Source organism: Mameliella sp. AT18 (genome assembly GCF_028807275.1).
Classification (GTDB): domain Bacteria; phylum Pseudomonadota; class Alphaproteobacteria; order Rhodobacterales; family Rhodobacteraceae; genus Antarctobacter; species Antarctobacter albus.
Map to the genome: position 1 here is coordinate 1 of NZ_JARAMO010000074.1, position 44891 is coordinate 44891.

A 44891-nucleotide genomic window follows, 5' to 3' on the forward strand; every position below is an offset into this window, starting at 1 on the left:
GCGCGTCTACCAATTCCGCCACCTGGGCATCAGGAGCGTGAGGCAGGCGTTTAAAGGTGGTGCGAGGGGGTGTCAACGACGAATTTCAAGAAATCTTCACGCGGCAATGCGGCGCCTTGCGGGCGAGGCGCCGCGCCGGTATTCCTGCCGGGAAAGCTGGCTACAGGAGGGCGCGCCCCAATGTCCAAACTCGTCACCATCTATGGCGGCTCGGGATTCGTCGGACGCTATATCGCCCGTCGCATGGCCAGGGAGGGCTGGCGCGTCCGTGTCGCCTGCCGCCGCCCGAACGAGGCGATCTTTGTCCGGCCCTATGGCGTCGTCGGCCAGGTCGAGCCGGTCTTCTGCAACATCCGCGATGACGACAGCGTCCGCAGCGTGATGCAGGGGGCCGATGCGGTGGTGAATTGCGTCGGCACCTTCGACAAGGGCGGCAAGAACAACTTTGACGCCGTTCAGCACGAAGGCGCGGAGCGCATCGCACGCATCGCCGCCGAGGAAGGCGTTTCGCGGATGGTGCATGTTTCTGCCATCGGTGCCGATCCCAAGGGCAAGAGCCTTTACGCCAAGAGCAAGGGCAAAGGTGAGGAAGCCGTCCTTGAGCACATGCCGCAGGCCGTGATCCTGCGCCCGTCGGTGATTTTCGGCCCCGAGGACGCCTTTTTCAACCGCTTCGCCTCGATGACCCGCATGGGTCCTGTGCTGCCGATCGTCGGCGGCGCAACGAAATTCCAGCCGGTCTATGTGGACGACGTGGCGCAGGCCGCAGTCAAGGGCGTTCTGGGACAGGCAGTGCCAGGCATCTATGAACTGGGCGGTCCGGACGTGATGACCTTCCGCGAGCTGATGCAAGTGATGTTGGACGTGATCCGCCGCCGTCGCTTCGTGGCAAACATTCCCTTTTTTGCCGCAAGTGTCATTGCGGCGGTTTCGGATCTCGTGCAAAGCCTCTCGCTGGGCCTGATTCCCGCGCAGATCACCGCCGACCAGGTCCGCAGCCTGCGCCAGGACAACGTCACCGCCGAAGGCGCTCGGGGGTTCTCCGACCTGGGGATCTCGCCGATGTCCGTTCAGGCGGTGCTGCCGGACTATCTCTGGCGGTTCCGGCCTTCGGGCCAATACGAGGCGATCAAGGAATCGGCCCAGAACCTGCGGTCGCAATGACAGAAAAAATGGGGGCGGAAACGCCCCCTGCTTTCATTCTGGCCCGGGTGTCTCTTTCCCGCAGGTGACCGTCACTGGCGTCGCTGAAGCTCGGCCAGTATGGGGCCGTTGTAGCACCCCGGGGGCGGTGTCCCGGTCAGCGAGGTCTGGCGAGACAACCATTGCTCGCAGGCATCCACCAAGGCGCATCCACGACAGGCGGTGACCATCGAGGCATAGGCGCCCGGTGCCAGGCTGCCATCGTTCAACGCATCGCTGAGGTTCAGGCCCATGACCCGCGCAACGCTGCGTGTCATGAAAAAATGCCGGGCGGGGTCACCAAGCGTCAGTCCCATCTTTCTTCTCCTAGGACGTGGTGCCTTCCATCGCGTCTTGCAGCGCGGCAAGGCGTTTGCGGTTCAGACAGGTGCCGGGAAAGTTGCGCGTGTCGTCCACGGGCTTGTTCAGCCATTGACCGCAACCCTCGGACCAGGTGCAGCCCCGGCAGCGCGTGACGAGTCCCGCCCAATCCTCCTGCGTGAGCAGCCCGGCGTCCATCGCGCCGACCAGATCGACGCCGGTGGCCTTGGCCATGCGTTGGACCAGCCAGTAGTGCTCGGTTTCATCCCCCAAGACGGTGGGGCGGGTCGGGGCAGGGCGCGTTCCGTCCATCTCTCAACCCGCTTCCAGAGTCCGGAACAGGCCGGAGTTGCGGCAGAACGCGGGTGTCTCGGTGCCTTCGCGATTGCCCAGCCAGTGTGCGCAGGTCTCTGGCGACGTGCAGGCCGTGCAGCGCAACACCGCGTCCTCCAGTTCAGAGACCGTCAGCTTTCCGCGCATGATCTGTTCTTCAAGGTCTATCCCGCGGGCCTGCGCCATGTCATCGACCAGCGCCGCATGGCGTTTCAGTGTCGCTCTGCTCTGCATTGATCCGTCCCCTCTGTCCTCTGTCCTCTGTCGTCGAGGCAAAGCATGGCAGAGCGGGCGCGCGGTCGCCTTGACTCAGGTCAACGCAGGGTTGACGCAGGGTGAGGTGTCACTGTTGGCGCAGCGCCTTTTCCGTCTCGGCCACGATCTTGAGGCGGGCGGCATTGGGCGGGTGGCTGCCAAGGAACCTGTTGCCGGGATCGGGAATGCGCGCGAAAAACTCAGCCCCGCGCAAGGGATCGAAGCCGGCGCGATAGGTGATGATCGTGCCCAGCTGGTCCGCTTCCAGCTCGAACTCCTTGGAATAGGTGCGGGCGCCCACCGCTGCACCCAATTGTTCGGCATTGCGCACGGCCTCGGCCTCGGCCCCGCTGATGGCGGCAATCCCGGCAAAGACCACGGCGCCGATGGTGGCGCTCTGCTTGGTCTTGGCGAGATGGTCGAGTATGTGATGCGCGGCCTCGTGCCCCATGACAAAGGCCAGTTCGTCCGCGTTCCGGACCGAGTTGATCATGCCGATGTTGAAGGCCAGGATCGGTCGGCCGAACCGGTCGACGGTCTGGAAGGCATTGGGCGCCAGCTCGGCCCGGTCGTCGATCACGATCTGGAAATCGCAGTTCAGCCCCCGGGTCCGCTCGCGGCATTCGCGTTCCGCGACCGGCTCGACCGTCTGCACGACCTGCACGAATTGCCGCGCGGCGCGGTTGGCGCGCTGCTGGGCCTCGGATCCGCCCAGGGCACTGGGCGCGGGGGCCGGCAGGGGCGCGGCACAGGCGGACAGCAACGCAAGGGCGATGAGCGGCAACAGTCGGGTCATGGAAGGTCCGGAAAACGATGAGTGTACCTCGACCCTAAGCTGCCGCGACCTTCTGTTCCAGCCGGTCGCGATCAATTGGCAGTGTTGCGCCGGTGATCTAGGTTTCGGTGCATGACCGATAAGCCAACCGTGATCTACAACGACAGTTGCCCGATCTGTTCGCGCGAGGTGGCAGGCTATCGCCGCATGGCGGAACGTGACGGCGTCGAAGTGGGCTTTGCCGGGCTCTCCGAGGGCACGCATCAAGATCACGGGCTGACCCGCGACCAGGCGGCCCGCAGGTTTCATGTGGTCAAGGACGGCACGCTTTACAGCGGGTTGCCCGCCTTTGCCGTCCTCTGGGCAGAGATGCCGCGCCTGCGCTGGCTGGCCTGGCTGGTGCGCCTGCCGATACTGAGCCGCATTCTGGGCCTGATCTACGATCACCTCGTGGCCCCGGCGCTATATGCCCTGTACCGGCGGCGTCAGCGTCGTGCCGAATCGGTTTCCGGCAAGGGGCGCGCGGGCTAGGCTGACGACATGTACAGCGTAGAACATGACTTTGACGCCACCGTCGTGACCCTGGTGGACGAAGGCGGCCCGCCCCTGCAAGAGGACGTGGTCATCTCGGGCTTCGAGGATTGCATCACGGTCGAGCAATACGACCCGCGCACCGACAGGATGCAGCGGATCACCCTGTCAATTTCGCAGATGCAGGACCTGGTGGCGGCGGTGAACACGCCCGAAGGCGTCTATCGGCGCAAGGATTGAATCCCGGCTCAGTCGGCTATTCGAAACAGCTTGTCCCGCGCGGTCTCGCCGCGCACCAGTTCCAGCCGGCTTTTCGGCAGTCCCAGCGCCTTGGCCAGCAGCTTGATCACCGCCGCATTGGCCTTGCCGCCCTCCGGCACCGTCGTGACCGTGACGCGCAGGCTGTCCCCGTCTCGGATGACGGCATTGCGCGATGCCCTGGGCGTGACACGCACGGTCAGCGTGGCGCCCGGCACCGCAAGGTCGGAGAGATCTGGCTGTTTCATGCCCCCCGCATACAGGCTGCGCCGTGATGCGCAATATTCCCGGTTGAAACCCGGCGCCTGCGGCCTGACATAACGGCGGACGATGACAGGAGACGCCATGCCCATCCCGAACCCCGCTGCAATGGACTTTCTGCTGAGCCGCCGGTCGCGCCCGGCCAAGACGTTGAAGGCGCCCGGCCCCGACGATGCCGCGCTGATGCCCCTGTTGACGGCAGCGGCGCGGACCCCCGATCACGGCAAGCTGGAGCCCTGGCGGTTCATCGTGTTGCGGGCGCCCGCGATGCGGCGACTGGCGGATGCCGTGACAGAGTGCGGCACCCGGCTGGGCAAGAGTGGCGAGGACATCGCCAAGGCACGCGACGCATGGGAGCGCAGCCCGCTCTGCGTTGCCGTCGTCGAGGTGCAAAAGGACAGCCCCAAGATCCCGGCGCTGGAACAGACCTATTCGGCGGGTGCCGCCTGTCTTGCGCTGCTGAACGCGGCGCTGGCCTCAGGCTGGGGCGCGAACTGGCTGTCGGGTTGGGCCAGCCATGATCGCGGCTTTGTCGAGGGCGCACTGGGGCTTGGCGCAGATGAAAAGATCGCCGGGTTCATCCACATCGGAACCGAAGGCGCCACGCCGCCGGAACGTCCGCGCCCCGACCTTGACCAGATCGTCAGCTGGGTGTCGGAATGATCTTCGATGCCGTCAGCCGCGCCATGGCGCAAATGCCTGATCCGCGCTTTCGCGGCGTGCTGTTGCGCGGGATCGGGATCACGCTGGGGGCGCTGATCGCCGCCGTCGTGGTGGTGTTCAACGTGGTCGGCTGGATGGTCGGAGATGCCGTCACGCTGCCCTGGATCGGCACGGTGCAATGGCTCGACGACGCGGCAAGCTGGGCCTCGGTGCCGGTCATGCTGCTGTTGTCGGTCTTCCTGATGACGCCGGTGGCCTCGGCCATCATCTCGATGTTCCTCGAAGAAGTCGCGCAGGCGGTCGAGGACCGCCACTATCCCGGTTTGCCCGCCGCAACCCCGGTCAGCTTTTCAGATGGCCTGATGGATGCGCTGGGGTTCTTCGGGACAATGGTCCTGGCGAACCTGCTGGCGCTGATCGTCTACCTGATCTTCATCCCCTTCGCGCCCTTCATCTTCTGGGCGCTGAACGGGTTTCTGCTGGGTCGGGAATATTTCACGCTGGCCGCCATGCGCCGCGTCGGCCGGATCGAGGCACGCAAGCTGCGGCGCCGGCACATGCTGACGATCTGGGTGACGGGTGTGGTGATGGCGGTGCCCCTGACCGTTCCCATCGTGAACCTGCTGGTTCCCGTGCTGGGGGCGGCGGCCTTTACCCATGTGTTCCACCGGGTGAACCGCGCCCGCTAGGGGCGCGGTCCCAATCAGTTGACGTGCGAGCTGCCGTCCATCCGGTCGAACATCCAACCGTCGATGTCGCGCACCGTGATCACTTCGAAGACGATGATCGAGGCGATGACGGCCCAGAGCACGAAGGCGATGCCGGTCGTGATCCAGGCCTTGCGCTTGAGGTTATGCACCTCGGGGCTGCCGGCATGGGTGCCGGGCACAACGTCGCCCAGGTCTCCCTGGGTCTTCAGACGGATCGGGATGACGCAGAGGAACGTCATGAACCAGATCACGGCAAAGAGGACGATGGCCGAGGTGATCCCCATCAGACCTGCTCCAGTTCCACGAGGCAGCCGTTGAAGTCCTTGGGGTGCAGAAAGAGCACGGGCTTGCCATGTGCGCCGATCTTTGGCTCTCCGGTGCCCAGCACGCGGGCGCCGGTTTCCTTCAGGTGGTCGCGCGCCGCAAGGATGTCCTCGACCTCGTAGCAGACGTGGTGGATGCCGCCCGAGGGGTTCTTGTCCAGAAACCCCTGGATCGGAGAGTTTTCTCCCAGTGGATACAGCAGCTCGATCTTGGTGTTCGGGAGTTCGATGAAGATCACGGTCACGCCGTGGTCGGGCTCGTCCTGCGGCTCTCCGACCTTGGCACCCAGCGCGGTGCGGTACTGTGCGGCGGCGGCCTCTAGGTCGGGCACGGCGATGGCAACGTGATTCAGGCGTCCGATCATTTGTCTCTCCATGTCTGGCGTTGGCAGAGGTTATGGCGTGACGACACAGGCCGGACAAGCCGGTGCGACCCTTAACCGCTTGTTCACCTTGTCGGGGCCAATCTGGCAGGCGACTCGATGAGGAGCCCCGACATGGACGACTATGATCAACTCTCCCCGCACCTGCGTCCTACCGCGACGCGGCCCCTGCTTGGGCTGACCATCCTCGTGGTTGAGGACAGCCGGTACTCTTGTGATGCCATGCGCCTGTTGTGCCTGCGGTCCGGGGCGCGTATCCGCCGTGCGGACTGCCTGAAGTCGGCGCGACGGCACCTGCAGGTCTATCGGCCCAGCGTGGTGATCATCGACCTGGGCCTGCCGGATGGGTCGGGTGCAGACCTGATCGCCGAACTCAGCACGACCTGTCCGCGCGTAGATGTCCTGTTGGGCACCAGCGGCGACACCTTCGCCGAAGAAGTGGCCCTGGCCGCCGGTGCCGACGGTTTCCTGGGCAAGCCGATCTCTTCGGTTGTCGCCTTCCAGAACGCCATCCTGTCGGTCCTGCCCAGCGAACGGCGTCCCACCGGCCCGCGTCTTGTCTGTGACGATCCCGTGGTCCCCGATCCCCTGTCCTACCGCGATGACATGGCCCACGCGGCAGACGTGCTGGGCGACGCGCGCAACCCACAGACCTTGGCCTACCTGACGCAGTTCCTTGCCGGGGTCGCGCGCAGCGCGGGCGACGGCGTGTTGCAGCAGGCAGCAGAGGACCTGGCCGATGCGCGTGCGGCTGGCCGTCCGGTCAAGCCCGGTCTGGACCGTGTGTCTGCCCTGGTTCAGGACCGCGTGGCCGATCGCATGGCGATCTGACCGCCCGCACTACAACAACAGGCCCGGGTCGCTTCCCATGTCGAGTCCGGGAAAGACCGTGGTTTCCAGCGTGCTGCGAGCGATGCCGAATTGTCCGTGCAACAGCCAGGCCAGATGCGCCCGCAGGTCGCGGGTGGGTCTCAGGTCACGCCCTTCATAAAGCGCTCCGTCGCCCAGGCCGGGCCAGTCGGTGACGACACGGCCCCCGCGCAGGGCGCCACCGGCCAGTACCATTGCCCCACCGGTGCCGTGGTCCGTGCCTTCTGTCCCGTTCCAGCGCGCGGTCCGCCCGAATTCGGTCACCGCAGCCACCGTCGTCTTGCCCCAGGCCTCTGGTCCCAGGGCCTCTTGCAGGGCCAGAAGCGAGTCCGACAGCTGTTCCAGCGACAGGGCCAGGTGGCGCTCCTGCGACTTGTGCGTGTCCCAGCCGTTCAGGGAATAACAGGCGATCCGCGCCGCACCCCGCAATTGCGCACCGGCAAATTCCGCCAGCACACGGCCCGGTCGATGCCGGTCGCGCGGCGCCATCATGTCGTCCCGCATCGCGGCCATCATGTCGCCGGGGGTGCCCGAAAAGGCCAGCCCGTCACCGTCACCTCCCGCCAGTGCAAAGGCGCTTTCCAGCGCTGCGGCCATCGCAGGATCGGACTGCATCACCCGTTGGGTCAGCAGAATGGCCTGAGGCGACAGGCGCAGGTCCGCCTCCGGCGTCCAGCGGTTTACGGGCGCGGGCCCCGACAGGATGCGCAGCGGCTCGCTGCCGATGGCATAGGCGGTTTCCGCGCTGGCCCCGGGCAGATGCTGGACAAGACGGTTCAGCCAGCCATCATCGGGCAAGGGCGCGTCCGAGGCGGCCACGCCGGCCTCCAACAGGTCCTGGCCGTCGAAGTGGCTGCGCTTGTCGCGGTAGGGGATCGAGACCGCATGGGCGAAACCCAGGTCACCCGCCTGCCAGAGGGGGCGCAACGGGGCCAGGGCCCCGTGCAGCGCGAACCGCCCGTCTAGATCGAAGGCGCTCCCGTCCATGTCCGGTCCCGGCCGGCCTAGGGCGGCGAAATCCGGATCGCCATAGGGCGCCACCACGTCGAGGCCATCCATGCCGCCGCGCAGGATGATGACCACCAGCCGGGCATCGCCCGGCGTCGCGGCGAAGCTGACCGGCGTGACCAGCGGGCTGGCGGCCAGAGAACAGCCAAGGGCGGCACTGCGGGCCAGGAAATTGCGTCTGTCCATTGCTCACATCCTCTGAAAGGCGGGGGAGGCCAACACCACGCCGATCCCGTCGGCTCGGGTCTCGGCGGCGCCGGCGGCGAAGCGCACCTCGTCAGGGGCGCGCGACCCCAGCGCGGTTTCAACGAAATCGCGCGGGTCCGGCAGGGCCCCCAGCAGGGCCTGCGGCATGGTAAAGCCCCATTGCAGACGGGCGGCCAACCCCTGTGGTGTCAGCCAAGCATCATCCGCCTCGGGCAACCCGTCGGGGCCGGGTGGTTTCTGCCAGACCTGCCCCATCAGGCGCATCGGTTCGACCAGCGCGATGCCGACCCGCTTGCCCAGGATCTCGTGCGGGATGTCCAGCGCCCGGCAGGCCGAGGCGATGAAATCCAGCGGCTGCTTGGCATTGGCCGGGCGCGGGTCCCAGGCGGCCGGGTGATCCAGCATGGCCCGGTAGACCGCCATCAGCTCGCCGTCCGTGTTCAGCCAGGCGGTTTCCATCGCGCTGACCAGGTCCGCGTCGGGTGCATCCGCCACGAAATGCACGGCCAGCTTGCCCGCGACATGGCGAGCGGTCACCGGATGCCTGGCAAGGTCGCGCAGGGCGTCGTGAATATCCTCCAGCCGGGCGGGTTGGTCGCCGCCATAGCTTTTGCCCAGCACGGTCTCCGACCCGGGTTCGGCCAGCGGGCGGCGGAACTCGGTGCCGCCTTCGGGGGTGAAGGCGAGCCCGGTCAGCAGTTCTGCCAGTTCGCGCACGTCGGTCTGCGTATAGGGGCCGTCCACGCCCAGCGTGTGGAGTTCCAGGACCTCGCGGGCCAGGTTCTCGTTCAGGCCCTTTTGCCCGGGGTATTTCAGTGCCTGCGGAGAGTTCGGCCCGGCCGAGGCGTGCTGGTCGAGGTAGTGCAGCATCAGGGGATGCGTCGTCACCGCGATCAACATGTCCTCGAACCTGCCGGCGAGATGCGGGCGGATGGCAGATTCGACGTAGGGTGACCCGGCCTGGATCATCACGTTGGCCTTGCCGCGCGCGGTGAAATGGTCGGCCCAAAAGCTTTCCAGCCGTTCGCGCAAAGGCGTCGGGCTGTTCACGCGGCGGGCGACATGGGCCACCAGCCACTCCGACTGCAACTTGCGGGCACTGCGTTTGAGTCGCTGGATTTGTTCAAGTGCCAGCCCCTCCGCCTCGGTGCCGCGCGTCAGGCGGCGGATGCGACCCAGCGTGTAGGCGTTGACGACCATGTCCCTGGAAAAGGCGTCGAACGCCATGATCGGAAAGCTCTGTGCCATTCCGTCTGGGGCGGTCAGCCCGTCCAGCAGCGCCTGCATGGAGGCGGGGGCGGCGATCCGGGGGGACCGGCCACAGCCAAAGCGGATTTCGGCAAGAACGGGGTCGAACATCTTGGGGCCTCAACGCTGTTAAGGCCCCTATACCGCAAGCGGGGCGTGCTTGCATCGCCCCGCACGATGTTGTGTCCGGCGCCTCGGCAAAAAGGCGCCTTTTGCGGCGTCAGTCCTGCGGAATGACGCGCAGGGACAGTTCCATAAGCTGATCCGACGATGGATCGGAGGGCGCGTTCATCATCAGGTCTTCGGCGCGCTGGTTCATCGGGAACATGATGACCTCGCGGATGTTCGCCGTTTCGGCCAGCAGCATCACCATCCGGTCGATGCCCGCGGCACAGCCGCCGTGCGGCGGGGCGCCGTAGTGGAAGGCGTTGTAGAGCGCGCCAAAGCGGTTCTTGACCTCCTCCTCGCCGTAACCCGCGATTTCGAACGCCTTCAGCATGACCTCGGGCTTGTGGTTCCGGATCGCGCCCGAGACCAGCTCGTAGCCGTTGCAGGCCAGGTCGTACTGGAAGCCCAGCACCTTGAGCGGATCGCCCTGCAGCGCCTCCATCCCGCCCTGCGGCATGGAAAACGGGTTGTGCTCGAAATCGACCTCGCCGGTTTCCTCGTCCTTTTCGTAGATCGGGAAATCCACGATCCAGGCAAAGGCAAAGCGGTTGGGGTCGATCAGCTTCAGCTCATGGCCCAGCACGTCGCGCGCCTTGCCCGCGATGCGCTGAAAACTGGCGGGCTTGCCGCCCAGGAAAAACGCCGCGTCGCCGACACCCAGGCCCAGCTGCTGGCGGATCGCCTCGGTGCGCTCGGGGCCGATGTTCTTGGCGAGGGGGCCTGCGGCCTCCATGCCCTCGCCCTGGTCGCGCCAGAAGATGTAGCCCATGCCCGGCAGACCCTCTTTCTGCGCCCAGGCGTTCATCCGGTCGCAGAACTTGCGCGAGCCGCCGCCCGGCGCCGGGATGGCGCGGATCTCGGTGCCCTCCTGTTCCAGCAGCTTGGCGAAGATGGCAAAGCCGGAACCGGCGAAATGCTCGGAGACCACCTGCATCTCGATCGGGTTGCGCAGGTCGGGCTTGTCGGTGCCGTATTTCAGCGCCGCCTCGGCATAGGGGATCTGCGGCCATGTCTCGGGTGCATCCACGGACTTGCCGCCGCCGAATTCCTCGAAGACGCCCGCGATCACCGGCGCCACCGTGTCGAACACGTCCTGCTGTTCGACAAAGGACATTTCCATGTCCAGTTGGTAGAAATCGGTGGGCGAGCGGTCGGCGCGCGGGTCCTCGTCGCGGAAACAGGGCGCGATCTGGAAATACTTGTCGAAGCCCGAGACCATGATGAGCTGCTTGAACTGCTGCGGGGCCTGCGGCAGGGCGTAGAACTTGCCCGGATGCAGGCGCGACGGCACCAGGAAGTCGCGCGCGCCCTCGGGCGAGGAGGCGGTGATGATCGGCGTCTGGTACTCGCGGAACCCCTTGTCCCACATGCGGCGGCGGATGCTGGCCACCACGTCGGACCGCAGCGTCATCGATTTCTGCATCGCTTCGCGGCGCAGGTCGAGATAGCGGTATTTCAGGCGCGTTTCCTCTGGGTATTCCTGGTCGCCGAAGACGATCAGCGGCAGTTCCTGCGCCTCACCCAGCACCTCGATGTCGCGGATGTAGACCTCGATCTCTCCGGTGGGCAGCTTGGGGTTCACCAGGCTGTCGGCGCGTGCCTTCACCGTGCCGTCGATGCGGATGCACCATTCGCTGCGCACCTTCTCGACCTGGGCAAACACCGGGCTGTCGGGATCGCAGAGCACCTGCGTCATGCCGTAATGGTCGCGCAGGTCGATGAACAGCACGCCGCCGTGGTCGCGGATGCGGTGCACCCAGCCGGCCAGCCGGACGGTATCACCCACCTGGTCCTTGGTCAGATCGGCACAGGTATGGCTGCGATAGGCGTGCATGTCGGGCCCCTTTGATATGCGCAAAAGTCAGGCGCCGATACATCCCGAGGGGCGGGGGAAGTCAAGGGAGACGGCTTTATTTGGTGAGAATCACCTGAGTCTGCTAATCATCAATGCCGGGAGGACGCGCCAAAACGTCGCAAGGGGGTTTGCCATGTGGGAGTCTCTGTTCCGCAACATGATGCGCCGGATGCTGCGGCACGGCCAGTTGACCGTGACCATGCCCGGCGGGCAATCGGAAACCTACGGGCCGGGCGGTGGCCCCGAGGCCCATATCATCCTGACCGAACCGGACACCGTGCGCCGGTTGCTGATGCGCCCCGGCCTGGCGTTGGGGGAATGCTATGCCGAGGGCACGCTGGAGGTCGAAGGCGATGACCTGCCGGGGCTTCTGGGGCTGTTCGTGCCCAGCGGCAACATCGCCGAACTGCCGCCCTGGTACGAACTGCCGCGCAGATTGCAAAGCGCTCTGCGAGGTTTCCTGCAGCGCAACACGCCGTTCACGGCCCGGCGCAACGTCGCGCATCACTACGATCTTTCGGACGATCTGTACCGGATCTTTCTGGATGCGGACATGCAGTATTCCTGTGCCTACTGGTCAAAGTCCGACATGACCCTGGAAGAGGCGCAGGCGGCCAAGAAGGCGCATATCGCTGACAAGCTGATGATAAAGCCGGGGATGCGGGTGCTGGACATCGGCTGCGGCTGGGGCGGCATGGCGCTGACGCTGGCACGCGACTACGGCGCGCAGGTGACGGGCGTGACGCTGTCGGAGAACCAGCTGGCCACGGCGCAGGCACGGGCGCATGTCGAGGGGCTGGAGGATCGGGTGCGCTTCCTGCTTCTGGACTATCGCAAGCTGGAAGAGCGATTCGATCGGATCGTCAGTGTCGGCATGCTGGAACATGTCGGCGCCCCGCATTACCGCGAGTATTTCGGCAAGGTACGCGACCTGATGGCCGACGACGGTGTCGCGCTGATCCACTCCATCGTCAAGAACGGCCCGCCGCGTCCCAACAACGCCTGGATCGACAAGTACATCTTTCCCGGCAGCTACGCCCCCTCCGCCTCCGAGGTCTATCGCGCGATCGAGGACAACTGGCTGCACCAGTGCGACGACGAGGCGCTGCGCATCCATTACGCCATGACGCTGCAGGCCTGGCGCGAGCGGCTGGAAGAGAACCGCGACCGGGTGGTCGAGATGTTCGACGAACGGTTCCTGCGCATGTGGCGGTTCTACCTGGTCTCGATGGAGGTCTCTTTCCGGCAGGGCAATCTGCATGTCCAGCAGTGGCAACTGGCCAAGTCCATGTCGGCGGTGCCGATCACCCGCGATTACCTGTACCCGGCGGCGCGGGCGGACTGGATGCGCGCGGCGGAATAGTGGTGGTGCGGTCTCAGAACGGACGCACCACGTTGCCCGAGTAAAAGAAGATGCCCAGCCCCAGCGCGAACAGGATCACCCCGGCGATGGAATGCAGTACCACCGCCTCTGCGAAACTTCCGCGCCGTTCATAAGCCCAGGCAAAGGCGAGCCCGCCGAAAAAGGTCATCCCGGCGACGATCCAGCTCCAGTACATCAGGTGGGCAAAGGAAAAGAGCGCGGCGTTCAGCACCAGTGGCGGCCATGTCCCACCGGGCAGGAGGCCGCCGTAGCGGCGAAAGAACAAGGGCCGAAAGACCAGTTCCTGCGGCAGGGCCGACAGGAATGGATAGAGCGCCGCGATCATCAGCATCAGCACCGGGTTTAGACGGATCAACGCAAAGGCGGCCTCTGGCGCGGTCAATTGCAGCACCGCGTAGCCCATGGTGGCCGTCACCGCCGCAAAGCCCGCCACCAGCCACCAGTCGATCCGCGCGGCGCCGCGCCGCAGCGAGCGCCAGTGAAACCCCGGCGTGATGTGCAGCAGGACCACCCCCAGCGCGGTGAACCCGAAAAGCAGCGGGAACATCATGTCCGCGGGAAAGGCCAGCGCGATGACCGCGGGAATCACCGCAAAGAAACAGGCGAACTCTACCCATAGCCAGGCGCGCCGAGTCTCTGCCCTGTCGTCCTCCGGCAAAATGGCCATACCCGCCGCATCCTTGTCCTGTACCCTGCTGTCAGATAGGTGCCCTGTGTCGCCGTACCACCCCGTTCGAGGCTTGCGCTTGAACCCGCGCTGCGTATAACGCCGACAATTTGCCAACAGAGTCCCCCGGAAACGCGCCATGCCGGGGCCCAGACGGAGCTGCCCGATGCCCAAGCGTACCGACATTCAGTCCATCATGATCATCGGAGCGGGGCCCATCATCATCGGCCAAGCCTGCGAGTTCGACTATTCCGGTGCCCAGGCCTGCAAGGCGCTGCGCGAAGAGGGCTACCGGGTGATCCTGGTGAACTCGAACCCGGCCACTATCATGACCGACCCCGGCCTGGCCGATGCCACCTACATCGAGCCGATCACGCCGGAAGTCGTCGCCAAAATCATCGAGAAGGAACGCCCCGACGCGCTTTTGCCCACGATGGGCGGGCAGACGGGCCTGAACACCTCGCTGGCGCTGGAAGAGATGGGGGTGCTGGAGAAATTCGGCGTCGAGATGATCGGCGCCAAGCGCGAGGCCATCGAAATGGCCGAGGACCGCAAGCTGTTCCGCGAGGCGATGGACCGCATCGGCCTGGAAAACCCCAAGGCCACGATCATCACCGCGCCCAAGAAGGACAACGGCAAGCGTGATCTGGAGGCCGGCGTCGCCCTGGCTCTGGAAGAGCTTGATGAGATCGGCCTGCCGGCGATCATCCGCCCCGCCTTTACCCTTGGCGGCACCGGCGGCGGCGTGGCCTACAACCGCGAGGACTATATCCACTATTGCCGCACCGGTATGGATGCCTCGCCCGTGGGCCAGATCCTTGTCGATGAATCCCTGCTGGGCTGGAAAGAGTATGAAATGGAGGTTGTCCGCGACAAGGCGGACAACGCGATCATCGTCTGTTCCATCGAGAACGTCGACCCGATGGGCGTGCACACCGGCGACTCGATCACCGTGGCGCCCGCACTAACGCTGACCGACAAGGAATACCAAATCATGCGCAACGGCAGCATCGCCGTCCTGCGCGAGATCGGCGTCGAAACCGGCGGTTCCAACGTGCAGTGGGCGGTGAACCCGGAAAACGGCCGCATGGTCGTGATCGAGATGAACCCGCGCGTGTCGCGGTCCTCGGCGCTGGCCTCCAAGGCCACGGGTTTCCCGATCGCCAAGATCGCCGCCAAGCTGGCCGTCGGCTACACGCTGGACGAGCTGGACAATGACATCACCAAGGTCACGCCCGCCAGCTTTGAGCCGACCATCGACTATGTCGTGACCAAGATCCCGAAATTTGCCTTCGAGAAATTCCCCGGTTCCGAACCCTACCTGACCACGGCGATGAAATCGGTGGGCGAGGCAATGTCCATCGGCCGCACCATCCACGAATCGCTGCAAAAGGCGCTGGCCTCGATGGAATCGGGCCTGACTGGCTTTGACGAGGTGGAAATCCCCGGCGTCAGTGTCGATCCGTGGTCGACCGCCCCGGAAAAGGCTGCCGTCATCAAGGCGATCAGCGAACAGACCCCGGACCGGATGCGCACCATCGCCCAGGCCATGCGCCACGGGCTGACGGACGACGAGATCCACGGCACCACCATGTTCGACCCTTGGTTCCTGGCCCGGATCCGCGAGATCGTCGAGGCCGAGCAGGAGGTCCGCGCCGAGGGGCTGCCGCAGGACGCAGAGGCGATGCGCGCGCTCAAGATGATGGGCTTTACCGATGCCCGCCTGGCCAAGCTGACCGGTTTTGCCGAAAAGGACGTGCGCGCACGGCGGCAGGCGCTGGGCGTCACCGCCGTCTTCAAGCGCATCGACACCTGCGCCGCCGAGTTCGAGGCGCAGACCCCCTACATGTATTCCACCTACGAAGAGCCCCTCATGGGCGAGGTGGAATGCGAGGCGCGCCCCTCCGACCGCAAGAAAGTGGTCATCCTGGGCGGCGGTCCCAACCGGATCGGGCAGGGGATCGAGTTCGATTATTGCTGCTGCCATGCCTGTTTCGCGCTGACCGACGCGGGCTATGAGACCATCATGGTCAACTGCAACCCGGAAACTGTCTCGACCGACTACGATACCTCGGACCGCCTCTATTTCGAGCCGCTGACCTTTGAACACGTCATGGAAATCCTGACGAAAGAGCAGGAAAACGGCACGCTGCACGGCGTCATCGTTCAGTTCGGCGGCCAGACCCCGCTGAAGCTTGCCAACTCGCTCGAGGCCGAGGGCATCCCGATCCTGGGCACCACGCCCGACGCCATCGACCTGGCCGAGGACCGCGAGCGGTTCCAGGCGCTGGTCAACCAGCTGGGCCTGAAACAGCCCAGGAACGGCATCGCCTCGACCGACGCGCAGGCGCTGGACATCGCCGAGGAGATCGGCTTTCCGCTGGTGATCCGCCCCTCTTACGTCCTGGGTGGTCGGGCGATGGAAATCGTGCGCGACATGGATCACCTGCGCCGCTACATCAAGGAGGCGGTTGTCGTGTCCGGTGACAGCCCCGTCCTGCTGGACAGCTACCTGTCCGGCGCGACAGAGCTGGACGTCGATGCGCTTTGTGACGGCGAAAACGTCCATGTCGCCGGCATCATGCAGCACATCGAAGAGGCCGGCGTGCACTCGGGCGACAGTGCCTGTTCGTTGCCGCCCTACTCGCTGGACGCCGACATCCTGGCCGAGATCGAACGCCAGACCCATGCGCTGGCCAAGGCGCTGAACGTGGTTGGCCTGATGAACGTGCAATTCGCGATCAAGGCCAACGCGGCGGGCGAAAACGAGGTCTACCTGATCGAGGTGAACCCGCGCGCCAGCCGCACGGTGCCTTTCGTCGCCAAGGCGACCGACAGCGCCATCGCCAGCATCGCCGCCCGCGTCATGGCCGGCGAACCGCTGACGGCCTTCCCCAAGCGTGCCGGTTACGAGGCAAGCATCGACTATGACACCGACGTGCCGATGGCTGATCCGATGACGCTGGCCGATCCGAACATGCCCTGGTTCAGCGTCAAGGAAGCGGTGCTGCCCTTCGCCCGTTTCCCCGGTGTGGACACGATCCTGGGCCCGGAAATGCGTTCGACTGGCGAAGTCATGGGCTGGGACCGCAGCTTTGCCCGCGCTTTCCTCAAGGCGCAGCTGGGGGCGGGAACGCATCTGCCGACGGAGGGCACGGTGTTCTTCTCGATCAAGGACGAGGACAAGACGCACCAACTGATCGAGACTGCGCGCATTCTCGTGGACCTCGGCTTCACCATCGTCGCGACCTCGGGTACGGCGTCCTTCCTGGCCGCGCATGACATCGCCTGCGAGCTGGTGAAAAAGGTCTACGAAGGCCGCCCGAACATTGTCGACCTGATGAAGGACGGCAAGGTTCACCTTGTCATGAACACCACTGAGGGGTCCGCGGCGGTCGAGGACAGCCGCGAAATTCGTTCGGTCGCGCTCTACGACAAGATCCCCTATTTCACGACGGCCGCGGGGGCACACGCCGCCGCGCTGGCCATGAAGGCGCGGGAAGAGGGCGAATTGGTGGTGAAGTCGCTTCAGGGGTGAGGTGCGGTTTCGACGCGAGCTGGGGGAACAATGACCCGCTCAGTTTCGTGCCGCCGCGTCCCGGGCCTGCCCCGGGACTTCGCGCCGCCTGCGGAAATATCAGCCGTTGAAACATCGGCGGACGGCGGCGTTTACCGCGCCGTCCGCCACCTCTGCACACCCCAGATCAGCCCGAAATTCACCAGTCCGAACCCCACCGGCGGCAACAGCATTGCCGCCATGCCCAGCGGCAGGCTCACCCAGCCTAGGTGCGGCAAGGCCCAGGCCTCGACGGCGTAGCGCAGCCAGATCGAGAGGGTAAAGAACGATCCCAGCGCGCAGAGCATAAGCAGCGCAGAGACCCACCTGACCCAGCGCGGCAGCGGCCCGGCCTTGGGACGGCGGTGGGTCACTTGTTGGGGCCCGTCCCGGACCTGATCCGGGACCTCGCCGCCGGCCACGCGCCGCGCGCGCCAGCGCCGTATCAGCGGCCAGATCAGGCACCCCGCGAAGAAGATCAGGAACATCCAGGCCAGCGCCAGGCTCCGGCTTTCGAACAGCGGGTCCACCAGCACGGTGTCTGGATCGTCCCGCAGGTAGCGTACCGGCACCTGCGCGCCGGGGTCGTGGGCGCGCAGGAAATCTCCGGTCACCTGCGCCTCGGCCGTGATGACCTCACCGTCTACGGAATAGCGGACCGTGGCATAGTGGCGAAAGCGCACCGGCTTTTCGGGCTGGCTCTGCGTACGCTGCGTGCGGCCGGAGACGAAGACTGCCGTGGTCTCAACCCCGTCGCGTTCGAACCGGGCGGTGCGCGACGAGGCGCTGTAGATCAGCGTGACAAGCAGGAGAAACAAAAGCGCCATCAACCCGGCGACAAACAGGGGAATCGGTTTGCGGGCACTCATCCTGTTCCCCCGGTTGCGGCACGTTGCGGGCGGGTCCTCTCGTCCAGACCATGCCTTCTTAGCACGAGTTCGGAGTACGGGAATACGGGGCTGCGCGCGGTCCGGATTTTCCGGCAGGTCGGCAGGATCTCGGACCGAACCCGGCGCCAATCCGCTCAGAAAGGATGCCGGTCCAGGCGGCATATGGGCAACCCCTTGGCATGGGGGCCCGCCGCTACGGCGCGGCGTGCCTTTCGCGCTGGCATACCCCCTCCACATCCCTCTCCGCCCCTGTTAAACCGCTGCTGAACGATCCTCGGAGGGCTTAGCCGATGAAACCCGTCATTCTCACGATCCTGGACGGCTGGGGCCTGCGCGAGGAGGAGGCGAACAATGCCCCCAAGCTGGCCCATACGCCCACGATGGACAGGCTGATGGCCAGCTGCCCCCATGCCACGCTGATCACCCACGGGCCCGACGTGGGCCTGCCGACCGGGCAGATGGGCAATTCCGAGGTGGGGCATACCAATATCGGCGCGGGCCGGGTGGTGGCGATGGACCTGGGCCAGATCGACCTGGCCATCGAAGACGGCAGTTTCTTTGACAATACGGCCATCCTGGAGTTTGCCGCCAAGGTGAAGGCTGCGGGTGGCCGGGCGCATGTCATGGGGTTGACCTCGGACGGCGGCGTGCACGCCCATACCGATCACATGCTGGCGGCGGCCAAGGTCCTGACCGACCAGGGGCTGCGGGTGGCGGTTCATGTCATCACCGACGGCCGCGACGTGGCCCCCACTTCCGCCGCGGATCAAGTCGCACGATTTGAAAAATCCCTGCCCGAGGGCGCAGAGATCGTCAGCGTCACCGGCCGCTACTACGCGATGGACAGGGACAATCGCTGGGACCGGGTGGAAAAGGCTTATCGCGCGATGATCGAGGGCGAGGCCCCCGCGCATCCCGACGCCGTGAGCGGCATCAAGGCCAGCTATTCAGCGGACAAGGCTGACGAGTTCATCCTGCCCTTTGTCATCGAGGGCTACGGCGGGATTGCCGAAGGCGACGGTGTCTTCTTCGTCAATTTCCGTGCCGACCGCGCGCGCGAGATCCTCGCCGCCATCGGTGCGCCGGATTTCGACGGGTTCGACCGCGAGAAACCGGACCTGTCCGGCCTGCTGGGGATGGTGGAATATTCCGACAGCCACAACGCCTACATGACGACGGCCTACCCCAAGCGAAAGATCGTCAACACGCTGGGCGAATGGGTGGCCAAGCACGACAAGACCCAGTTCCGCCTGGCCGAGACCGAGAAATATCCGCATGTGACCTTCTTCCTCAATGGCGGCAAGGAAGTGCCGGAACCGCACGAGGATCGGTTCATGCCCAAGTCGCCCAAGGTGGCGACCTATGACCTGCAGCCCGAGATGTCCGCCGGCGAGGTGACGGAGAAATTCCTGGGCGCGATCGACCACGGCTATGACCTGATCGTGGTGAACTACGCCAACCCCGACATGGTCGGGCATACCGGCGATCTGCAGGCGGCGATGAAGGCCTGCGAGGCGGTCGATGCCGGGCTGGGGCAGGTGGTCGACAAGCTGGAACAGACCGGCGGCGCGCTGCTGGTGATCGCCGACCACGGCAATTGCGAAACGATGGTCGATCCGGAAACCGGGGGGCCGCATACGGCGCATACGACGAACCTGGTGCCGGTGATCCTCTATGGCGCGCCCGGCGTGGAAAAGCTGCGCGATGGGCGGCTGGCTGACGTGGCGCCGACCCTGCTGCAGCTGATGGACCTGCCGCAGCCCGAGGAAATGACCGGGGAAAGCCTGATCACGTGAGACGCCTGGCCCTGATCCTCTGCCTGGTTGCCGCGCCGCTGGCCGCGCAGGACGCGGGGGACAAGGCGCGCGCCGCCGCCGAGGCGCTGGAGGCGGCCTCTGTCCTGCTGGACACCGCCGACGAGGCGCAGGACCGTGTGGCGGCCCTGACCGATACGGTGCGCGCCTACGAGGACGGGCTGACCGCCATGCGCGAGGGGCTGCGCGCGGCGACGATCCGGGAGACGGAACTCAGCCGCAAGCTGTCCGCGCAGGAGGCCGAGGTGGCGCGCCTGCTGGGCGCCCTCATGGCCGTGGGTGACCGCGCCGCGCCGCGCACGCTGGTGCATCCGGGCGGTCCCTTGGATGCCGCGCGTTCGGGGATGTTGGTAGCGGCATTGACGCCCGGTCTTGCCGCGCAGGCGGCAGAGCTGCGCGCCGATCTCGAAGAGGTCACGGCCCTGCGCGCCCTGCAACAGAATGCCGCCAACACACTGCAGGAGGGTCTGAGCGGCGTGCAGGCCGCGCGCACCGCGCTCAGCCAGGCGATCGCCGACCGCACCGATCTGCCCCGTCGCTTTACCGAGGACCCGATCCGGACCGAACTGCTGATCACCTCGACCGAGACATTGCAGGGCTTCGCCTCGGGCCTGGCCAAGATCACCGAAGACGAGACCGGCCCGCCGCTGCCGCCGATCACCGACCGCAAGGGCAGCCTGCCGTTGCCCGTGCGCGGGGTGGTTCTGCACGGGGCCGGGGACCGCGACGCGGCGGGCGTCGCGCGCCCCGGCGTCGTCATCGCCACCCGTCCCGGGGCACTGGTGACAACCCCGTCTGCCGCGACGATCCGCTATGCCGGCCCGCTGCTGGACTACGGCCTGGTGGTCATCCTGGAACCTCAGGCGGACCTGATGTTCGTGCTTGCCGGGCTGGACACGGTCTTTGGCGAGGCGGGGCAGGTCCTGGCCGCCGGGGCGCCTGTCGGGCTGATGGGTGGGCCTGCCGGCAACAATATGTCACCTTCGGGTGAGGGGGCTGGCGGAGACCGTTCGGAAACGCTCTATATAGAGGTCAGAGAGGGCGACGTGCCCGAGGACCCACTGCGGTGGTTCACAACCGACAAGGGATGATTGAGGTATGAGGAAATTCGTGATGGCCGCCGTCGGCGGCACCCTGGCGTCCATCGTGGCGACGACCCAATTGGTCGGGCCGTTGCTGGCGCAAGAGGGCAGCCGTCCGGAGAGCGTTTATGAGCAGCTCGACCTGTTTGGTGACATCTTTGAACGCATCCGCGCGCAATACGTCGAGGAAGTCGACGAAAAGGACCTGATCGAGGCCGCCATCAATGGCATGCTCACCTCGCTCGACCCGCATTCCAGCTACCTTGCCCCCGACGATGCCGCCGACATGCGCGTTCAGACGCGCGGCGAATTCGGCGGCCTGGGGATCGAGGTCACGCAGGAAGACGGCTTCGTCAAGGTGGTCTCTCCCATCGATGGCACCCCTGCGATGGAGGCCGGCATCGAGGCGGGTGATTTCATCACCCATGTCGATGGCGAAAGCGTGCTGGGCCTGACCCTGGACGAGGCAGTGGACATGATGCGCGGGCCGGTGGGTTCGGAAATCGTGATCACCGTGGTCCGCGAAGGCGTCGACGAGCCCTTTGACGTCTCGATCATCCGCGACACCATCAAGTTGACGGCCGTGCGTTCGCGTACCGAGGGTGAGACCGTCGTGCTGCGCATCACCACCTTCAACGATCAGACCTTCCCGAACCTCGCCGACGGCATCGCCAAGCAGGTCGAAGAGGCGGGTGGCATCGACAAGGTGAACGGCTTTGTCGTCGACCTGCGCAACAACCCCGGTGGCTTGCTGAACCAGGCGATCATGGTGGCCGATGCCTTCCTCGACAAGGGCGAGATCGTCTCGACCCGGGGCCGCGACCCGGCTGATGGCGACCGCTACAACGCCCAGCCCGGCGACCTGGCAGAGGGCAAGCCGCTGGTCGTGCTGATCAACGGCGGCTCGGCCTCGGCCTCCGAAATCGTCGCCGGTGCACTGCAGGATCACCGCCGCGCCATCGTTGTCGGCACCAAGAGTTTCGGCAAGGGCTCGGTCCAGACCGTGATGCCGCTGCGGGGCAACGGCGCAATGCGCCTGACCACCTCGCGCTACTACACGCCCTCGGGCCGGTCGATCCAGGCGCTGGGTGTCTCTCCGGACATCGTGGTCGCCCAGCCGCGCCGCGATCCGAACGCCGAACCCGCGGAAGAGCCGGCGGCCAACCCGTTCACCCGTTCCGAGGCCGACCTGCGCGGTCGCCTCGACAACGACTCGCTGACGCCCGAGGAAATCGAGCAGATCGAGCTTGACCGGGCCAAGGCCGAGGCCGCCGCCCGCCTGCGCGAAGAGGATTACCAGCTGGCCTATGCCATCGACATCCTCAAGGGCCTGTCGGCGCTGGGTCCCAAGGACTGAGGCTGTCCTGTCTCGAAACAGCTACACCGGCGGCCCCCTGGCCGCCGGTTTTCGTTTTCAATGTGCCATGGTCCGCGCGCCCGACCGCTTTGAAAACGGGTCCGGCGGGTGTATGCACGAGAAGGCAGGAGTGCCCGTGGATCCTGTACGTTTTGTACAAAACGTACGCGATTTCCGGAAAAACGTACAAAGAGGCCCAAGGTGAGCAAGACCCGCCCGATGACCCCCGAAGACATCGCCACCCTCCCCTACCGCCGCAACGTCGGCGTGATGCTGGTCAACGCCCAGGGCCATGCCTTTGTCGGCCAGCGCATCGACAGCGAGGTGCCCGCCTGGCAGATGCCCCAGGGTGGCATCGACAAGGGCGAGGACCCGCGCGACGCCGCCCTGCGCGAGTTGGAAGAGGAAACCGGCGTGAGTCGCGACCTTGTCACCGTCGAGGCGGAAACCGAGGGCTGGATCGCCTACGACCTGCCGCATGACATCGTGCCCCGGATCTGGAAGGGCCGCTACAAGGGGCAGGAGCAGAAATGGTTCCTGCTGCGCTTTCACGGCACGGACGACCAGGTGCGGCTGGATGCGGACGACCACCAGGAGTTCTCGGAATGGTGCTGGCTGCCCGCCGATGAGGTCGTGGAACAGATCGTGCCGTTCAAGCGTCCGGTCTATGAACAGGTCATCGCCGCCTTTCGGGATCACCTGTGATGCGCTGGCTGGCCCTGTCGCTATCGCTGCTGGCGGCCTCGCCGGCGCTGGCGCTTTCCTGTCGCCCGGCGGACCCGGTGCGCGATTTCAAGGCGGCCGAAGCGTCCGGCGATCGTTGGGGGATCGCCGTCGGCCGGCTCGATTTCGACGAGGGGCGCCTGCCCAGGGTCGACTGGGCCCGCCAGGACCGGGTGCCACCACGGACCGATCTGCGGGCACAGTTCATTGGTCATTCGCTGGACATGAACGGATTTGATACCCTGTTCCAGGCGAATGTGACCCTGCGGGTGCTCTGCTTCGGCCCCTGGTGCGCACATCCGAAAAGCGGTACGCGTTACCTGGCTTTCATCAAGCATGAAAACGGCAAGCGCGTGCTGCAGGCCGACCCCTGCGGCAGCTGGCTCTACCCGAACCCGCACCGGCATTATCTGGACCGGGTCCACAGCTGTTTTGCCGGTGGCCCCTGCGAGGAACGCGGGTTCTGATCCCCACGCCCCTGCTTCTTCTTGGCGGAAATACCCCCGGGGGGTCTGGGGGGCTGGCCCCCCAGCGGGTCGCTTGGCCGCAGGCCGGGCGAAAGCAGAAACCTCACCGCAGCCGCTTCAACACCGAGAGCGAGGCATAGCCGTCCGGCACCAGCCCCTGGGATCTCTGGTACTGGCGCACCGCCTCGACGGTCAACGGGCCGATCTTGGCGTCGATGCCCTCGGTGTCGAAGCCGGCGGCGGTCAGGCGCTGTTGCAGTTCGATGCGTTCCTCGAAACTCAGCGCCCGGTCGCCCCGGGGCCATTTGCCCTGGATCGCCTTGCCGCCCGCGATGCGGTCCGCCAGGTGGCCGACACCGATGACGTAGGCATCGGCGGTGTTGTAGGTCTCGATCACCTCGAAATTGTCGAAAACCAGGAAGGCCGCGCCGGTATGCCCGGCGGGTAGCAGCACCGAGGCCGGGCCGAAATCCCCGACCGGCTTGCCATCAATGTCCAGCACGCCCAGGTCGGCCCACTCCGAGGGCAGACGGGTCACCTCGCGCTTGGCCTGCATGTAGTCGAAGCCCTTGGGCACGCGGACCTCGACCCCCCAGGGCACGCCGGTCTTCCAGCCGTTGGATTTCAGGTAGTTGGCGGTCGAGGCAAGGGCATCGGCGGGGTCGTCGCCCCAGATGTCGCGCTTGCCGTCGCCGTCGTGATCCACCGAGAGCCGCTGGAACGAGCCGGGCATGAACTGGGTGTGCCCCATCGCCCCGGCCCAGGATCCGCGCAGGTTGGCCTGTGTCGTGTGCCCGTCCTGCAGGATTCTCAGCGCGTCGATCAGCTCTCCCTCGAAGAATTCGGCGCGCCGCGCGTCATAGGCGAGGCTGGCCATCGCCTCGATCACCGGGGTGCTGCCGCGAAAGGTGCCATAGGCGGATTCCAGACCCCAGATCGCCACGACGATCTCTTTCTGCACGCCGTATTCCGCCTCGATCTTGTCCAACAGCTTTCGGTGCTTTTTCAGGGCCGCCTTGCCGTTGCGGATGCGGGTCGCCGAGGCGGCGCTGTCGAGGTAGTCCCAGATCGTCTTGGTGAACTCGGACTGGTTGCGGTCGCGTTCCACCACCTTGCGGTCGAACTTTGCCCCCTTGAAGGCGGCATCGAAGACAGCCGGTTCGATCCCCTGTTCCAGGGCGCGGGGGCGAAACGCGCGCACCCAGTCGCGGAACCCGGCCTGCGTGCCGGTGATCCGGGCGGAATGTGCGGCCAGCGTTTCCAGCGCGGCAGGGCGCAGGACGGGGCGCAACGAGCCAGAAGGCGCCAGCAGGCTGGGCGTCAGCGTGGCGGCGCGGCTGACCACCTCCAGCTCATCCTCCGGCACGCCATCGACGATCAGCGGGCGATCCTCTACCTCGGGCGCCTCGCCGCGTCCGACGGGCCGGGGAGAGGCGGGAATGGCGCGGTCAGTCACGCGGGCCTCCAGTTCCCCACGCGCGACGGGGCGCAAGGAGACCTCGACCGCCTCCGCCGCCGCCAGCGGGGCGAAAAGGGCAAGGGCGATCAGCCCGGTTGTTGCGCGCCACATCATGGATCGGGTCCTGCTGCTCTTTGGTTTTACAAGAGATTAGCGTGCCCGGGCGCAATTGCGAAGCCATCCGCGACACCGCATGCAGATTCCCGCCGCCCCCGGTGGGGTGTTGCACGAAACATGGATATGCCCGGCGGCATGGACCATTCTGTTGGTATCCCGCCCAAGAGAGGTTTTCCGATGCTGCAATTGATGACGTTCCCGCCCGGTCTCGACGAGCCCAGCCACAGCCCCTTTTGCGCCAAGGCGATGATCCTCTTGCAACTGGCGGGTGTCGACTGGGAACCGGACTGGCATCCGGACCCGCGCAAGGCGCCGCTGGGCAAGCTGCCCGCGCTGCGCACGCCCGACGGGATCGTGCCCGACAGCACCCTGATCCTGCGCTGGCTGACCGGGCAGGGGGCGGACCTGTTCCCGGGCCTTGGGCTGGAAGAGCGGGCGCAGGCGCATGTACTGATGCGCATGGTCGAAGACACGCTGCGGCAGGGGCTGGTGCATGACCGTTGGGCGCGGGACGACTGCTGGGCCGTGATGGGGCCGGTGTTTTTCGCCACGGTCCCCGCGCCTCTCCGTGGCATCGTCTCGGGGATCATGCGGGGCAGGGTGGTCAAGGGGTTGAAAAGCCACGGTATTGCGCGTTTCTCGGAGGGTGATCGCTTGACCCAGATGGGCGCAGACCTGGACAGTTTGACGGTGCAACTGGGCGAGAAGGACTGGCTGTTCGGGGATCAGCCCACGGCCGCGGATGCCAGCACTCTGCCGGTGCTGAGCATGATCGACCACCTTCCGGTGCGGACGCGGCTGCGCGCCAACCTGCGGGGGCGCGACAACCTGATGGGCTATGTCGCGCGGGGGCGGGAGCGGCTCTACGCGGGGTTGCCGCTGACGCTCTAGCCCTTTGAGCGCCGCTGCCGGGTCACCTTGCGCTTGGTCTTGGCATCCTTGGCCTTGGCCTTGGCCTGTTTGCGGCGGGGCGAAGGGCCGGATTTGCCACGGGGGCGGCCCTTGCCGCGCGAAAACCGTCCGCCCTGGCGGCTTTCGTATTCCTCGTCGTCCAGCTCCAGCAGTTCAAACGCGATGCCGCCTGTCACCGGCGCGGCCTCGACCAGTTTCACCCGCGCGCGCATCCCCAGCCCGATGATCCGGCCCGTGTCGCCGCCCATCAGCGTGCCGGCGTCGCGGTCGAAATGGAAATACTCGTTGCCCAGCGTGCCGATGGGCACCAGCCCGTCGGCGCCGGTCTCGTCGAGTTTCACGAAGATCCCGAACTTGGCGATCCCGGAAACGCGGCCGGTGAATTCCGCCCCTAGCCGGTCAGAGAGGTAGGCGGCCAGGTAGCGATCGGTGGTGTCGCGCTCTGCCATCATCGACCGGCGCTCGGTGTCCGATATGTGCTGCGCTGTGGCGTCCAGCCGCTCGATGTCCTCCTGGCTGAGGCCGTCGCCCTCCCACTTGTGGGCGGTGATCAGGGCGCGGTGCACGATCAGGTCGGAATACCGCCGGATGGGCGAGGTGAAATGCGCGTAGTTTTGCAGCGCCAGCCCGAAGTGGCCAAAGTTCTTGGGGCTGTAATAGGCCTGCGTCATCGACCTGAGGGTGGCGAGGTTGATCAGTTCCGCCTCGCCGGTCTTGGCCGCCTGGTGCAACAGCTGGTTGAGATGGCGAGTTTTCAGCACCTGTCCCTTGGCCAGCGTCAGCCCGGCGGCCTGAGCCGTGTCGCGGAGAGACTCCAGCTTGTCGACGGGCGGTTCCTCGTGGACGCGGAACAACAGCGGCGTGTCCTTGGCGATCAGGGTTTCGGCGGCGGCGACATTGGCCAGCACCATGAATTCCTCGATCAGCTTGTGCGCATCCAGCCGGTCGGCGAAATTGACGGATGTGACCTTGCCATCCTCGTCCAGCGCGATCTTGCGTTCCGGCAGGTCGAGATCCAGCGGCTGGCGGCGTTCGCGGGCCGCGCGCAGGGCGGCATAGGCGGCGTAGAGCGGTTTCAGCACCAGCTCCAGCAGCGGGCCGCACTTGTCGTTGGGCTGCCCGTCTATGGCCGCCTGCACCTCCTGGTAGCTGAGCGAGGCAGGCGAGCGCATCAGGGCGCGGTAGAATTTCTGCCCCAGCTTGTTGCCCTCGGCGTCGATGCGGATGCGCGCCGCGATGCAGGCGCGCGGCACGCCCTCGTGCAGCGAACACAGATCGCCGGACAGCCGGTCGGGCAGCATCGGCACCACCCGGTCGGGAAAGTACGAGGAGTTGCCCCGCATCTTGGCCTCGCGGTCGAGCGCCGAGCCGGGGGTGACGTAATGGGCCACGTCGGCAATGGCGACCCAGAGGACATGCCCGCCCTCGTTCTGCGGGTCCTCGTCCGGTTCGGCAAAGACCGCGTCGTCATGGTCGCGGGCATCGGAAGGGTCGATGGTGATCAGCGGCAGCTCGCGCAGGTCGGTGCGGCCCTTGAGGCCGGCGGGCTTCATGCTGTCGGCCTCGGCCAGGACCTGTTCGGGGAAATTGTCGGGAATGCCGTGCTGGTGGATGGCGATCAGCGACACCGCGCGCGGCGCGGTGGGATCGCCCAGCCGCAGCACGATGCGCGCCTTGGGCAGGCCCATGCGGCCCTTGGGTCCGGCCTGTTCCGCCTCGACCAGCTCTCCATCCTGGGCGCCGCCGGTGGCATCGGGCGAGACCGTCCATTCCTTGTCCGAGCCCTTGTCGATGGGCAGGATGCGCCCGCCCTCGGCACCCTTGCGGAAGATGCCCACCACCTTGCGCGGCGAGGTGCCGATGCGGCGGATCAGGCGGGCCTCGTAGTTGTGATCGGCGTGATGGACCACCTGCAGGCGGGCCAGGATGCGGTCGCCTTCGCCCAGGGCCGGGTCATTGGCGCGGGCGATGATCAGCACGGTGGGTTCAACCCCTTCGCCGTGCCATTCCAGGGGGCGCGCAAAAAGGTCGCCGTTGTCGTCCGGCGCCTTGACCTGCAGCACGCTGACAGGCGGCAGGCGATCCGGGTCGCGATAGGTCTTGTGGCGCTTTTCAAGGTGCCCCTCGTCCTCCAGCTCGCGCAGGATGCGCTTGAGGTCGATCCGGTCAGCCCCCTTGATGCCAAAGGCCTTGGCGATGTCGCGTTTCGAGGTGAGGGTCGGGTTGGCGGAGATCCAGTCGAGGACATCCGCCTTGGTGGGCAGCTTGCTCATGAGGTTGGCGTAGCATGGGCGCGGGGCGGCGTCATGTCGAAACCGGCGGGGTGAGGGGCAACGCGTTTGGAAACGCTTGCCTCAAGCCGCTTCGAAGCGGCGTGTCCCCCTGTCGAGGTCCGTGGCCCGGTCCACATCCGCCAGGACATCGATCCGCGCGACCCGGTGCCCGGCGACCGAGGCTTCGGTGTCGCTCAGCGCGTGTTCGGTGGACCAGCGCACGTCACGGAACAGCCCTTGCGGAAATCGTCGGGCGTTTCGCACACCGACCAGCCAATAGCCGCCGTCCTCGGCCGGGCCAAAGACCACCCCAGCCTTGCCCAGGGCGCGGAAGGCACGCCAGATCGCGGCACGGGTGATGCCGGGAATATCGGCACCGATCACGCAGACCGGACCGGGGGCCGCGGATCGCATCGCCCGGGCCATGCGGGCGCCAAGATCGCCGGAGCCCTGCGGCAGGCGGGTGAGGTCGTCGGGCCAGCAGCGCGAGGCCATGCCGTCGCGGTCAGGCGAGACCGCCAGCACGATCCGCCAGCGCGGATCGCGCAGGCGCCGCAACAGGCGCGCGCATTGGTGCCGGAACCACCAGGCGGCGGCCACGCTGCCGATGTCCCGCGCCAGCCGGGTCTTGACCCGGCCGGGGCGCGGCTCCTTGACCATGACGATCAGGGTGCGTTGCATGGTGGCGGTCAGGCGAAATAATCGCGCAGCATCCGGGTGTAGATCGCCTTGAGCTGGTGCACATGGGCAATCTCGACCCGTTCGTCGACCGAGTGCATGGTCTTGCCCACCAGCCCGAATTCCACGACCGGGCAGTGATCCTTGACGAACCGCGCGTCCGACGTGCCGCCGGTGGTGGACATCTCTGGCGTGATGTTGGTTTCCACCGCGACCGCGCGCGACACGAGGTCGGACAGCGGCCCCGGCGGGGTCAGGAAACTCTCACCCGAGATCTTGATCCGGACCTCGGTGGTGGTGTCGAATTCCGCGTCCACCTTTGCCGCCTCTTCGCGCAGCCAGTCGGACAGCGCGGCGCCCGTGTGGGTGTCGTTGAACCGGATGTTGACCGTGCCGCGCGTCTGCGCCGGGATCACGTTGGTGGCCGGGTTGCCGGTGTCAATGGTGACGACCGCCAGGGTGGAGGGATCGAAATGATCCGTGCCCTGGTCCAGTTCATGCGAGGCCAGCCGGTCCATCAGCCGCGCCATCGCGTGCATCGGGTTCACCGCGCGGTGGGGATAGGCGGAATGGCCCTGCTTGCCGGTGACGGTGAAATGGGCATTCATCGAGCCGCGCCGCCCGATCTTCATCATCTGGCCCATGTGGTCGGGGCAGGTGGGTTCGCCGACGATGCAGACGCTCATCTGTTCGTCGTTCTCGGACATCCAGTCGAGCAGGGCGGTGGTGCCGTCCACGGCATCGCCCTCTTCATCGCCGGTGATGGCCAGGATCAGGGCGCCGTCCGGCGGGGTGTCGGTGACATAGTCGATGGCGGCGGCGGCAAAGGCGGCGACGCCGGATTTCATGTCCGTGGCGCCCCGGCCATAGAGGAACCCGTCCTCGATCTCGGCGCCGAAAGGGGCGTGGGTCCAGTCGTCGGGGTTGCCGATGGGCACCACGTCCGTGTGCCCATTGAAGCCGAAGCTGCGGGCGTGGCCCTTGTCGCCCCAGCGGGCAAAGAGATTGCACACCTCGCCGCGATCGACACGGGTGCAGGCAAAGCCCGCGCCTTCCAGCAGGTCCTGCAACAGGACAAGGGCGCCGCCCTCTTCCGGCGTGACAGAGGGGCATTGCACGAGGCGGGCGGTAAGATCGACCGGATCGGTGGTCATCGGCGGCTCCTTGGTGTGACGTGGCACAGGGCTACCCCGCCCTGCGGCGCTTGGCAAATGGCGCGGGACGGGTGGGCGTGCTAGGCCTGTTGCACAGGTGCAAGAGTGGGGCGGCATGGGCTGGATTGCTGTGGCGGATGAGGGCGGTCGCTGGCTGCGGCCGGATTGGGCGGAGAGCCCGGCAGATCGCCTGCTGCCGCGCGGAACGCTGATGGTGGAGGTGCCTGTCACCGGGGCCACCCGGCCCGAGCGGCTGGTGACGCTGGAGCGTGAAACGCCCTGGCCGGGGAGCCTGTCCCTGACGGCCCTGCCGGGCGAGGGACTTGCGCTGGTGGTGACGCAGGGCACCCAAGTGGTGCAGGCGGTGCTGCCGCTGGACCTGGACCGGCGCGAGGGCGGCTTGCGGATCACCTATGCCTGGGACAGCCCGGCGCGGCGGGGGCGGGTTGCGGCGGAACGCACCGATGGCACGCTGCTGGCGCTCCGAGACATCGCGGCGCCGCCGCCGTTGCTGGCGGCGGATGCGCAGGCGCTGAACGGACAGGGGCTGGCGCTGTGCGCGTTCAGCGAGGCGGTCGAGCCGCTGGGGCCGGTGCCGACGCTGGACGCGGCAACGCAGGTCGAGACGCCGCAGGGCGCGCGGTCGGTGGCCGATCTGCGCTGTGGCGACACGGTATTGACGCGGAGCGGGGCGGTGGTGCCGGTGCTGGCGCCGCTGGAGCGCCGCGTTCCGGCGCGCGGATCGTTCCGCCCGGTGCGCCTGCGGGCGCCCTATTTCGGGCTGCGCGCGGACCTGGTGGTGGCGCCGGGGCAAAGCCTGGTCGTCTCCGGCACGGACGTCGCCTATCTTTTCGGCAGCGAGGCGGTGCTGGTGCCCGCCTCGGCGCTGGTGAACGGGCGCGCGGCGGTCTTCGAGGACACCGGGCCATTGGTGACATGGCACCAGCTGCTGCTGCCGGGGCATGAGGCGCTGGTGTCCGAAGGCGCCGGGATCGAGAGCCTTTACGTCGGACGACTGAGGCGCCACCGCGAGATCCTGCGCGAAACCCTGCTGGCAGAGGTGCCGCCGGGGCTGATGCCGGAACATGGTGGCCGTTCTCTGAAAGTGCTGGCGCCCTTCGAGGCGATCACCCTGGCCGAGACCCGCGCCGCCTGACGATCAGTCGAAGAAGGGCGAGACCTGGGCCACGATCACCGCGTTTTCCGCCAGCGCGCGATCCATCAGGGTCGCTTCGTCGTCGTCGATCTCGTGGCCCTGTGCCTCGCGTTCCTCGCGGGTGCCGTAGCCGGTGACATCCAGAGGCGCCATGTCGGCCTGTTTCAGGATGGCGACGGTTTCGCGCACGGCCTCTGCCTCGTCCACGCCGGAGGCGTAGCACATCAGGCCCGCGCCGGTTGCCTTGTCGGGCAGGCCATCGCCGGACTTGCGGCCGACCTCGACCAGCAGGGTGTAGACCTGTTGCGGTTTCTTGCCCGCCATATCCGCGCTCCTTCGTGGCATTACGCGCCGTGGGATGTGCCTTTGCGGGCGGGCTGTCAAGACGGGGCCTGTGGCATTCCGGTCACGGCAGTGCGGGGCGTCGGGAAAACCTCACTTGGCCCGAATCGCGGGGTGGCGGTATCAGGGCGCATCCGAAACACCTCGACGGAAAGGAGGGCGCCTATGACAATCGACAAGCTAGCCGCCCTCACGGGCCACATCCTTTAAGACCCGACTGCCCCCGTGCGGGGCTGCTTTTCCAAGAGCGGCGCGTGATGCGCCGATGGTTTCATGGACAGTTTCCTGACAGATATGCTCACCCGCGCGGTGGGCAGCGATTTCTTTGCCGGTGGCCTGGCGCTGGGCGTCTTCGGGGCCGCGATCGGCATCCTGCGCATGGTCTATGGCATGGCCCGCGCGCAGGCGCGGCGCCGCTGGGCGGTGTCGCTGACCGTCGACAACCGGTCCGAGGCCTACCGGCATCTCTATGTCTGGCTGGACCGCAAGGGTGTGCTTCGGCGCATCCGGCAGGTGCAGGCCACAGGTGTCCGCGCGGGCCGGGCCGAGATCTTTGCCCCCGCCGAGGGGCGCCACTGGTTCCTGCAAGGCGGGCGGCTGTGTTCCTTTGAACGGTCCCTGCGGGAAAAGACCCGTGTCGGCGGCGACGGCGGCCCGATGGAGGTGCTGACCGTGACCATGCTGTTCGGCCGATCCGAGGTGCTGCGGAGCTGGGTCGACGACGGTGCCGCGATCTGCGCCGCCGAGGAAGAGCGTGCGCCGATCCTGCACGTCCTGCGGGGCGACTGGTGGGACCATGTCTGCGAGATGCCGCGCCGCGCGCTGGACACGATTCTGGCCGAGGACGACCGGATCGAGCGGCTGCGCGACGACATGGCCTGGTTCTACGACAACGAGGATTGGTACCGGACGAGGGGCGTGCCCTGGCGGCGGGGCTACCTGCTGTACGGGCCGCCGGGCACCGGCAAGTCGAGCGTGATCCGCGCGCTGGCCAGCGACCTGGGCAAGGACCTGGCCAGTGTCAGCCTGGCAAGTCCCGGCCTGACGGACGAGGACCTGCGCAGTGGGCTGGCCTCGGCCCCCAAGGGCGCCTTCCTGGTGCTGGAGGACATCGACGCCAGCTTTGCCGGGCGTGGTCAGGGAGAGGCCCGGTCGGGCATCAGCTTTTCCGGTCTGCTCAATGCCATCGACGGGGTGGCGGCGCAGGAGGGGCGGGTTCTGGTCATGACCACCAACCACCCCGAGCGGCTGGACCCGGCGCTGATCCGTCCGGGACGGGCGGATGTGCATCTGGAACTCGGGCCGGTTCCGGCATCGGTCGCGGCGGACCTGTTCCGCCGGTTCTTCCCGGGGGAAGAGGCGCTGGCAAGGCGGTTCGCCGAGGCACTGGGGCCGCGCCGGGTGACACCGGCGGCATTGCAGGGCTGGCTGCTCAGCCATGCGCAGGACCCGGTGGCGGCCTCATCGGCAGAGGGATTGGTGGCCGGGGCCGAGGCCGTGGCGGCGGAGTAAGGGCAGGGGCGCGGGATGCGCCCTTGCCCCCCTGGAGATTGGATCGTGGAACCTGGCCGCACCCAGGGTCCAGAACTGAAAGCCTCGCCGGGATATGACGTCTCAGCCGCCGACCACCGCGAGGGCCACAGCCCCGCCGTAGATCAGGATCAGCAGAAGGCTCTCCAACCCGATCTGTGCCGGGCCGTGGCGTTGCCGCAGGATCAGCCCGGCCAAGAGGACGGCGGTCATCATCTGCCCCGTCACCAGCCAGTAAAGGTCTTGCGTCCCCACCGCGTGATAGAGCGACCCCTCGCGGTAGGCGGTATCGGCGAAGACCAGGAACAGGGTGTCGAAGGTGTTGCCGCCGATGATCCCGCCAAGCGCCAGTTGCAGCGCCCCGCGCCGGGTGGCGGCCAGCGTCGTAACCAGTTCCGGCATCGAGGTGACAACGGCGGTGACCAGCGCGCCCACCAGCGTCGAGCCCATACCGAAGCGCGCGATCAGAGTCCCGCCGACCTGGCTGATGACCCAGCCGCAGAGGCCCATGACCGCCACCAGCGCGGCAAATCCCAGCGCCGGTTTCAGGGCCGATCGGTGCGGTGCGCTGCTGTCCTCTGGCGTGTCGTTGCGGGTTTCCGGGGTCTGGACCGGCTGCCACATGGGTTCATCGCGCAGGCGTGCCGTCAGGTGCAACCCGCCGAGGTAGACCATGACCAGCAGGGGCGAGGCCGGGTGAATGCCCCAGAAGCTGATATTCGGTCCTGCGATTGCGGCCAGCGGCAGGCAGAGCAGCAGGATCAGCAGCACCGACTGGAACAGGTTGGCCGGCTCTGCGGCGGCATGTTCGAGATTGGCCTTGCGATAGGTCAGGTCGGCCAGCGCCAGGAACAGCGTCTGGGCCGCGATCCCGCCCACGGCGTTGGAAAAGGCGAAGGACGCATCGCCGGAGGCCGCGGCGTTGATCGAGACGATGGTGCCCGCCAGCGAGGTGGCCGCGCCCAGGAGGACCGCGCCGACCAGCGCCTCGCCCATGCGGGTGCGGTCGGCCAGGATGTCGGCCAGGTCGGTGGCGCGGATGGCGGTGATCACGAGGACCGCCGCCGAACCGGCAAAGACCGCCAGCAGCGGCAGGAGAGAGAGGCTGGCGATCATGCCGGGCGGGGGAGGCGCGTGTCGGTCATGCGTCTTGAACCCGCCCGGCTGTCAGAGGTTCCGCGATCAGTCGCGCAGAAGTTCGTTGATGCCGGTCTTGGAGCGGGTCCGCTCGTCGACGCGCTTCACGATCACGGCGCAATAGAGGTTCAGGTTGTTCTTGGTCGGCATCGAGCCGGCAACCACCACCGAGTAGGGCGGCACCTCACCCATGAAGACCTCACCGGTTTCACGGTCGACGATCTTGGTGGACTGGCCGATGAAGACACCCATGCCCAGGACCGAGCCTTCGCGGACGATGCAGCCTTCGACCACTTCGGAGCGGGCGCCGATAAAGCAGTTGTCCTCGATGATGGTCGGGCCTGCCTGCATCGGTTCCAGCACGCCGCCGATACCGACGCCGCCCGACAGGTGCACGTTCTTGCCGATCTGCGCACAGGAGCCGACGGTGGCCCAGGTGTCGACCATCGTGCCCTCGTCGACATAGGCGCCGAGGTTCACGAAAGAGGGCATCAGCACCACGCCGGGCGCGATGAAGGCGGATTTGCGGACGATGGCATTGGGGACGGCGCGGAAGCCGCCGGCTTTCCATTCATTGTCGCCCCAGCCCTTGAACTTGCTGTCGACCTTGTCCCACCAGTGGCCGCCCTGCGGGCCGCCGTCCTGCTGTTCCATGTCCTTGAGGCGGAAGCCCAGCAGCACGGCCTTCTTGGCCCACTGGTTGACGTGCCAGTCGCCGTTGTCCTGGCGTTCGGCCACGCGGAGCTTGCCGCTGTCGAGCGCGTTCAGCGTGTCCTCGATCGCCTCGCGCGTTTCGCCGCCGGTCGAGGGCGTGATCTCGGCGCGGTTTTCCCAGGCGGCTTCGATGGCCGTTTCAAGTTGTGCGTTGGACATGCGGTCCTCTCCCCACGAAATATTGTTCCGAAGCCCTATAGCGGCCTTGCCCGGGTGGGACAATCCTATCCGCTGCCCCGGGGGCAGGCAGGTTTCCGGCGCAGTCAGCCCAGCGGGTCGGGCGCGATGTTGCCGCCGCAGACCAGCACTGCCACCCGTTCGCCTGGTTCGGGCACATAGGCGCCGCAGCGCAGGGCGGCGAGGGCCGTGGCACCTGCCGGTTCCACCAGCAGGCGGTGCGCCTGCCAGAGCGCGGCTTGCGCGTCGAGGATGGCGGCGTCGGGGACGGTGACGACCGGCGTGTCAAACTGCTGTGCGAGGCCAAAGCAGATGTCGCCGATGCGCCGCGCCCCCAGCGCGTTGGCCGCGACACCGGACACCGCCACGTCCACGGGCTTGCCCGCCGCCCGCGCGGCCTCCAGCGCGTTGCAGGGCACGGGTTCGACGGCGACGATCTTGCGGGCGCCTTGTGCCCAGGCCAGCGCGCCCGCGATCAGCCCGCCGCCACCGACGGCGATCAGAACCGTGTCGGCGTCCAGCCCCTGCGCCTCCCACTCGCGCAGCAGGGTGCCCTGGCCCGCCACGGTCAGCGGCGCGTCATAGGCGTGGATCTGCATGGCGCCCTGTTCGTTCTCGTAACGGCGGGCCATGTCCAGCGCGTCGGCGTATTCGCCCGGCACCACGGTCAGCTCGGCCCCGGTGCGTTCGATAAGCGCGATCTTGGCGGGCCCTGCGATTTCGGGGACGAAGATGCGTGCCCGATGGCCCAGCCGCTGCGCCGCAAAGGCCACAGCAGCACCGTGGTTGCCGCCCGAGGCCGCCACCACGCCACCCGCCGGCACATCCGAGGCGCGCAGGGTGTTGAAGGCCCCGCGCGCCTTGAAGCTGCCGGTGTGCTGGCACTGTTCCAGTTTCAGGCCGATGTCGCGGTCCCACAGGGCGTCGCTGTGCATGACCGGGGTCCGGACCGTGTAGCCCGCGATCCTGCCGGCGGCGTTTTCGATTTCCGATGTCCAGTCCATGTGCGATCTCCTGCGGCAGGGGGCGCCGCCGGGCCGCGAGGGCACGCGGCAACTGGCGCTTCGGTCCGGCAGGCTATAGTCCTGAGAAGAGGCGAACAAGGAGCCGCGACATGAAAGAAGACCGCCGCAGCCCGCTGCGCGACGCCAACCTCGACCGGAGCACGGCCGAGCACGTCCCGCAGACCCCGCAGACGCAATCGCCCAGCTATCGGCTGGCCTTTGCGGACGTGGATTTCATGGGCCAGGAGGAATTGCGCCCGGTGCGTCTGCAGCTGGAACTGCTGAAGTTCGAGATGCTGATGGACCAGTACCAGATCGACTCGACCGTGGTGCTGTTCGGCGGGGCGCGCATTCCCGCGCCCGCGGACAAGGAAAAGGCGCGGACGCAGACACTGGCCGACCTGTCCCGCTTTTACGACGAGGCGCGCGAGTTTGCCCGGCTGATGACGCGCAAGTCCAAGGAGACGGGCAACCGCGAATACGTCGTCTGCACCGGCGGCGGGCCAGGCGTGATGGAGGCGGGCAACCTGGGCGCGCATGAAGAGGGGGGCGTTTCGGTGGGGCTGAACATCGTGCTGCCGCACGAACAGGCGCCGAACCCCTATGTCACGCCGGAGCTGGCCTTCAACTTTCACTACTTCGCCATCCGCAAGATGCATTTCCTGATGCGGGCCAAGGCGATCTGCGTCTTTCCCGGCGGGTTCGGCACGCTGGACGAGCTGTTCGAGACGCTAACCCTGATCCAGACGGGGCGGATGCAGCGGGTGCCGATGTTGCTGTTCGGCCGCGCGTTCTGGGAGCGGATCATCAACTGGGATGCGCTGGCCGAAGCGGGCACGATCAGCCGCGAGGACCTGGACCTGTTCCGCTATGTCGAGAATGCGGCCGAAGCGATGGAGATCGTCGAGACCTGGGGACCACTGGACGCGCGGACGGACATTCCGGACCGTTGAGGCAAAGGCGGCGGGGCGGGCCTGACGGCCCGGCCCGAACCGGTCAGACCGACTGTGCGGCCTCGTCCAGCTCTGCCTGTTCCACCCAGCGCAGGATAACGGCGCGGGCGGCGGCTTCGTCGTAGGCTTCGATGGCCAGGCGCAGGTCCTTGAGCGCGGTGGCCATCTCGAATTCCGAGAGAAAGCTTTCCTGGGCGCGCAGGATCTTGGTGTGCGGCGTGGTCAGCATGTCGGGCGAGATCAGCAGCTCTTCGTGCAGTTTCTCACCCGGGCGCAGGCCGGTGATCTTGATTTCGATGTCGCCGCCCGGGTTGTCGTCGTCGCGGACAGAGAAACCCGCACCCTCGATCATCTGGCGGGCCAGTTTGCGGATCGGGACCGGATCGCCCATGTCCAGCACGAAGACGTCACCGCCGCGGGCAAAGGACCCGGCCAGCAGAACCAGGCGCGCGGCCTCGGAGATCGTCATGAAATAGCGCGTCACCTGCGGATCGGTCAGCGTGACGGGACCGCCGCGTGCGATCTGTTCCTCGAACAGCGGGATGACCGACCCGGACGAGCCCAGCACGTTGCCGAAGCGCACCATCGAGAAGCGGGTGCCGGGGGTGCGGGCGGCGAGATCCTGGATCACCAGTTCGGCCAGGCGTTTGGACGCGCCCATGACATTGGTCGGGCGCACGGCCTTGTCGGTCGAGACCAGGATGAACCGGTCGACCCCGGCGGCGCGCGATGCCTCTGCCAGCACCTTGGTGCCCAGCACGTTGTTGCGCAGGCCCGCCATGACGTTCTTTTCCACCAGCGGCAGATGCTTGTAGGCGGCGGCGTGCAGGACCACGTCGATGTCGTGTTCGATCAGGACGTCGCGCATCCGCTGTTCGTCCAGCACCGAGGCCAGAACGGGCACGATGTGCAGCCCGTCGCCGATGTCACGCAGTTCCTTGTCGATGTTGTAGAGCGCCAGTTCCGAGTGATCGACCAGCACCACGCAGGCCGGTTTGCAGGCGATCAGCTGGCGGCAGAGTTCCGACCCGATGGACCCGCCCGCGCCGGAGACGAGGATGCGGCGGCCGGAATAGACGTGGCTGACGCCGGGCAGTTCGCTTTCCAGGCGGCTGCGGCCCAGCAGGTCCTGGATCGACACCGGGCTGACCTGCTTGCGGATCTCGCCCTCGCCGACCATCGCGGCAAAGGAGGGCAGGGCGTGCACCTCGCAGCCGATGTGGCGCAGTTTATGCGCAATCCGGGCGATCGCGGGCTGGCTGATCGAGGGCATGGCCAGGACGACGCGGTCGATATCCTTGTCCAGCACCAGTTTCTTGAGGCTGGAGGGCGCGTGCACGCGCAGGCCCGAGACCATGAGGCTTTGCAGGGTCGGGTTGTCGTCGATGAAGGCGACCGGCAGGATCGCCTCGTCATGGCGGAGGGCCGCAACCAGCTGTTGCCCGGTCTGCCCGGCGCCGTAGATCAGCACCCGCATCCGGTCCTTGCCGTGACGGTAGACATGCAGGGTGAACTGGCGCAGGGCGATGCGCCATGTGGCTGACATGACCAGCAACAGCAGGCCGAAGATGACGAAGGCGCCCAGCGGCAGGCCGGTGCCCATCGCCGCGTTCAGGGCCAGGCCCAGCGCGGCCAGCAGGCCGGCATAGGTGGCGGTGCGGATGACTCCGCGCATTTCATAGGCATTCAGCGTGATCCGCGTCAGCCCCAGCCACCAGCCCAGGCCAACGGCCGTGACGTTGAGGATCAGCACCAATGGCAAGAGGGCCGAGACGGTCGTGCTGTCGGGGGTGACGGTTGCGGCCAGGACCAGGGCGGCGAACATAGCAAGCGGGACGACAATGGCATCCATCAGGATGAAGAGCGCCTGTTTCTGCGCCCGGGACAATGCCGTCACGATCTTGTAGAACATTCAGCCCTGTCCCTCGCTTATGGCCGTGCGAAGCTTATACCCAAGCTCAGACCCGAAATCGACGTGTGTCGAAGTGGGCCAGTTCGCCTGATGCGAGTGCTCCGTTTTCTCAACTCTTAGGTTACTGAACACCAAACAGGCAAGCTGCTTATTTCTGCAGTTGCGAGTACCGGCGGATTATCACTTGTCCCACATGCCGAATTTTTGGGCGCGTTCCGGTGGATCAGGTGGCCCTTTGCGCGCTTCTGAAGCGTTTGTGACGCCGATGGGGGCTTTCGCCCATGCTGCACCTGCGATAAGTACCGCGCCAGTCCGCCGGCGGGGCATTCCGCCTGCTTCCGGCGGCGCAGATCCAGAGGAGGGCCAGATGGGCTACCGTATTGTCGTCGTAGGCGCCACGGGCAACGTGGGCCGCGAGATGCTCAACATCCTCGCCGAACGGGCGTTCCCCGTCGACGAGATTGCCGTGCTTGCGTCGCGAAAATCGCTGGGCACAGAAGTGAGCTTTGGCGACAAGACCCTCAAGACCCAGGACCTTGCCACCTTCGACTTCACCGGCTGGGACATGGCGCTGTTCGCCGTGGGTTCGGGGCCGACCAAGGAATTCGCCCCCAAGGCCGCGGCCGCGGGCTGCGTGGTGATCGACAACTCGTCGCTCTACCGCTACGATCCGGACGTGCCGCTGATCGTGCCCGAGGTGAATGCCGACGCGGTCATGGGCTATACCAAGAAGAACATCATCGCGAACCCGAACTGCTCGACCGCGCAGATGGTCGTGGCGCTGAAGCCGCTGCATGACCGCGCCAAGATCAAGCGCGTCGTCGTGTCGACCTACCAGTCGGTGTCCGGCGCCGGCAAGGAAGGCATGGACGAGCTGTGGGACCAGACCAAGGCGGTTTACAATCCCACTGACGAGGTGCCGCCGAAGAAATTCCAGAAGCAGATCGCCTTCAACGTCATTCCGCATATCGACGTCTTCATGGAAGACGGTTCGACCAAGGAAGAGTGGAAGATGGTCGCCGAGACCAAGAAGATCGTCGATCCGTCGATCAAGGTCACGGCCACCTGCGTGCGCGTTCCGGTCTTTGTCGGCCACGCCGAGTCGATCAACCTGGAGTTCGAGGACTACCTCGACGAGGACGAGGCGCGCGACATCCTGCGCGAGGCGCCGGGCATCATGGTGATCGACAAGCGCGAGGACGGTGGTTACGTCACGCCGGTCGAATGCGTGGGCGATTTCGCCACCTTCATCAGCCGCATCCGCCAGGACTCGACCATCGACAACGGTCTGAACCTGTGGTGCGTCAGCGACAACCTGCGCAAGGGCGCGGCGCTGAACGCGGTGCAGATCGCCGAGGTGCTGGGCCAGAAGGCGCTCAAGAAAGGGTGATTTGAGGCGCCGCGCGACGGCGCGGCGGCACCTCCGGCGGAGGTTTCCCAGGTCACGGGCCGCGTTTCGGCCATAGGCATCAACAGAACCCGCGCCACGTGCGCGGGTTCTTTCATATCCGGGGCTTTCCCGTGGGCCGCAGAGCGTCCCGTTCCGTGGCGTGTGCCGTGTCCGGTATCCAGCTGTTGGCATGGGCGGGGAAGGCGCGCCCGAACCTCCTGGCCAGTGCCTCGGCGCATTGGTCCAGAGCCGCAAGCGTACAGATCCGCTGCCCTCCCGGTTGGTGGTATAGCACGAGCCCCTCCACCGATTGGCGCAGGCGGTAGCCCTTGAGCGGCAGCCGGCCCTGGAGTTCGGGCCAACTGCTCGCCCTGGCGAAATCCGGTGACAGCCTGTCCCGAATGCATGCGGCCAACGCGGGACCGGGGGCCGCTCTGTGTGCGGCCGCGTCCTGGACCGTGCGGGTCAATGCCTCTTGCAGGAGGTGATCCAACGTCGTGTCCTGTCGGGCCGACAGGCGGGTCGCCGCATCGTGCAGGGGACGCGGCAGGCGCAGGGTGATTTCCGTCTCTTCCATGCTGTTACCGTGCCGCACGCATGGTTAACGCCCGGTTTTCCTTTCGTGTCGAATTCTGGGTGGGCGGCCGGAGTTGCCCAAGTTTTGCCGCAATTCGGTGCCACGCTTTCTGGATCGGCAAGGAGACGTAGGATGTTTCACACTGCCATACCGCAGGCCAATTGGCCGAACGCCCCCCGGACATCCGGCCTGCCAAGGCCCCTGGACAGTGAGGCCCTGTCGCTGCTGCGATTGTTCCTGACGCCGATCCTGGAACGCGCCGCCAGTTGGCAGGCCCTTCATGAACAGCTCTGCGCCAAGGGGTTCCGGCTGGTCTTTCGCCGGGGCCACATGGTCATCCTGAACGACACCGGCGAGGGGCTTTGCACCGGCAGCGACCTGGGTGTGCCCCTGGCCGCGCTTTCGGCCCGGATCGGGCGTCCCTGCGTTCGCGCGCATCGGACCGGACAGACCGGCGAACTGGATCTGCCGCGCGCTGCGGCCCGTGCGGCCCGCGCCTAAAGGGCGGAAACGAAAAGGCCCGGACACAGCCGGGCCAAAAGACGGTTTGTGTAAGGCCGGCGTCAGACCGGGACGAACTGGCCGGACTTGCCGTCGAGGTTCTGCAACTCGCCGCTGCCGATATCGACCCAGAGACCGTGAAGACCCAGCTTGCCCGCTTCGACCGCCTCGCGCACGAAGGGGAAGGTCATCAGGTTGCGCAGCGACACGGAAACGGCCTCGCGTTCCAGGGCGTGCGGCATGTCCGCGTCGCCTTTCACCGCCTCGTATCCGGGGCGCAGGATGTCCATCCAGCGGCCGACGAAGCTGCCGGTTTCCTCCAGTTCGGGGGCGCGGCCTTCGCACATGTCCAGACATCCCTGCACACCGCCACAGCTGGAATGTCCCAGCACGATCAGATGCGCGACCTTGAGCGCCATGACCGCGTATTCCACGGCCGCCGAGGTGCCGTGGTGTTGGCCATCGGGTTCGTAGACGGGCACCAGGTTGGCGATGTTGCGGTGAATGAAGAACTCGCCCTGGTCCGCGCCGAAGATCGACGTCACGTGGACTCGCGAATCGCAGCAGGAAATCACCATCGCCCGCGGCCGCTGGCCTTCATCGGCAAGACGGCGGTACCAGGCGCTGTTTTCTGCATGCGTGGTGGCTTTCCAGCCATGATAGCGCTGCAGTAGAAATCCGGGCAGGGGGCGAGCGAATTCCATGAAATCCTCCGGTCGTCGCAAGGGTTCGGTCCAACTACGATGAATTCACGGGAAATTCGAGCGAAAACACGTCTCTGGAATAACCTTTTGAGAACCCCGCCAAGGGCATGTTGCGCCCTGCGTGGGGCACTTGAATGGGGTGAGATGTGAAAGAGGTTACCTATCTGGCACCGGCGGAACGACCCGCCGTTGATCCGGCGCAGATCGAGACTCTGTGCACCGATCTGGGCAGACCGGCGGCCGAAGACGTGGTTTGCCGTGCGATGGAGGAACTGGCACAGCGCATGTGCCTTATCCAGACCCAGGCCCTGAAAGGGCCGCGCGAGGACATGCACAAGGGGCTGCGCGCCCTTGCGGCGATTGCCGACCAGATCGGCCTGTGTTCGCTGAGCGAGGTGGCCCATGATGTCATGGCCTGTATCGAGCTGGGCGACGCGGTGGCCGAAGCGGCGACATTGGCCCGGCTGGCGCGGGTGGGCGAACGCTCGTTGACCGAGCTCTGGGATCTCAACGAGTTCACCGTCTGAACGGGTCGTGAAATCCGCTTGCGGCGGGCGGCGCAGGCAATAGGCTGGCGGCACCTTGTTACAGGAGCCTCCATGCCCGTGTCCTTTGCCACGCCCGATACTTCCCCCCTGCCGCTCTACGTGATCGAAGCCGATGCCTTGGCCGCCTGGCTGGACGGGCAGGACGCACCGACACGCGCCTGGGTCGAGGCCAGCGGCTTTGCCGGCGGGCTGGGCACGGCGCTGATGCTGCCGGGGCCGGATGGCACGCCGGTGGGGGCGCTTGCGGGCTACGGCAGTTCCGACGCGCGCGCGCGCCATCGGTTCCCGCTGGCCGGTGCGATCCCGGGGCTGGCGCCGGGGAGTTACCGGATTGCCTCCGGCCTGCCGCCGGAATGCGCGGCGACCGAGGCGCTGGGCTGGCTGCTGTCGGGGTATTCCTACGGTCGCTACCGCGAACAGGGGGGGCGCGAACGGACGCTTGTCGCGCCCGAGGGCATCGACCCCCGCCGGATCGAGATCCTGGCAGAGGCCGAGACGCTGACCCGCGATCTGGTGAACACGCCGGCCTCGGACATGGGGCCGGAGGCGCTGGAGGCCGAGGTGCGGGCGCTGGCAGGCCGGTTCGGTGCCGAGGTCGCGGTCATCGCCGGCGAAGACCTGCTGTCGGAAAAGACATATTTCCCGATGATCCACGCGGTAGGCCGCGCCGCCGGGCAGGTGCCGCGGCTGATCGACATGCGCTGGGGCCGTTCGGGGCCGATGCTGACGCTGGTCGGCAAGGGGGTCTGTTTCGACACCGGGGGGCTGAACCTGAAACCCGGCGGCTCGATGGGTCTGATGAAAAAGGACATGGGTGGCGCGGCCAATACCATCGGGCTGGCGCAGGCGATCATGGCGCTGGACCTGCCGCTGCGCCTGCGGCTGCTGATCCCGGCGGTGGAAAACAGCGTATCCGGCCACAGCTTCCGCCCCGGTGACATCCTGCAGTCACGCAAGGGGCTGACGGTCGAGATCAACAATACCGATGCCGAGGGGCGGCTGGTGCTGGCCGATGCACTGGCCTATGGCGACGAGGAAACACCGGACCTGATGATCTCGATGGCCACGCTGACCGGGGCGGCCCGCGTGGCCGTGGGGCCGGACCTGGCGCCTTTCTACACCGATGCCGAGGATTTTGCCGGCGCGCTGGCGGATGCTGCCCCCGGTGCCGCAGACCCGGTCTGGCGGATGCCCTTCCACGCGCCCTACGAGGCAATGATCGAACCGGGCATCGCCGACCTCGACAACGCGCCGTCGGGCGGCTTTGCCGGCTCGATCACCGCCGCGCTGTTCCTGCGCCGCTTCACCGGGCAGGCCGCACGCTATGCGCATTTCGACATCTATTCCTGGCAGCCCAAGCCCGAACCGGGCCGTGCCAAGGGCGGGCTGATGCAGGGCCCGCGGGCGATCCTGGATGCTCTGCCGCAGGTTCTGGACCTCTGATGGACCGCCGCCTGACGCCCTTCAATGGCCGGGTGGCCCATGTCTCGCTGACAGGGCAAGTCGAGGCGGACCGTTTCGTCGAGGGCGAGCGGCACCGGATCGCCTGCCCCATCGCGGACCTGCTGACAAAACCCAAAGGCGCCCGCGACCGGCAGTTGCTGCGCGGGGCGCGGTTTCAGGTTCTGGATCTGGCAGACGGCTGGGCCTACGGTTTCGCGGAACGGGACGGCTATGTGGGCTGGGTCGCGGCCAGCGATCTGGTCGGGATACCCAAGGAACCCGAGACTCACCGTATCGCAAGCGCGCGGAGCTATGGCAAAACCACTCCGGGTCTCAAACGGATGGGTCAGATCACGCCTCTGTCACTGGGAACCCGACTGGCCGTTATCGAAGAAATCGACGGCTGGGCGCGGGTCGCCTGGGCTCGGGGGGGCACCCCGCGTGATCTGTACGTCCCGGGCCAACACCTCGCGCCTGTCGACCATCCAGAGGCCGATCCCGTCGCCGTGGCCGAACGGCTCCTCAACACCCCCTACCTCTGGGGGGGCAACAGCGCCTTGGGCATCGACTGTTCAGGCCTCGTCCAGATCGCGCTGCATGCCTGCGGCCAAGACTGCCCCGGCGACAGCGACATGCAAGAGGCACTGGGCCGGGCCCTGCCCCCCGGCACGCCCCCCGAACGCGGCGACCTGATGTTCTGGAAGGGCCATGTGGCCTGGGTCGCGGACCCCGACACGCTGATCCATGCCAATGCCTACCACATGGCCGTCGCCTACGAGCCGATCAAAGAGGCCATATCCCGCATCCGGCAACAGGGAGATGGCCCCGTCACCCGCCACGCTCGCTTGACCGCCTGAGCATGCCCCTGTCTTCTTCTTGGTGAAAATACTCCCGGGGAGCGCGAGGGGCTGGCCCCTCG

At 66.6% G+C, this 44891-nt stretch carries 45 protein-coding genes; 22 read left to right on the forward strand and 23 right to left on the reverse strand.

The window, feature by feature from the left end; translation table 11 throughout:
- Positions 1–180: 180 nt before the first annotated feature.
- On the forward strand, positions 181–1164 hold the full coding sequence (locus PVW46_RS09690; RefSeq protein WP_069210547.1) for a complex I NDUFA9 subunit family protein: 984 nt from the start codon (positions 181–183) through the stop codon (positions 1162–1164).
- 71 nt (positions 1165–1235) lie between these two features.
- Here PVW46_RS09690 and PVW46_RS09695 read toward each other — a convergent pair whose 3' ends face one another.
- The 4 genes from PVW46_RS09695 to PVW46_RS09710 all read right to left on the reverse strand — a co-directional run bounded on the left by PVW46_RS09695 (position 1236) and on the right by PVW46_RS09710 (position 2887).
- Positions 1236–1499, reverse strand: coding sequence for a DUF6455 family protein (locus PVW46_RS09695; RefSeq protein WP_043140569.1), 264 nt, complete (start codon positions 1497–1499; stop codon positions 1236–1238).
- 10 nt (positions 1500–1509) lie between these two features.
- Positions 1510–1815: a DUF6455 family protein gene (locus tag PVW46_RS09700; protein WP_069210548.1), complete on the reverse strand. Its 306-nt coding sequence runs from the start codon at positions 1813–1815 to the stop codon at positions 1510–1512.
- A 3-nt stretch (positions 1816–1818) separates the two neighbouring features.
- Positions 1819–2070 carry a DUF6455 family protein gene (locus PVW46_RS09705; RefSeq protein ID WP_069210549.1) on the reverse strand — a complete coding sequence of 84 codons (252 nt, stop codon included), beginning with the start codon at positions 2068–2070 and terminating at the stop codon, positions 1819–1821.
- A 109-nt stretch (positions 2071–2179) separates the two neighbouring features.
- Complete coding sequence (locus tag PVW46_RS09710; RefSeq protein WP_069210550.1) at positions 2180–2887, reverse strand: M48 family metallopeptidase; 708 nt, start codon at positions 2885–2887, stop codon at positions 2180–2182.
- Positions 2888–2998: 111 nt separating this feature from the next.
- Between PVW46_RS09710 and PVW46_RS09715 the strand changes: the two genes are divergently transcribed.
- Together PVW46_RS09715 and PVW46_RS09720 are read left to right on the forward strand one after the other, a co-directional pair.
- Entirely contained in the window at positions 2999–3397 is a 399-nt protein-coding gene (locus PVW46_RS09715; protein WP_069210551.1) for a thiol-disulfide oxidoreductase DCC family protein, read from the forward strand.
- A 9-nt stretch (positions 3398–3406) separates the two neighbouring features.
- Positions 3407–3637, forward strand: a complete 231-nt coding sequence (locus tag PVW46_RS09720) for a DUF8831 family protein (protein WP_043140582.1) — start codon at positions 3407–3409, stop codon at positions 3635–3637.
- A gap of 8 nt (positions 3638–3645) precedes the next feature.
- Here the strand turns inward: PVW46_RS09720 and PVW46_RS09725 are convergent, their stop codons facing one another.
- Entirely contained in the window at positions 3646–3903 is a 258-nt protein-coding gene (locus tag PVW46_RS09725; RefSeq protein WP_069210603.1) for a DUF167 domain-containing protein, read from the reverse strand.
- A 97-nt stretch (positions 3904–4000) separates the two neighbouring features.
- Here PVW46_RS09725 and PVW46_RS09730 point away from each other — a divergent pair, with 97 nt between their 5' ends.
- Positions 4001–4579, forward strand: coding sequence for a nitroreductase family protein (locus tag PVW46_RS09730; protein ID WP_069210552.1), 579 nt, complete (start codon positions 4001–4003; stop codon positions 4577–4579).
- Positions 4576–5268, forward strand: a complete 693-nt coding sequence (locus PVW46_RS09735) for an EI24 domain-containing protein (RefSeq protein ID WP_069210553.1) — start codon at positions 4576–4578, stop codon at positions 5266–5268. Before PVW46_RS09730 ends, PVW46_RS09735 begins: the two co-directional genes overlap by 4 nt.
- Positions 5269–5282: 14 nt before the next feature.
- Here PVW46_RS09735 and PVW46_RS09740 read toward each other — a convergent pair whose 3' ends face one another.
- Both PVW46_RS09740 and mce read right to left on the reverse strand, forming a co-directional pair.
- The gene (locus PVW46_RS09740) at positions 5283–5573 is read right to left on the reverse strand and encodes a DUF1467 family protein (protein ID WP_069210554.1); all 291 of its coding nucleotides are present in this window, start codon (positions 5571–5573) and stop codon (positions 5283–5285) included.
- Complete coding sequence (gene mce, locus PVW46_RS09745) at positions 5573–5977, reverse strand: methylmalonyl-CoA epimerase (RefSeq protein ID WP_043140590.1); 405 nt, start codon at positions 5975–5977, stop codon at positions 5573–5575. Before mce ends, PVW46_RS09740 begins: the two co-directional genes overlap by 1 nt.
- Before the next feature lie 132 nt (positions 5978–6109).
- Here mce and PVW46_RS09750 point away from each other — a divergent pair, with 132 nt between their 5' ends.
- Positions 6110–6826, forward strand: a complete 717-nt coding sequence (locus PVW46_RS09750; RefSeq protein WP_043140593.1) for a response regulator transcription factor — start codon at positions 6110–6112, stop codon at positions 6824–6826.
- 9 nt (positions 6827–6835) lie between these two features.
- Here PVW46_RS09750 and PVW46_RS09755 read toward each other — a convergent pair whose 3' ends face one another.
- The 3 genes from PVW46_RS09755 to aspS form a co-directional block, all read right to left on the reverse strand.
- The gene (locus tag PVW46_RS09755) at positions 6836–8059 is read right to left on the reverse strand and encodes a DUF1501 domain-containing protein (protein ID WP_069210555.1); all 1224 of its coding nucleotides are present in this window, start codon (positions 8057–8059) and stop codon (positions 6836–6838) included.
- A gap of 3 nt (positions 8060–8062) precedes the next feature.
- Positions 8063–9439, reverse strand: coding sequence for a DUF1800 domain-containing protein (locus PVW46_RS09760; protein WP_274575778.1), 1377 nt, complete (start codon positions 9437–9439; stop codon positions 8063–8065).
- 109 nt (positions 9440–9548) lie between these two features.
- Complete coding sequence (gene aspS / locus PVW46_RS09765; RefSeq protein ID WP_069210557.1) at positions 9549–11330, reverse strand: aspartate--tRNA ligase; 1782 nt, start codon at positions 11328–11330, stop codon at positions 9549–9551.
- Positions 11331–11484: 154 nt separating this feature from the next.
- Between aspS and PVW46_RS09770 the strand changes: the two genes are divergently transcribed.
- Positions 11485–12714, forward strand: a complete 1230-nt coding sequence (locus tag PVW46_RS09770) for an SAM-dependent methyltransferase (RefSeq protein ID WP_069210558.1) — start codon at positions 11485–11487, stop codon at positions 12712–12714.
- Positions 12715–12727: 13 nt separating this feature from the next.
- On the opposite strand, the gene PVW46_RS09775 is transcribed toward PVW46_RS09770, so the two are convergent.
- Entirely contained in the window at positions 12728–13402 is a 675-nt protein-coding gene (locus tag PVW46_RS09775; RefSeq protein ID WP_069210559.1) for a CPBP family intramembrane glutamic endopeptidase, read from the reverse strand.
- Between the two features lie 166 nt (positions 13403–13568).
- Between PVW46_RS09775 and carB the strand changes: the two genes are divergently transcribed.
- On the forward strand, positions 13569–16940 hold the full coding sequence (carB, locus tag PVW46_RS09780) for a carbamoyl-phosphate synthase large subunit (RefSeq protein WP_069210560.1): 3372 nt from the start codon (positions 13569–13571) through the stop codon (positions 16938–16940).
- A gap of 131 nt (positions 16941–17071) precedes the next feature.
- Here the strand turns inward: carB and PVW46_RS09785 are convergent, their stop codons facing one another.
- A complete protein-coding gene (locus PVW46_RS09785; protein WP_069210561.1) occupies positions 17072–17827 on the reverse strand; it encodes a DUF3592 domain-containing protein in 756 nt (251 codons plus the stop codon).
- 311 nt (positions 17828–18138) lie between these two features.
- On the opposite strand from PVW46_RS09785, the gene gpmI reads away from it, so the two are divergent.
- From gpmI to PVW46_RS09810, 5 genes are all read left to right on the forward strand, one after another.
- Positions 18139–19644 (forward strand): 2,3-bisphosphoglycerate-independent phosphoglycerate mutase, encoded by a 1506-nt coding sequence (gene gpmI / locus PVW46_RS09790; RefSeq protein WP_069210562.1) that lies wholly within the window; start codon positions 18139–18141, stop codon positions 19642–19644.
- On the forward strand, positions 19641–20753 hold the full coding sequence (locus PVW46_RS09795) for a murein hydrolase activator EnvC family protein (RefSeq protein WP_069210563.1): 1113 nt from the start codon (positions 19641–19643) through the stop codon (positions 20751–20753). The genes gpmI and PVW46_RS09795 overlap by 4 nt, the downstream gene beginning before the upstream one ends.
- A 7-nt stretch (positions 20754–20760) precedes the next feature.
- Positions 20761–22101, forward strand: a complete 1341-nt coding sequence (locus PVW46_RS09800) for a S41 family peptidase (RefSeq protein ID WP_043140618.1) — start codon at positions 20761–20763, stop codon at positions 22099–22101.
- Between the two features lie 219 nt (positions 22102–22320).
- On the forward strand, positions 22321–22806 hold the full coding sequence (locus PVW46_RS09805; protein WP_069210564.1) for an RNA pyrophosphohydrolase: 486 nt from the start codon (positions 22321–22323) through the stop codon (positions 22804–22806).
- Complete coding sequence (locus PVW46_RS09810; RefSeq protein ID WP_083242403.1) at positions 22806–23291, forward strand: hypothetical protein; 486 nt, start codon at positions 22806–22808, stop codon at positions 23289–23291. The genes PVW46_RS09805 and PVW46_RS09810 overlap by 1 nt, the downstream gene beginning before the upstream one ends.
- 103 nt (positions 23292–23394) lie before the next feature.
- Here the strand turns inward: PVW46_RS09810 and PVW46_RS09815 are convergent, their stop codons facing one another.
- On the reverse strand, positions 23395–24864 hold the full coding sequence (locus PVW46_RS09815) for a lytic murein transglycosylase (RefSeq protein ID WP_274575783.1): 1470 nt from the start codon (positions 24862–24864) through the stop codon (positions 23395–23397).
- A 180-nt stretch (positions 24865–25044) separates the two neighbouring features.
- Here PVW46_RS09815 and PVW46_RS09820 point away from each other — a divergent pair, with 180 nt between their 5' ends.
- On the forward strand, positions 25045–25758 hold the full coding sequence (locus PVW46_RS09820) for a glutathione S-transferase family protein (protein ID WP_069210566.1): 714 nt from the start codon (positions 25045–25047) through the stop codon (positions 25756–25758).
- Here the strand turns inward: PVW46_RS09820 and rnr are convergent.
- From rnr to dapE, 3 genes are all read right to left on the reverse strand, one after another.
- Entirely contained in the window at positions 25755–28052 is a 2298-nt protein-coding gene (gene rnr, locus PVW46_RS09825) for a ribonuclease R (protein ID WP_069210567.1), read from the reverse strand. The genes PVW46_RS09820 and rnr overlap by 4 nt on opposite strands.
- A gap of 81 nt (positions 28053–28133) precedes the next feature.
- Positions 28134–28733 (reverse strand): TIGR04282 family arsenosugar biosynthesis glycosyltransferase, encoded by a 600-nt coding sequence (locus PVW46_RS09830; RefSeq protein WP_069210568.1) that lies wholly within the window; start codon positions 28731–28733, stop codon positions 28134–28136.
- An 8-nt stretch (positions 28734–28741) separates the two neighbouring features.
- A complete protein-coding gene (gene dapE / locus PVW46_RS09835) occupies positions 28742–29884 on the reverse strand; it encodes a succinyl-diaminopimelate desuccinylase (RefSeq protein WP_069210569.1) in 1143 nt (380 codons plus the stop codon).
- A gap of 115 nt (positions 29885–29999) precedes the next feature.
- Between dapE and PVW46_RS09840 the strand changes: the two genes are divergently transcribed.
- Positions 30000–31040 (forward strand): Hint domain-containing protein, encoded by a 1041-nt coding sequence (locus PVW46_RS09840; protein ID WP_069210570.1) that lies wholly within the window; start codon positions 30000–30002, stop codon positions 31038–31040.
- Positions 31041–31043: 3 nt separating this feature from the next.
- Here the strand turns inward: PVW46_RS09840 and PVW46_RS09845 are convergent, their stop codons facing one another.
- Entirely contained in the window at positions 31044–31364 is a 321-nt protein-coding gene (locus PVW46_RS09845; protein ID WP_043140633.1) for a DUF8846 family protein, read from the reverse strand.
- Between the two features lie 291 nt (positions 31365–31655).
- On the opposite strand from PVW46_RS09845, the gene PVW46_RS09850 reads away from it, so the two are divergent.
- Positions 31656–32894 (forward strand): AAA family ATPase, encoded by a 1239-nt coding sequence (locus PVW46_RS09850; RefSeq protein ID WP_069210571.1) that lies wholly within the window; start codon positions 31656–31658, stop codon positions 32892–32894.
- Positions 32895–32996: 102 nt separating this feature from the next.
- Here PVW46_RS09850 and PVW46_RS09855 read toward each other — a convergent pair whose 3' ends face one another.
- The 3 genes from PVW46_RS09855 to PVW46_RS09865 form a co-directional block, all read right to left on the reverse strand.
- Complete coding sequence (locus tag PVW46_RS09855) at positions 32997–34028, reverse strand: sodium:calcium antiporter (protein ID WP_069210572.1); 1032 nt, start codon at positions 34026–34028, stop codon at positions 32997–32999.
- Positions 34029–34094: 66 nt separating this feature from the next.
- Complete coding sequence (gene dapD, locus PVW46_RS09860) at positions 34095–34922, reverse strand: 2,3,4,5-tetrahydropyridine-2,6-dicarboxylate N-succinyltransferase (protein ID WP_043140638.1); 828 nt, start codon at positions 34920–34922, stop codon at positions 34095–34097.
- Positions 34923–35026: 104 nt separating this feature from the next.
- Positions 35027–35944: a threonine/serine dehydratase gene (locus PVW46_RS09865; protein ID WP_069210573.1), complete on the reverse strand. Its 918-nt coding sequence runs from the start codon at positions 35942–35944 to the stop codon at positions 35027–35029.
- A gap of 110 nt (positions 35945–36054) precedes the next feature.
- On the opposite strand from PVW46_RS09865, the gene PVW46_RS09870 reads away from it, so the two are divergent.
- Positions 36055–36897 carry an LOG family protein gene (locus PVW46_RS09870; protein ID WP_069210574.1) on the forward strand — a complete coding sequence of 281 codons (843 nt, stop codon included), beginning with the start codon at positions 36055–36057 and terminating at the stop codon, positions 36895–36897.
- Between the two features lie 43 nt (positions 36898–36940).
- Here PVW46_RS09870 and PVW46_RS09875 read toward each other — a convergent pair whose 3' ends face one another.
- A complete protein-coding gene (locus PVW46_RS09875; protein WP_069210575.1) occupies positions 36941–38809 on the reverse strand; it encodes a nucleoside-diphosphate sugar epimerase/dehydratase in 1869 nt (622 codons plus the stop codon).
- 367 nt (positions 38810–39176) lie between these two features.
- Here PVW46_RS09875 and PVW46_RS09880 point away from each other — a divergent pair, with 367 nt between their 5' ends.
- The gene (locus PVW46_RS09880; RefSeq protein ID WP_043140743.1) at positions 39177–40199 is read left to right on the forward strand and encodes an aspartate-semialdehyde dehydrogenase; all 1023 of its coding nucleotides are present in this window, start codon (positions 39177–39179) and stop codon (positions 40197–40199) included.
- A 112-nt stretch (positions 40200–40311) separates the two neighbouring features.
- On the opposite strand, the gene PVW46_RS09885 is transcribed toward PVW46_RS09880, so the two are convergent.
- On the reverse strand, positions 40312–40776 hold the full coding sequence (locus PVW46_RS09885; protein WP_274575792.1) for a hypothetical protein: 465 nt from the start codon (positions 40774–40776) through the stop codon (positions 40312–40314).
- 132 nt (positions 40777–40908) lie between these two features.
- Here PVW46_RS09885 and PVW46_RS09890 point away from each other — a divergent pair, with 132 nt between their 5' ends.
- On the forward strand, positions 40909–41277 hold the full coding sequence (locus PVW46_RS09890) for a hypothetical protein (RefSeq protein WP_069086681.1): 369 nt from the start codon (positions 40909–40911) through the stop codon (positions 41275–41277).
- A 62-nt stretch (positions 41278–41339) separates the two neighbouring features.
- Here PVW46_RS09890 and PVW46_RS09895 read toward each other — a convergent pair whose 3' ends face one another.
- Positions 41340–41981 carry a carbonic anhydrase gene (locus PVW46_RS09895; RefSeq protein ID WP_043140748.1) on the reverse strand — a complete coding sequence of 214 codons (642 nt, stop codon included), beginning with the start codon at positions 41979–41981 and terminating at the stop codon, positions 41340–41342.
- A gap of 146 nt (positions 41982–42127) precedes the next feature.
- Here PVW46_RS09895 and PVW46_RS09900 point away from each other — a divergent pair, with 146 nt between their 5' ends.
- From PVW46_RS09900 to PVW46_RS09910, 3 genes are all read left to right on the forward strand, one after another.
- A complete protein-coding gene (locus PVW46_RS09900; protein ID WP_043140751.1) occupies positions 42128–42508 on the forward strand; it encodes a hypothetical protein in 381 nt (126 codons plus the stop codon).
- Between the two features lie 72 nt (positions 42509–42580).
- Positions 42581–43972, forward strand: coding sequence for a leucyl aminopeptidase family protein (locus tag PVW46_RS09905; protein ID WP_043140753.1), 1392 nt, complete (start codon positions 42581–42583; stop codon positions 43970–43972).
- Positions 43972–44829 (forward strand): C40 family peptidase, encoded by an 858-nt coding sequence (locus tag PVW46_RS09910; RefSeq protein WP_069210577.1) that lies wholly within the window; start codon positions 43972–43974, stop codon positions 44827–44829. The genes PVW46_RS09905 and PVW46_RS09910 overlap by 1 nt, the downstream gene beginning before the upstream one ends.
- Positions 44830–44891 lie beyond the last annotated feature (62 nt).

Coding starts and splice junctions, on each gene's coding strand:
- PVW46_RS09690 (WP_069210547.1), top strand. CDS start 181: ATGTCCAAACTCGTCACCATCTATGGCGGCTCGGGATTCGTCGGACGC.
- PVW46_RS09695 (WP_043140569.1), bottom strand. CDS start 1,499: ATGGGACTGACGCTTGGTGACCCCGCCCGGCATTTTTTCATGACACGC.
- PVW46_RS09700 (WP_069210548.1), bottom strand. CDS start 1,815: ATGGACGGAACGCGCCCTGCCCCGACCCGCCCCACCGTCTTGGGGGAT.
- PVW46_RS09705 (WP_069210549.1), bottom strand. CDS start 2,070: ATGCAGAGCAGAGCGACACTGAAACGCCATGCGGCGCTGGTCGATGAC.
- PVW46_RS09710 (WP_069210550.1), bottom strand. CDS start 2,887: ATGACCCGACTGTTGCCGCTCATCGCCCTTGCGTTGCTGTCCGCCTGT.
- PVW46_RS09715 (WP_069210551.1), top strand. CDS start 2,999: ATGACCGATAAGCCAACCGTGATCTACAACGACAGTTGCCCGATCTGT.
- PVW46_RS09720 (WP_043140582.1), top strand. CDS start 3,407: ATGTACAGCGTAGAACATGACTTTGACGCCACCGTCGTGACCCTGGTG.
- PVW46_RS09725 (WP_069210603.1), bottom strand. CDS start 3,903: ATGAAACAGCCAGATCTCTCCGACCTTGCGGTGCCGGGCGCCACGCTG.
- PVW46_RS09730 (WP_069210552.1), top strand. CDS start 4,001: ATGCCCATCCCGAACCCCGCTGCAATGGACTTTCTGCTGAGCCGCCGG.
- PVW46_RS09735 (WP_069210553.1), top strand. CDS start 4,576: ATGATCTTCGATGCCGTCAGCCGCGCCATGGCGCAAATGCCTGATCCG.
- PVW46_RS09740 (WP_069210554.1), bottom strand. CDS start 5,573: ATGGGGATCACCTCGGCCATCGTCCTCTTTGCCGTGATCTGGTTCATG.
- mce (WP_043140590.1), bottom strand. CDS start 5,977: ATGATCGGACGCCTGAATCACGTTGCCATCGCCGTGCCCGACCTAGAG.
- PVW46_RS09750 (WP_043140593.1), top strand. CDS start 6,110: ATGGACGACTATGATCAACTCTCCCCGCACCTGCGTCCTACCGCGACG.
- PVW46_RS09755 (WP_069210555.1), bottom strand. CDS start 8,059: ATGGACAGACGCAATTTCCTGGCCCGCAGTGCCGCCCTTGGCTGTTCT.
- PVW46_RS09760 (WP_274575778.1), bottom strand. CDS start 9,439: ATGTTCGACCCCGTTCTTGCCGAAATCCGCTTTGGCTGTGGCCGGTCC.
- aspS (WP_069210557.1), bottom strand. CDS start 11,330: ATGCACGCCTATCGCAGCCATACCTGTGCCGATCTGACCAAGGACCAG.
- PVW46_RS09770 (WP_069210558.1), top strand. CDS start 11,485: ATGTGGGAGTCTCTGTTCCGCAACATGATGCGCCGGATGCTGCGGCAC.
- PVW46_RS09775 (WP_069210559.1), bottom strand. CDS start 13,402: ATGGCCATTTTGCCGGAGGACGACAGGGCAGAGACTCGGCGCGCCTGG.
- carB (WP_069210560.1), top strand. CDS start 13,569: ATGCCCAAGCGTACCGACATTCAGTCCATCATGATCATCGGAGCGGGG.
- PVW46_RS09785 (WP_069210561.1), bottom strand. CDS start 17,827: ATGAGTGCCCGCAAACCGATTCCCCTGTTTGTCGCCGGGTTGATGGCG.
- gpmI (WP_069210562.1), top strand. CDS start 18,139: ATGAAACCCGTCATTCTCACGATCCTGGACGGCTGGGGCCTGCGCGAG.
- PVW46_RS09800 (WP_043140618.1), top strand. CDS start 20,761: ATGAGGAAATTCGTGATGGCCGCCGTCGGCGGCACCCTGGCGTCCATC.
- PVW46_RS09805 (WP_069210564.1), top strand. CDS start 22,321: ATGACCCCCGAAGACATCGCCACCCTCCCCTACCGCCGCAACGTCGGC.
- PVW46_RS09810 (WP_083242403.1), top strand. CDS start 22,806: ATGCGCTGGCTGGCCCTGTCGCTATCGCTGCTGGCGGCCTCGCCGGCG.
- PVW46_RS09815 (WP_274575783.1), bottom strand. CDS start 24,864: ATGATGTGGCGCGCAACAACCGGGCTGATCGCCCTTGCCCTTTTCGCC.
- PVW46_RS09820 (WP_069210566.1), top strand. CDS start 25,045: ATGCTGCAATTGATGACGTTCCCGCCCGGTCTCGACGAGCCCAGCCAC.
- rnr (WP_069210567.1), bottom strand. CDS start 28,052: ATGAGCAAGCTGCCCACCAAGGCGGATGTCCTCGACTGGATCTCCGCC.
- PVW46_RS09830 (WP_069210568.1), bottom strand. CDS start 28,733: ATGCAACGCACCCTGATCGTCATGGTCAAGGAGCCGCGCCCCGGCCGG.
- dapE (WP_069210569.1), bottom strand. CDS start 29,884: ATGACCACCGATCCGGTCGATCTTACCGCCCGCCTCGTGCAATGCCCC.
- PVW46_RS09840 (WP_069210570.1), top strand. CDS start 30,000: ATGGGCTGGATTGCTGTGGCGGATGAGGGCGGTCGCTGGCTGCGGCCG.
- PVW46_RS09845 (WP_043140633.1), bottom strand. CDS start 31,364: ATGGCGGGCAAGAAACCGCAACAGGTCTACACCCTGCTGGTCGAGGTC.
- PVW46_RS09850 (WP_069210571.1), top strand. CDS start 31,656: ATGGACAGTTTCCTGACAGATATGCTCACCCGCGCGGTGGGCAGCGAT.
- PVW46_RS09855 (WP_069210572.1), bottom strand. CDS start 34,028: ATGATCGCCAGCCTCTCTCTCCTGCCGCTGCTGGCGGTCTTTGCCGGT.
- dapD (WP_043140638.1), bottom strand. CDS start 34,922: ATGTCCAACGCACAACTTGAAACGGCCATCGAAGCCGCCTGGGAAAAC.
- PVW46_RS09865 (WP_069210573.1), bottom strand. CDS start 35,944: ATGGACTGGACATCGGAAATCGAAAACGCCGCCGGCAGGATCGCGGGC.
- PVW46_RS09870 (WP_069210574.1), top strand. CDS start 36,055: ATGAAAGAAGACCGCCGCAGCCCGCTGCGCGACGCCAACCTCGACCGG.
- PVW46_RS09875 (WP_069210575.1), bottom strand. CDS start 38,809: ATGTTCTACAAGATCGTGACGGCATTGTCCCGGGCGCAGAAACAGGCG.
- PVW46_RS09880 (WP_043140743.1), top strand. CDS start 39,177: ATGGGCTACCGTATTGTCGTCGTAGGCGCCACGGGCAACGTGGGCCGC.
- PVW46_RS09885 (WP_274575792.1), bottom strand. CDS start 40,776: ATGGAAGAGACGGAAATCACCCTGCGCCTGCCGCGTCCCCTGCACGAT.
- PVW46_RS09890 (WP_069086681.1), top strand. CDS start 40,909: ATGTTTCACACTGCCATACCGCAGGCCAATTGGCCGAACGCCCCCCGG.
- PVW46_RS09895 (WP_043140748.1), bottom strand. CDS start 41,981: ATGGAATTCGCTCGCCCCCTGCCCGGATTTCTACTGCAGCGCTATCAT.
- PVW46_RS09905 (WP_043140753.1), top strand. CDS start 42,581: ATGCCCGTGTCCTTTGCCACGCCCGATACTTCCCCCCTGCCGCTCTAC.
- PVW46_RS09910 (WP_069210577.1), top strand. CDS start 43,972: ATGGACCGCCGCCTGACGCCCTTCAATGGCCGGGTGGCCCATGTCTCG.